The organism is Kitasatospora misakiensis, assembly GCF_042656005.1.
Taxonomy (GTDB): Bacteria; Actinomycetota; Actinomycetes; order Streptomycetales; family Streptomycetaceae; genus Kitasatospora; species Kitasatospora misakiensis.
Genome location: NZ_JBHSOF010000038.1, coordinates 1 through 57,671, shown reverse-complemented (window position 1 = coordinate 57,671; position 57,671 = coordinate 1). Strand labels below are relative to the sequence as shown.

At 72.3% G+C, this 57,671-nt stretch carries 46 protein-coding genes, 1 tRNA gene, 4 pseudogenes and 1 CRISPR repeat array (1 of these 52 running past the window's edge); of the genes and pseudogenes, 28 read left to right on the top strand and 23 right to left on the bottom strand.

Annotated features, from left to right (window positions below):
* The 4 genes in view from ACFP3U_RS25490 to ACFP3U_RS25475 are tightly spaced (at most 30 nt apart) and all read right to left on the bottom strand, a layout consistent with a single transcriptional unit that may run on beyond the window.
* A protein-coding gene (locus tag ACFP3U_RS25490) for an amino acid adenylation domain-containing protein (protein ID WP_380227985.1) crosses the window boundary here: on the bottom strand, nucleotides 1-430 show its 5' end (the start). The gene continues 5,969 nt to the left of window position 1, outside the view; 430 of the gene's 6,399 nt are visible here — the first part of the coding sequence; it begins with the start codon at nucleotides 428-430; its stop codon lies off the left edge, out of view.
* A 3-nt stretch (nucleotides 431-433) separates the two neighbouring features.
* On the bottom strand, nucleotides 434-802 hold the full coding sequence (locus ACFP3U_RS25485) for a phosphopantetheine-binding protein (RefSeq protein ID WP_380227984.1): 369 nt from the start codon (nucleotides 800-802) through the stop codon (nucleotides 434-436).
* 8 nt (nucleotides 803-810) lie between these two features.
* Nucleotides 811-1,017: an MbtH family protein gene (locus tag ACFP3U_RS25480; protein WP_380227983.1), complete on the bottom strand. Its 207-nt coding sequence runs from the start codon at nucleotides 1,015-1,017 to the stop codon at nucleotides 811-813.
* Nucleotides 1,018-1,047: 30 nt separating this feature from the next.
* The gene (locus ACFP3U_RS25475) at nucleotides 1,048-1,710 is read right to left on the bottom strand and encodes a response regulator transcription factor (protein WP_380227982.1); all 663 of its coding nucleotides are present in this window, start codon (nucleotides 1,708-1,710) and stop codon (nucleotides 1,048-1,050) included.
* A 155-nt stretch (nucleotides 1,711-1,865) separates the two neighbouring features.
* Here ACFP3U_RS25475 and ACFP3U_RS25470 point away from each other — a divergent pair, with 155 nt between their 5' ends.
* The 3 genes from ACFP3U_RS25470 to ACFP3U_RS25460 are packed head-to-tail and all read left to right on the top strand — an operon-like array spanning nucleotide 1,866 to nucleotide 5,543.
* Nucleotides 1,866-3,674 carry a non-ribosomal peptide synthetase gene (locus ACFP3U_RS25470; RefSeq protein WP_380227981.1) on the top strand — a complete coding sequence of 603 codons (1,809 nt, stop codon included), beginning with the start codon at nucleotides 1,866-1,868 and terminating at the stop codon, nucleotides 3,672-3,674.
* The gene (locus ACFP3U_RS25465) at nucleotides 3,671-3,988 is read left to right on the top strand and encodes a hypothetical protein (protein WP_380227980.1); all 318 of its coding nucleotides are present in this window, start codon (nucleotides 3,671-3,673) and stop codon (nucleotides 3,986-3,988) included. The genes ACFP3U_RS25470 and ACFP3U_RS25465 overlap by 4 nt, the downstream gene beginning before the upstream one ends.
* Nucleotides 3,989-4,007: 19 nt before the next feature.
* Complete coding sequence (locus tag ACFP3U_RS25460; RefSeq protein ID WP_380227979.1) at nucleotides 4,008-5,543, top strand: amino acid adenylation domain-containing protein; 1,536 nt, start codon at nucleotides 4,008-4,010, stop codon at nucleotides 5,541-5,543.
* Between the two features lie 9 nt (nucleotides 5,544-5,552).
* Here ACFP3U_RS25460 and ACFP3U_RS25455 read toward each other — a convergent pair whose 3' ends face one another.
* The 5 genes and pseudogenes from ACFP3U_RS25455 to ACFP3U_RS25435 all read right to left on the bottom strand — a co-directional run.
* A complete protein-coding gene (locus tag ACFP3U_RS25455) occupies nucleotides 5,553-6,833 on the bottom strand; it encodes an ATP-grasp domain-containing protein (RefSeq protein ID WP_380227978.1) in 1,281 nt (426 codons plus the stop codon).
* Nucleotides 6,834-6,873: 40 nt separating this feature from the next.
* Nucleotides 6,874-8,379 (bottom strand): argininosuccinate lyase, encoded by a 1,506-nt coding sequence (locus tag ACFP3U_RS25450; protein ID WP_380227977.1) that lies wholly within the window; start codon nucleotides 8,377-8,379, stop codon nucleotides 6,874-6,876.
* Complete coding sequence (locus ACFP3U_RS25445) at nucleotides 8,376-9,260, bottom strand: thioesterase domain-containing protein (protein WP_380228010.1); 885 nt, start codon at nucleotides 9,258-9,260, stop codon at nucleotides 8,376-8,378. Before ACFP3U_RS25445 ends, ACFP3U_RS25450 begins: the two co-directional genes overlap by 4 nt.
* A gap of 105 nt (nucleotides 9,261-9,365) precedes the next feature.
* Nucleotides 9,366-9,461, bottom strand: a pseudogene (locus ACFP3U_RS25440) (hypothetical protein); the annotation flags it as partial.
* 182 nt (nucleotides 9,462-9,643) lie between these two features.
* A pseudogene (locus ACFP3U_RS25435) lies at nucleotides 9,644-14,200 on the bottom strand (condensation domain-containing protein); the annotation flags it as partial.
* 226 nt (nucleotides 14,201-14,426) lie between these two features.
* On the opposite strand from ACFP3U_RS25435, the gene ACFP3U_RS25430 reads away from it, so the two are divergent.
* The 20 genes and pseudogenes from ACFP3U_RS25430 (at nucleotide 14,427) to ACFP3U_RS25335 (ending at nucleotide 34,316) form a co-directional block, all read left to right on the top strand.
* Nucleotides 14,427-15,380 (top strand): GHMP family kinase ATP-binding protein, encoded by a 954-nt coding sequence (locus ACFP3U_RS25430; protein ID WP_380227976.1) that lies wholly within the window; start codon nucleotides 14,427-14,429, stop codon nucleotides 15,378-15,380.
* Entirely contained in the window at nucleotides 15,367-16,392 is a 1,026-nt protein-coding gene (locus ACFP3U_RS25425; RefSeq protein WP_380227975.1) for a cysteine synthase family protein, read from the top strand. Before ACFP3U_RS25430 ends, ACFP3U_RS25425 begins: the two co-directional genes overlap by 14 nt.
* A gap of 3 nt (nucleotides 16,393-16,395) precedes the next feature.
* Complete coding sequence (locus tag ACFP3U_RS25420; protein ID WP_380227974.1) at nucleotides 16,396-17,181, top strand: thioesterase II family protein; 786 nt, start codon at nucleotides 16,396-16,398, stop codon at nucleotides 17,179-17,181.
* Nucleotides 17,178-18,161, top strand: coding sequence for a beta-ketoacyl-ACP synthase III (locus tag ACFP3U_RS25415; protein WP_380227973.1), 984 nt, complete (start codon nucleotides 17,178-17,180; stop codon nucleotides 18,159-18,161). The genes ACFP3U_RS25420 and ACFP3U_RS25415 overlap by 4 nt, the downstream gene beginning before the upstream one ends.
* Before the next feature lie 101 nt (nucleotides 18,162-18,262).
* Entirely contained in the window at nucleotides 18,263-18,517 is a 255-nt protein-coding gene (locus ACFP3U_RS25410; RefSeq protein WP_380227972.1) for an acyl carrier protein, read from the top strand.
* Between the two features lie 92 nt (nucleotides 18,518-18,609).
* Entirely contained in the window at nucleotides 18,610-19,089 is a 480-nt protein-coding gene (locus tag ACFP3U_RS25405; protein ID WP_380227971.1) for a ferritin-like domain-containing protein, read from the top strand.
* Complete coding sequence (locus ACFP3U_RS25400) at nucleotides 19,086-20,732, top strand: AMP-binding protein (RefSeq protein WP_380227970.1); 1,647 nt, start codon at nucleotides 19,086-19,088, stop codon at nucleotides 20,730-20,732. The genes ACFP3U_RS25405 and ACFP3U_RS25400 overlap by 4 nt, the downstream gene beginning before the upstream one ends.
* Nucleotides 20,733-20,762: 30 nt before the next feature.
* Entirely contained in the window at nucleotides 20,763-21,659 is an 897-nt protein-coding gene (locus ACFP3U_RS25395) for a branched-chain amino acid transaminase (protein WP_380227969.1), read from the top strand.
* Entirely contained in the window at nucleotides 21,656-22,915 is a 1,260-nt protein-coding gene (locus tag ACFP3U_RS25390) for an acyl-CoA dehydrogenase family protein (protein WP_380227968.1), read from the top strand. The genes ACFP3U_RS25395 and ACFP3U_RS25390 overlap by 4 nt, the downstream gene beginning before the upstream one ends.
* 51 nt (nucleotides 22,916-22,966) lie before the next feature.
* Nucleotides 22,967-23,961, top strand: a pseudogene (locus ACFP3U_RS25385) (transposase); the annotation flags it as partial.
* Between the two features lie 311 nt (nucleotides 23,962-24,272).
* Entirely contained in the window at nucleotides 24,273-24,731 is a 459-nt protein-coding gene (locus ACFP3U_RS25380; RefSeq protein ID WP_380227966.1) for a hypothetical protein, read from the top strand.
* A 235-nt stretch (nucleotides 24,732-24,966) separates the two neighbouring features.
* A complete protein-coding gene (locus tag ACFP3U_RS25375; RefSeq protein ID WP_380228009.1) occupies nucleotides 24,967-25,629 on the top strand; it encodes a transposase family protein in 663 nt (220 codons plus the stop codon).
* Between the two features lie 83 nt (nucleotides 25,630-25,712).
* Entirely contained in the window at nucleotides 25,713-26,555 is an 843-nt protein-coding gene (locus tag ACFP3U_RS25370; RefSeq protein ID WP_380227965.1) for a tyrosine-type recombinase/integrase, read from the top strand.
* A 249-nt stretch (nucleotides 26,556-26,804) separates the two neighbouring features.
* On the top strand, nucleotides 26,805-27,665 hold the full coding sequence (locus ACFP3U_RS25365) for a CRISPR-associated endonuclease Cas3'' (RefSeq protein WP_380227964.1): 861 nt from the start codon (nucleotides 26,805-26,807) through the stop codon (nucleotides 27,663-27,665).
* Entirely contained in the window at nucleotides 27,662-29,560 is a 1,899-nt protein-coding gene (cas3, locus tag ACFP3U_RS25360) for a CRISPR-associated helicase Cas3' (protein ID WP_380227963.1), read from the top strand. The genes ACFP3U_RS25365 and cas3 overlap by 4 nt, the downstream gene beginning before the upstream one ends.
* 3 nt (nucleotides 29,561-29,563) lie before the next feature.
* Nucleotides 29,564-31,132: a type I-E CRISPR-associated protein Cse1/CasA gene (casA, locus tag ACFP3U_RS25355; RefSeq protein ID WP_380227962.1), complete on the top strand. Its 1,569-nt coding sequence runs from the start codon at nucleotides 29,564-29,566 to the stop codon at nucleotides 31,130-31,132.
* Complete coding sequence (gene casB, locus ACFP3U_RS25350; protein ID WP_380227961.1) at nucleotides 31,129-31,674, top strand: type I-E CRISPR-associated protein Cse2/CasB; 546 nt, start codon at nucleotides 31,129-31,131, stop codon at nucleotides 31,672-31,674. The genes casA and casB overlap by 4 nt, the downstream gene beginning before the upstream one ends.
* Nucleotides 31,667-32,893, top strand: a complete 1,227-nt coding sequence (cas7e, locus tag ACFP3U_RS25345) for a type I-E CRISPR-associated protein Cas7/Cse4/CasC (protein ID WP_380227960.1) — start codon at nucleotides 31,667-31,669, stop codon at nucleotides 32,891-32,893. The genes casB and cas7e overlap by 8 nt, the downstream gene beginning before the upstream one ends.
* Complete coding sequence (cas5e, locus tag ACFP3U_RS25340) at nucleotides 32,890-33,654, top strand: type I-E CRISPR-associated protein Cas5/CasD (RefSeq protein ID WP_380227959.1); 765 nt, start codon at nucleotides 32,890-32,892, stop codon at nucleotides 33,652-33,654. The genes cas7e and cas5e overlap by 4 nt, the downstream gene beginning before the upstream one ends.
* Complete coding sequence (locus ACFP3U_RS25335; RefSeq protein WP_380227958.1) at nucleotides 33,651-34,316, top strand: type I-E CRISPR-associated protein Cas6/Cse3/CasE; 666 nt, start codon at nucleotides 33,651-33,653, stop codon at nucleotides 34,314-34,316. The genes cas5e and ACFP3U_RS25335 overlap by 4 nt, the downstream gene beginning before the upstream one ends.
* Nucleotides 34,317-34,389: 73 nt before the next feature.
* Nucleotides 34,390-35,028: direct repeats of the CRISPR family, unit length 29 nt; unit sequence GTCCGCCCCGCGCGGCCGGGGGTGTGCCC.
* Nucleotides 35,029-36,196: 1,168 nt separating this feature from the next.
* Here ACFP3U_RS25335 and ACFP3U_RS25330 read toward each other — a convergent pair.
* The 6 genes from ACFP3U_RS25330 to ACFP3U_RS25305 form a co-directional block, all read right to left on the bottom strand.
* Nucleotides 36,197-36,270, bottom strand: a tRNA-Pro gene (locus tag ACFP3U_RS25330).
* A gap of 146 nt (nucleotides 36,271-36,416) precedes the next feature.
* Entirely contained in the window at nucleotides 36,417-37,781 is a 1,365-nt protein-coding gene (locus tag ACFP3U_RS25325; protein ID WP_380227957.1) for an MFS transporter, read from the bottom strand.
* 73 nt (nucleotides 37,782-37,854) lie between these two features.
* Nucleotides 37,855-38,649 (bottom strand): DUF1684 domain-containing protein, encoded by a 795-nt coding sequence (locus ACFP3U_RS25320; RefSeq protein ID WP_380227956.1) that lies wholly within the window; start codon nucleotides 38,647-38,649, stop codon nucleotides 37,855-37,857.
* A 219-nt stretch (nucleotides 38,650-38,868) separates the two neighbouring features.
* Nucleotides 38,869-39,732, bottom strand: coding sequence for an acyl-CoA thioesterase (locus ACFP3U_RS25315; RefSeq protein WP_380227955.1), 864 nt, complete (start codon nucleotides 39,730-39,732; stop codon nucleotides 38,869-38,871).
* Between the two features lie 202 nt (nucleotides 39,733-39,934).
* Nucleotides 39,935-40,621: an alpha-ketoglutarate-dependent dioxygenase AlkB family protein gene (locus ACFP3U_RS25310; RefSeq protein WP_380227954.1), complete on the bottom strand. Its 687-nt coding sequence runs from the start codon at nucleotides 40,619-40,621 to the stop codon at nucleotides 39,935-39,937.
* A 216-nt stretch (nucleotides 40,622-40,837) separates the two neighbouring features.
* Complete coding sequence (locus tag ACFP3U_RS25305; protein ID WP_380227953.1) at nucleotides 40,838-41,638, bottom strand: transglycosylase family protein; 801 nt, start codon at nucleotides 41,636-41,638, stop codon at nucleotides 40,838-40,840.
* Nucleotides 41,639-42,306: 668 nt separating this feature from the next.
* Here ACFP3U_RS25305 and ACFP3U_RS25300 point away from each other — a divergent pair.
* On the top strand, nucleotides 42,307-43,176 hold the full coding sequence (locus ACFP3U_RS25300) for a hypothetical protein (RefSeq protein ID WP_380227952.1): 870 nt from the start codon (nucleotides 42,307-42,309) through the stop codon (nucleotides 43,174-43,176).
* Between the two features lie 306 nt (nucleotides 43,177-43,482).
* The gene (locus tag ACFP3U_RS25295) at nucleotides 43,483-44,208 is read left to right on the top strand and encodes a hypothetical protein (RefSeq protein ID WP_380227951.1); all 726 of its coding nucleotides are present in this window, start codon (nucleotides 43,483-43,485) and stop codon (nucleotides 44,206-44,208) included.
* Between the two features lie 142 nt (nucleotides 44,209-44,350).
* On the opposite strand, the gene der is transcribed toward ACFP3U_RS25295, so the two are convergent.
* From der to ACFP3U_RS25280, 3 genes are all read right to left on the bottom strand, one after another.
* Nucleotides 44,351-45,799, bottom strand: coding sequence for a ribosome biogenesis GTPase Der (gene der / locus ACFP3U_RS25290; protein ID WP_380227950.1), 1,449 nt, complete (start codon nucleotides 45,797-45,799; stop codon nucleotides 44,351-44,353).
* 202 nt (nucleotides 45,800-46,001) lie between these two features.
* Complete coding sequence (cmk, locus tag ACFP3U_RS25285; RefSeq protein ID WP_380227949.1) at nucleotides 46,002-46,721, bottom strand: (d)CMP kinase; 720 nt, start codon at nucleotides 46,719-46,721, stop codon at nucleotides 46,002-46,004.
* A gap of 167 nt (nucleotides 46,722-46,888) precedes the next feature.
* Entirely contained in the window at nucleotides 46,889-47,974 is a 1,086-nt protein-coding gene (locus ACFP3U_RS25280; protein ID WP_380227948.1) for a prephenate dehydrogenase, read from the bottom strand.
* 380 nt (nucleotides 47,975-48,354) lie between these two features.
* Here ACFP3U_RS25280 and ACFP3U_RS25275 point away from each other — a divergent pair, with 380 nt between their 5' ends.
* Genes ACFP3U_RS25275 through ACFP3U_RS25265 form a run of 3 tightly spaced genes read left to right on the top strand, consistent with a single transcriptional unit; the run spans nucleotide 48,355 to nucleotide 52,660 of the window.
* Nucleotides 48,355-50,646, top strand: coding sequence for a DUF4139 domain-containing protein (locus ACFP3U_RS25275; RefSeq protein ID WP_380227947.1), 2,292 nt, complete (start codon nucleotides 48,355-48,357; stop codon nucleotides 50,644-50,646).
* Between the two features lie 3 nt (nucleotides 50,647-50,649).
* Nucleotides 50,650-52,245, top strand: a complete 1,596-nt coding sequence (locus ACFP3U_RS25270) for a DUF4139 domain-containing protein (protein ID WP_380227946.1) — start codon at nucleotides 50,650-50,652, stop codon at nucleotides 52,243-52,245.
* A 52-nt stretch (nucleotides 52,246-52,297) separates the two neighbouring features.
* Nucleotides 52,298-52,660, top strand: coding sequence for a DUF952 domain-containing protein (locus tag ACFP3U_RS25265; RefSeq protein WP_380227945.1), 363 nt, complete (start codon nucleotides 52,298-52,300; stop codon nucleotides 52,658-52,660).
* Nucleotides 52,661-52,700: 40 nt separating this feature from the next.
* Here ACFP3U_RS25265 and ACFP3U_RS25260 read toward each other — a convergent pair whose 3' ends face one another.
* The 5 genes and pseudogenes from ACFP3U_RS25260 to ACFP3U_RS25240 form a co-directional block, all read right to left on the bottom strand.
* Nucleotides 52,701-53,684: a transcriptional regulator gene (locus ACFP3U_RS25260; protein WP_380227944.1), complete on the bottom strand. Its 984-nt coding sequence runs from the start codon at nucleotides 53,682-53,684 to the stop codon at nucleotides 52,701-52,703.
* Between the two features lie 215 nt (nucleotides 53,685-53,899).
* Complete coding sequence (locus tag ACFP3U_RS25255) at nucleotides 53,900-55,186, bottom strand: pseudouridine synthase (protein WP_380227943.1); 1,287 nt, start codon at nucleotides 55,184-55,186, stop codon at nucleotides 53,900-53,902.
* A gap of 63 nt (nucleotides 55,187-55,249) precedes the next feature.
* Complete coding sequence (gene scpB / locus ACFP3U_RS25250) at nucleotides 55,250-55,843, bottom strand: SMC-Scp complex subunit ScpB (protein ID WP_380228008.1); 594 nt, start codon at nucleotides 55,841-55,843, stop codon at nucleotides 55,250-55,252.
* Between the two features lie 410 nt (nucleotides 55,844-56,253).
* Nucleotides 56,254-57,207 carry a segregation and condensation protein A gene (locus tag ACFP3U_RS25245; protein WP_380227941.1) on the bottom strand — a complete coding sequence of 318 codons (954 nt, stop codon included), beginning with the start codon at nucleotides 57,205-57,207 and terminating at the stop codon, nucleotides 56,254-56,256.
* 163 nt (nucleotides 57,208-57,370) lie between these two features.
* A pseudogene (locus ACFP3U_RS25240) lies at nucleotides 57,371-57,671 on the bottom strand (hypothetical protein); the annotation flags it as partial.

The window sequence follows — 57,671 nt, the reverse complement described above, 5'->3', positions numbered from 1 at the left end:
TCCACAGCAGTTCGTGCCGGTCATCGGCCAGCGCGACCAGGGTGAGCGCGAAGGGCGCCTCGGCGTCCTCGGCCGGGTCCGCCGAGCGTTGCGCTTCCACCAACTCGGCCACGCGCAGCTGCTGCGCCTCCTTGCCGAGGCCGCGCAGGTCGAGGTCCTCCCAGGGCACGGCCACCCGGCCGCGGACCACCTGCAGCGGCTCGTTCAGGTCCTTCCACACCAGTGCGGTGCGGAGGGCGTCGTGCCGGTCCGTGACGCGTTGCCACGCCGCGCGGAATGCAGCGGTGTCCAGCGGTCCGGTCAGCCGGTAGCGGTCCTGGTTGAGGTACACGGTGTCGTTGCCGTCGAGCAGCCGGTGGAAGAGCATCCCGGCCTGCGCGGGTGACAGCGGGTGCACGCTGGTGATGTCGGTGCGGGAGAGAGAGGACACGCGTCACCTGATCCCGTTGAGTAGCCGGCTGATCGTCTCGTCGTCCCGGGTGCGGAGCGACGGGTCCGTTGCGGCGGGGGCCGCAGCGGGGGTCGCTTGTGCCGGCGGCGCGACCTGGGCCAGTTCGGCGAGCTCGGCCAGCGTCTCGCTGCTCAGCACCTGGTGCGCGGTCACGGCGAGCCCTCGTCTGCGGGCGAAGGCGCTCACGCTCATGGCCCGCAGCGAGTCACCTCCCAGCTCGACGAAGTTGTCTCGGCTCCCCACCGATTCGACGCCGAGGACCTCGGCGAAGGCTGCTGCCAGGACCCCTTCGGCCGTGGGCTGCGGGGGTTCGAGCGCGCCGTCGTCGTCGGGCCCGAACGCGGACGTCACGGCGCGGCTCACCGGGCACCGTTGGCGGCCATCGCCGCGCGGAGAGAGGCCGGCCGCATGTCGGTCCACACCTCTTCGATGTAGGACAGGCACTCCGCCTTCGTGCCCTTGGGGCCGATCGGGCGCCAGCCCGAGGGCAGCTCCAGGTGGACGGGCCAGACGGAGTACTGCTCCTCGTCGTTGATGACGGTGGTGTGGGTCTGTGCCTCGTTCATGGCTGTGTTCCTTTACGCGGTGGGAGGGGGTCAACCGGAGACCCTGATCAGGCCCATCTGGGTCGCCTTCGCGACCGCCTGGACGCGGTCGTCGGCGCCGATGCGCGAGTACAGCCGGCGCAGGTGGCGCTCGACCGTGCGCGGCGCCTGGAAGCGGTGGCGGGCCATGCGCCGGACGGTGGCCCCGGCGGCGAGGTCCTGGAGCAGCTCACGGTCGGCGTCGTCGAGGTCGATCCCGGGGTGGGGAACCGTCCCGGGGGGCCGGCTTCCGAGGAGATCGGGCAGCAGCGGAGCCGGCATCAGGGCATGCCCCGACCGGGCCAGCTGTGCCGCCAGCACCACCACGCGCGGATCGGTTCGCCTGTCCAGGACGACGGTCGCTCCCTGGCGCAGCACCGCCAGAGCGGTGTCGGCCTGCGCGGGCTCGGTCAGGGCGACGACGGTCACCCGGCTGTTCACCTCCCGGATCCGCCGTACGGCATCGGACTCGTCTGCCCGGAGGACGGCCAGCAGCAGAACCCCTTCGTGCCGTGCAGCCCACGGAACCGGATCCGGTGGACAGGCGACGGTGAACCCGGCCGTTGCGCCGGCGGTGGCGAGAAGACGGCGGTGGGCGGGTTCGGGATCGACGACGGCCAGCTCGGGCCGGTCACCGTCGCAGGCGGCGCGGTTCCGCAGCGGTGCAATGGTCACCGTTCCTCCTCGGATGGGTCGATGCGGTGGGCGAACGGCACTCCTGGCGCCCTGACCGGCACACCGCAACGTGTCTACTCCAACTTCGGGTCCGGGTTCCACAGCCTGCCGGTGCGGCTGGAGCCCCGAGCCGAGCGCCTGAAGGGAAGCAGCCGATGAACGACCACGCGGACCCGGTACGGGCCACGCTGGTGCACGATCGCTTCGACGCGTTCGCCGACCTCGCCCCGGACAGCATCGCGCTGGAGGACTCCCAGCGGGCGCTCACCTACGGCCAGGCGCGGGCCTGGGCCGACCGGATCGCCGACCGGCTGCGGGCCCGGGGCGTCGGTCCCGAACACGTCGTCGGCATCCACCTGCAGCGGTCCGTCCAGGCGGTGGTCACCATCATCGCCGTTCTGCGGACGGGCGCCGCCTATCTGGCGCTCCCGCCCGACTACCCCGTCGATCGGCTGCGCTTCATGGCCGAGGACGCCGACGCGCGGCTCGTCGTCACGGACGACAACGGGCTTCCGCCCGGTCTCGACGAGGTCGCCACCGCCCTGCCGATCAGCGAGGCCCCGGAGGCCGGTGACCGGTCCGCGCCGGCGTCGGCCACCCCTGTGCACCCGGCTCACCTCGCCTACGTCATCTACACGTCGGGCACCACGGGCCTGCCCAAGGGCGTCGGCGTCACGCACGGGAACATCGCGAACCTGGTGAGCAGTCGGCAGCGGCACATGCGGTTCGCCTCTGACGAGACGTTTCTTCAGCTCTCCCCGCTCGCCTTCGACCCGTCCGCCGTGGAGATCTGGGGCGCCCTCGCGCACGGCGGCCGCCTCGTCATCGCCTCTCCCTCGTACGACGCCATCGACGAACTTCCGTCCGTACTGGCCGAGAAGCACGTCACCACGATGGGGCTCACCCCGGCGCTGTTCCACTCCTTGGTCGAGAAACGGCCCGAGGCACTGGACGGGGTCCGTCAGCTGCTCGTCGGCGGCGACATCCTCTCCGCGGCCACGGCACGGGTCTTCGTGGACCGCGCCGCCCGTCGAGGTTCCGGCAGTGTGCTCCTGAACGTCTACGGTCCCACCGAGACGGCCACATTCGTCAGCGCGCAGCCGATGGACGCGGTGCCCGCGGATGCGACCCGCGTCCCGGTGGGGCCGCCCGTCGGCGGCGCATGCCTCCACCTGCTCGACGAGAACTTGCGCCACGTCGCCGCCGGCGAACATGGCGAGGTGTACATCGGCGGCGTCCCCGTCACCCGCGGCTACCTGGGGCGGCCCGTGCTGACCGCCGACCGCTTCGTCCCCGATCCGCACAGCGAAACTTCGGGGGCCCGCATGTACGCCACCGGCGACGAGGGCGTGCTCGACGAGCACGGGGTCATCGCGGTCCTCGGGCGCCTCGACAGCCAGGTGAAGGTCCGCGGGCACCGCGTCGAACTGGGTGAGCTGGAGCACGTCCTGCGGCGCCACCCGGACGTGCGGGATGCCTGCGTGGTCCTGGTCGACCCCCGCGGCCGCCGTGAACAGCTCGTCGCCCACATCGCCACGGAGCGGGACGCCGGAGGCCTCCCCGAACTCCTGGCCGAGCACGCCGCAGAGGTCCTGCCCGGCCACATGTGTCCCGGCGCCTACGTCTTCCACGACCGGCTGCCGCTCACCCTCAGCGGCAAGATCGACCGCGAGGTGCTCGTGCTGAGCGGTACGACTGCCGTCGAGCCCATGCACACCGGTGCCCCGGCCGGGCCCAACGGGACCACACCGACCGAGGCCGTACTCGCCGAGATCTGGCGGAAGAACTTCGAGTCCCAGGACATCGGCCTGGACGACGACTTCTCCGCCATCGGAGGCACCTCGATCCTGGCGATCAGCATCGTTGCCGACGCCCAGGACAGGGGGCTGCCGCTCACCCTGACCCTGCACTTCCAGAACCCGACCGTACGCCGTTCCGCCGCGGCCATGGTGCCGGGAGCATGAGCGGGACGCGGGCCGGGGCCGCGCGGCGGCAGGAGGAGAACGGCGACGGCGAACCGCACGTCCGGGTGCTGGCGCGCGTCCTGACGGCGGTCCGTGCCGACAGCGATCCGGCCGACCCCTTGAGCGAAGCACGGATCGCCGCTCTGGAATCTGCCCTCTGCCTGCTCGGCGTCGACCAGGGGCCGGACGGCGCCGGAGGGGAGGCCGGGGCCGAGCTCCTACGCGAGGCCCTGGGCTCCGCCCGCGCCTCCGTGATGACCATCGGCATCGCGGTCACGCGCTGGTCCGACTCCCGGCGATGCGGACGGGTGTGAGAAACGAATGGAGCTGTCCATGAACGAGTCGGTCCCCGATCTGGTCGCACGGGTGGCGGCCGCCCATCCCGACCGCCCCGCGGTACGGGACGGACAGGGGCTTGTCAGCTACCGCGAGCTCGTTGAGGGCGCCGACCGGTGGGAGGCCGCGCTGCGCGGCCGGGGCGTGGCGCCCGGCGACACGGTCGCCGTGTGCCTCCCCCGGGCCGCGGTGACGCTCCAGGCCGTCCTCGGGATCTGGCGGACGGGCGCCGTCCTCGTCCCGCTCGACCCCGGCCACCCCGTCGCCCGGTGGCAGTTCGTCCTCGCGGACTGCCGGGCGCGCGCCGTCGTCTGCACCAAGGAGCTCGCCCCTCGCTTGCGCGAGGCCTGCGGGAGCACGCCGGCCAGGGGCCGGACGGACGTCGTGACGGTCGAGGGTATCGACGCGGACCACCCGCCCCGCGCCTTGTCCGCGACACCCTCGACGCCTTCGACGACGCCCGTCGATCCGTACTCCCCCGCCTACGTCCTCTACACGTCGGGCTCGACCGGTGTGCCCAAGGGCGTTCGCGTCCGGCACGGAGCGCTCGCACACTACGTGGGCTGTGCCGGGCAGCTGTACGAAGGCGCCTCCGGCCCCGCGCCCTGGCACTCGCCGCTGGCCTTTGACGCCACCGTGACCTCCCTGTGGGTACCCCTCACCCACGGCGGAGAGGTCTGGCCCGTCCCCGGCTCCGACCCGCTGAGCGGCCTGGAGGGGCTGGCCAAGCTGCTGACCGCCCCCGTGGACATCGGCATCCTGAAGATCACCCCGACCCACCTGGAAGCACTCGGCAACTGGTTGGGCCCCGAGGGGACCCCGGCGGCCATCACCTCACTCGTCATCGGCGGCGAGGCCCTGCGCGCCGACCAGGTTCGTCCGTGGCTGGCCAAGTGCACCCAGATCGTCAACGAATACGGGCCCACCGAGTCTACCGTCGGCGTGGTCGTGGCCTCCGTGAAACCCGAACACGTCGCACACGGTGCCATCCCGATCGGCTGGCCGCTTCCCGGCACCGAGATCCTGCTACGTGAGAGCAGCGGCGCGGTCCCCGGCCCCGGAGAACCCGGGGAACTGTGTGTGGCCGGCCCCCAGCTCGCCGACGGCTACCTCAACCGGCCCGAACTGACCGAGGAACGGTTCCCGCCGCACCCTCTGCGGCCCGGCGAGCGCATGTACCGCACGGGCGACCTTGCCATGGCCGGGCGGGACGGTGAGCTGTACTACGCGGGTCGGATCGACGAACAGATCAAGTTCCGCGGCCAACGGATCGAGCCAGGCGAGATAGAGACCGTGATGTGCGGCCATTCCGAGATCGGCCAGGCAGCCGTGGTGGTCCGCGAGGACCGGCTGGTGGCGTACGTCGTCCCACGCGAGGGCGGCGCAGCCCCTGGGCTGCTAGCGCTGACGGGCTACTTGGCGGACCTGCTGCCGCCCGCTCTGGTGCCGCAACAGGTCCTGACGGTGCGAGAACTTCCTGTCACGCCCAACGGCAAGCTGGACCGCAACGCTCTGCGCGACAGGAAGCTCTGAGCCCGCTCGCTACCGCCTGGTGCCTTCTTCTCCATCCCGCCGAGCCAGCCCGGAAGAAGGCACCAGGTCCTCCAACTCGAGGCCGAGTATCCCGAGCGCCTTGTCGAGCACCGCGTCGACCTCCGCTGTACCGCAGCCCTGGGCGATCACCGAACCCAGCCGGTCGTAGGCGTTACGAGCTGGCCGCACCTCCTTTCCCGGTCGACCGGTGACCGTTACGCGTGCTACCCGTTCCAGCCGGGTGGCATCCTCGGCGCCGGTGACCCGGCGCAACACCCCGCTGCGCTGCGGGAGCAGAAAGGCGACGCCCGCACTGTCGGCCCGCGTCGGTTGCAGGTCCACGTCATGGCCCAGGGCGGCGTGCAGTTGTTGCCCCAGCAGATCCACCCCATGGGCCAGCCGGACCAGTTCGGGGATCATTCCACCCGCGAGCCGAGGGTTGAGCTCGATCAGAGCAGGCCCCTGGGACGTGAGTCTGATCTCCACATGGGTGGGACCGAGGCGTACGCCGAGGATGTCGAGTGCGTCCGACGCGGCCTTGCGCAGGGCCGCTTCCGCCGCTTCCCCCAACGGCGCCGGATATACGTGCCGGGTCTCCACGAAGTACGGGATTCCCGTCACGGTCTTGCGGGTGATGCCCACACAGTGGTGGACGCCGTCGACGCTGAACAGCTCGACGCTGTATTCGGGCGCGTCCAGGAACTCTTCCAGCAGGACTGACCCGGCGGCGGGCTGCCCGCGTACATTGGTGCGCACCGCCATGACCAGCGCGGCGTGCTCCCTCGCCTCGTCCCGCGTGCCGCACCACCGGACCAGCTGGGAACCGGAATCGTCGACGGGCTTGGCGACGCAGGGCAGTCCCACCCGCGTGAGCGCCTCGTCCAGGTCCTCCTCGGTGCGGACCACGGCGAACCGCGGCTGCGGCATTCCGGCTGCCTGCAGAGCGACACGGACCTGACCCTTGTCCCGGCAACGCCGCACCACGTCGGGAGGGTTGCCCGGCAGGCCCAGCTCCGCAGCTGCCTCCGCGACGGCCGGCACATAGAACTCGCTGGTCGTGGTGACTCCGGCGAGGCTGCCGGCCGGCAGCGCCCCCAATGCCGCGGTCACAGCGGCGGGCCGGTTGGTGTCGCAGTCGACGACCTCGGCACCGGTCTCCTCCAGACCCAGGTAGCGGGCGCTGTCGGAGGTGAGGAACACGGGGACGAGACCGAGGTCTCGAGCGGTATGCAGGGCAATCATGCCGGTGCCCGTGGTGTTGGCTTCGACGAAGGCGAGATGGCGTGTCATGGTCCTCGATTCGACGTGAGGGGAAGGGGAAGGGCGGAAGTCAGGAGGGAGCGCCGAGTCCGAGGAGCTGATCGACATGGCGAGCGGCGGCCTCCGGGACCTCCCGGCGCCGGGTCCAGTCCGCCGTCAGCTCACCGATCCGCTCCTTCTGCCGCTGCAGCACAGCCATGGTGGAATGCGGCGCCGTGGAGCCGGCCGTGGCCTTGCGCTCCAACTCGGCCTCCGGCCGCAGCAGACCCTCCAGCGCGGCAGCGGAGTGCCCGGCCTCGTGACCGTGAGCAGCCGCAATGCTCAGCAGCGATTCGGGGTCGGGACACGTGGCTGGCCGATCGGTCCGCTGCGCGGCCAGGACATAGGCGCCGGTGATGACCTGTGCCTCGCGCCAAGGGATGCCGTCGGCGAGAGTCAGCTCGTTGGCCAGGGCGAATGCCCCGAGGTAGTCCTCTCCGCAGGCTTCGCGCAGCCGCGCGGTGTCGAAAGAGAGATGGCCGAAGACCGCGGTCGCCAGACGCAGCATCGAGCGGAGGCCACTCAGCTGCTGCACCATCTGAGCCCCACTCTCCTTGGAGACCTCCACGGTGTTGCTGAAGGGAGTGGCTCGTTGGGTTGTCGCGCTGTCCACGTACCAGGACAGGGCGTGGCTGCTCTTGCCCCGCAGACGCTCGAGGATGGGGTAGTTCTTCTTCTGGGGCATCGCCGACGAGATCGCCGCCATCTCGTCGGGCAGCGACACAAAGGCGTGCTGTCCTCCGGCCCAGGTCATGAGGTCCGTCACGAACCGACTCATGCCGATCCCGAACGTGGCGCATTCCGCAGCGAGTTCGAGCAGCCATCCTCGCGAGGCGACCGCTGTCAGCGCATGCGGAGCGGGTTTGGCGAAGCCCAGGAGTTCCGCCAGCCGGTGGCGGTCCCAAGGGAGTTGCTGGCCGGCCATGGCGCCGGCGCCGAGGGGCGCGGCGTCCCATCCCTCGTAGCAGACCAGCAGCCGTTCTGCGGAGTGCAGCAGGTGCTCGCAGACGGCGCTGAGGAAGAATGCCGGTGTGATCACTTGGGCCGGCTGGAGATGGGTGTAGCCGGGCATCGGGTCGTACGCGTGGAGGATGGCCAGCTCGTGCACCGCAGCCGCGCAGGCCAGAAGTTCCTCCGCGGTCTTGACGGTCTGTGCGCGGCCGAGCTGCAGCTGTCCGCAGGCCTGGAAGTCGTTCCTGCTGCGGTCCACCCGCCAGGCGGGGACGGGCTCGGGGAGCCGGCGTCCGACGGCTACCTCGATCGCGAAGGACAGGTCCGACAGGTTGCTCTGCCGGTCGGCAGTCAGCGAGGCGGCGGAGACCTCGTGGAGCGCGGTGGCGATGGCCCGGGCGTCGCCCGTGCTCAGCACGCCGAGCCGGACGTACTCGAGAAGCAGCGCCTTCTCCATGTGCAGGTAGAACGGCAGCAGGTGGGTCACGTCATAGTCGAACTGTGGCGCGAGCACCTCCTCGTGGAGCAACTCCGTGGGGGCCTGTGAGATCCGGCCCGTAAGCGAATGCGTGCCCGTTCGGTTCAATGCTGCCTCCTGGAAGTGATAACCCCGGCGCCCGTTTCCCGGGTCTCCCCGTCCTGACGCTGTGGGTCGTTTTGGGCACAGAGCCGCTCGCAGAGCGCGGCGAGGTCAGCCGCGTTGCTCGGCGCCACCATGGACATGTGGTCTCCACCGCTCTCGTGGACCCGCAGGTCGCCGGCGACCAGGTGCCGCCAGCCGTCGAGGTAGCGCCGGGCCGAGTCGTGCAGGACCGTGGCGGGCCGTTCCGAACTCGCCGCAAGCCCTGCCCGGGACAGCACCAGCTGGATGTCGCCGCCGAACACGCCGGGATCGAAGTCCTGGTAGGCCTGATGGAGGAGTCCGCACGCGCGCAGCGGGAGAGCCGTGGCCAGTGCGGACCGACCGGGGCCCCATTCGAGGGAGTCGAAGAAGTCTGCGGCGGCGGCTTCCAGGCGTGCCCGCTCGGAGCTGTTCTCGGGAGCGGCCGCGGCCTTCTCCACGAGGTCCGCCGCCGTCCCGTAGAGCTCGGCCGCGGTCCGATGGCCCTCCGCCGACACGGGATCGCGAGGCAGGGTCGGTTCGATCAGGATGAGCGGGTCCACGCGGTGCCCCGCGGCGGTCAGCCTGCGGGCCATCTCGAAGGCGATGAGCCCCCCGTACGACCAGGACATGAGCGCGTACGGGCCGGCGGGCTGCGCACGCAGCAGGTGGGTGAGGTACTCCTCGGCGAGGGCCTCGATCGTGTCGCAGGGCTCCCCCGTGCTGTGGGCGCCCGGCAGTTCGAAGGCCATCACGGGCCGGTGGGAGGGCAGGGCGCGGGCCAGGGCCGTGTACCAGGAGGCGCTGCCACCACTGGGGTGGACGCAGAACAGGGGGCGGGCGTCGCCACCCGCGGACAGCCGCACGACGGGGCTCCTCCGGGGCTCCCGGTCCGGGTCCGCGCCGCGGTCGACCCGTGCGGCGAGTTCGGCCACCGTCTGGTGCTCGTAGTGGTCGCTGACCTCCAGTTCCACATCCTGCTCGCGCACGAGCGAGGTGGCGTGGACCAGGCGGAGCGAGTCGCCGCCCCGCTCGAAGAAGTTGTCGTGGACGCCGAGCCCCCGCACACCGAGCACCTGCTGCCAGATGTCGACGAGCAGGCTCTCGGTCGGTGTCCGGGGCGGCTGGTGCTGCCTGGCTGATGCGATGCGGGTCCGCGGGATCGTGAGCAGCGCGCGGCGGTCGGTCTTGCCACTGGCCGTGACCGGGATGCGGTCCACCCGGTAGAAGGCGCCGGGTACCAGGTCACCAGGGCTCCAGTCAGGGGTTCACCGGCGAAGAAGACCTGGCGCAGCGTGGCGACAGAGCGGTCGGCGTAGGTCGCCGACAGCCAAGCCCGGGCCACAGAGGGCACGGTGTGGAGCGCGGTGATGCGCTCCGCCCGCAACCACGCGAAGAGGCGGTCCGGGTCGCCGGTGTCCACGTCCGGAACGCACAGCGTCGCCCCACTGACCAGGGGCGTCAGCACGTCCCGGTACAGCACGTCGAAGGACTGCGCGGTCAGTTGCGCGGCGCGGTCGCCGGGGCCGATCCCGAAGGTCTCACGCTGCCAGTCGACGAACTGGGCGAGTCCCCGTTCCGAGCCGGCCACGCACTTGGGAGTCCCGGTGGAACCGGAGGTGAAACTGAGATAGGCGATCCGGTCGCCGGGACGGTGCGGCTGCGCCACCGGCTCACGGCCTCCGGGTTCCACGGGGCCGGGCACCAGGTCGAGACCGCCCGAGTCGGTCGGCCCGCCGCTCCCGCCGATGACCAGTCGGGCTCCGGCCTCGCGCAGCAGCAACTCCCTGCGCCGGCGCGGCAGCGCAGGGTCGACGACCAGCAGGGGGCGTCGGGCGGCCAGGATGCCCAGCATGCCGGCGGCGAGCCCGAAGGAGGCGGGTACGGACAGCGCCACCACGGCGTCCCGGGGCGTCAGGCGTGCCACCTCGTCCGCCACGTGCCGGACGTCGGCGCGCAGTTCACCGTATGACCGGGACGTCTTCCCCTGACTGAGGGCCGGGCTCGTGCCGTACAGTTCGGCCGCCCGCTCGAACTGGTCGACGACCGACGGCTCCGCGGGAGAGGGCAGCGGCTCGTCCGGTCGGGGCAGGACCTCCCGGAGCTCGGGCGCCCGCAGCGAACAGCTGGCGGCGGGCGCATCGGGACGCCCGGTCAGCTGTTCGATCAGATGGGAGAACTGGGCGGACATGCCGGCGATTTGACGGCTGCTGAAGACGTCCGTCCGGAACACCCATTCCAGCCGGATCCGGTCGTCGTGCAGGCTGCCGTACAGCGTCAGCCAGAACTTGGGGTCACCGCCCTCCACGTCCCCCTCGACGACGTCGAGACCGCCCGGCTGCCGTGTCGGCGCGTTCGTCTGGTTGGCGAAGTTGAACAGGACGTCGACCAGGGGGTTCCGGTCGATGTCGCGGGGTGGGTTGATCGCCTCCACCAGTCGCTCGAACGGCAGGTCCGAGCTGCCGATCGCCTCCGTCAGCGACTCGCTCACCCGGCCCAGGAACGCGCGGAAGGTCGGGTCGCCTCCCAGGTCCGAGCGGACGACCAGCGTGTTGAGGAACAGTCCGACCAATTCGTCGAACTCGGGCCGCCCCCGTCCGGCGAATGGCACTCCCAGCAGGATGTCCTCCTGTGCGGACAGCCTGCCGAGCAGCAGGTTGAACGCGCTGAAGAGGACGGAGAAGACGGTGGTGTTCTCCGTGTCGGCCAGGGCGCGCACCGCTCGGGTCAGTTCCCGGGACAGCACCAGACTGTGGCGCCCGCCCCGCGCCTCGTCTCCGTGGCCGTAGCGGGGAAGTTCGAGGCGCGGTGCGCCGGCCAGCCGCTCCGCCCGTTCCCGCAGCCGTTCACGCACCTCGGGCGACGCGAGCAGGCGCTCCTGTTCCACGAGATGGTCCGGATAGCCGAAGGCGGGCGGCGGAAGCACGCCGGCTCCGCCCGCGACGACGTCCCGGTAGGCGGTGTCCAGATCGGCGAGCAGGACGCCCGTCGACCAGCCGTCGAAGACGATGTGGTGGGCCGTCAGCAGGAGGGTGTGCTCCTCGGCCGCCGTACGGACCAGGGCGGCCCGGACGAGCGGCGGACGGCCGAGGTCGAACGGCCGCGCCGCCTCTTCGGCGGCCAGGTCGCGCAGGGCGGTCCGCGCCTCCTGCGGGGGGAGTCCGCTCAGGTCGCGGGCGCGCCACGGCACGGCGCGCACGTCGGCGATGTGCTGGACGGGGCGCCCGTCGACCTCGCCGAAACCAGCCCGCAGCGCCGTGTGGCGGGCCAGGACACCGTCCAGGGCTCGGCGCAGCGCTTCGCCGTCCAAGGGGCCCTTCAGGTGCCACCTGAAGGGCATCAGATAGTCCGTACGGCCCGGTCGGAGCTTCTCCAGGAACCAGATGCTCCGCTGGCCGGGAGAGAGCGGGAGCCGGTCGTCCGTCGCCGTCACCGGTGCGGGCTGCGCGGGCGGGGCGACGTCCTCGCCGAGTTCGGCGGCGACATCGGCGACGGTTCGGCTCTTGACCAGTGCGCGCAGCTCGATGCGCCGGCCCAGCCGCTCACGCAGTCGGGCGACTGCACGGACGGACACCAGCGAGTCGGCGCCCGCGGCGCGCAGGTCCTGCTCCGGATCGATGCGGTCGACGCCCAGCAACTCGGCGAAGATCCCGGCCACGAGGAGCTGCAGAGGCGTTGCCGCTCCGGTGTGCTCACCGTCCGGATGAGGGGTGACGGCCATCGCCTTGAGGTCGACTCGGCCGTCCGCGGTCGCCGGAAGGTCGCCCTTCCACATCCGGAGTTCGTACGGGGGGCACAGGGGAAGGAGCCCGCCGAGGTGCTCTCGGATCCGGTCGGACGTCGCCCGCGACGGTTCGTCGACCCCGGCGTGGACCACCAGCACGGTGCCGCCGCCCGGCCCCGCAGCGGCCGTTGCGACGGCCTGGCGCACCGTCGAGTGGGTCCTCAGCGCGGACGCGAGCTCCTCGAGGTCGAAGAGGCGTCCACGGTGCCACACCCGGCCGTCGGGGCGCCCCCGGTGCTGGAGGGTGCCGTCGCCCCGCACCCGCACGCGGTCTCCGGTCGCGTGGACGCGGGCCGACAGGCCTGCTCCGTCGGGCGCGGGCAGCGGTTCCGACGTGGCCCAGTCGGGGCGGACCCCCGGCGCGGCGACGAGGTACAGCTCGCCGATCGCGCCCCTGGGAACGGGCCGCAGCCGCTCGTCCAGCACGTACGCGCTCGCGGCGACCGGGACCGGCCCGCCCGGGTCGCCGACCGGGGCGGCGCCGGCGCCGGGAAGCAGGCCGACGGCCCACTCCCTGCAGTCGTCCGTGAGGACGAAGGGCTCCGCGGCGGCCGCCGCGTACTCGTGTAGCGGACGGCCGGTCCCCGTCAGGGCGATGTCGGTGAGCAGAGCCAGGTAGCTGTCGGCGAAGGCGGCGGCGGTGGCCTCGTCGAACAGCTCCGATGCGTAGTCGAGGACGCAGCGGAGCCCGTCCCGGCCGGTGATCACCGACATCGCGAGGTCACACAGCACGGTGGTGTTGGGGACGGGGCACTCGGTCGCCGTCAGGCCGGACAGATCGAGGTCGTCGCCCGGGTCGGTGTCCAGGGCGAAGACGGACGAGAAGAGCGGCGCGGTGGGCCCCTGGGCCCGGTCGGCCGTGTTGACCGCCTCCACCACCGCGTCGTAGGAGGCCCCGCTGTGGTCGTAGCCCTCCAGGGCGGTGCTCCTCACCCGGTCCAGCAGGTCCCCGAAGGTGCCCTCGGCCAGGACGCCGGACAGATCGGAGCGCAGCACGATCACATTGACGAAGAAGCCGATGAGGTCTTCATGGGTGGTCGTGTCCCGGTTGCCGACCGGCGTTCCCGTGGCCACGTCCGGGCTGCCGGTGAAGCGGGAGAGCAGCAGGTGGTAGGCGGCCAGCAGGGTCATGAAGAGGGTGGCGTCGTGCTCCGAGGCGAGTACTCCGAGACGTTCGACGACCTGGGGAGGGATGCTGACGGTGTGCTCGGCGCAGGCGCCGGTGGGCCGTTCCGGACGTTCCCGGTCGAAGGGGACCTCGGCTCTGCTGAGCCCGGACAGCCTGTCGCACCAGTGGTCGACGAGGGCCCTGCTTCGCGCACTGTCGGCCTCCCAGCGCTGCTGCACGGCGAAGTCCGCGTACTGGAAGGCGAGTTCGGGCAACGGGTCGGGCCGGCGAGCGGCGAAAGCGCGGTAGAGGGCGCCGAGTTCCCGCTGCAGGACGGACAGCGACCAGCCGTCGAAGGCGATGTGGTGAACGGCGACGGTCAGGAGCCACCGGTCGGCGGCGGTCCGGTACAGCCGGACGCGCAGGACGGGCCCTGCGGCCAGATCGAACGGCTCGTTGATCGCCGCCACGGAGAGGGCGAGGGCACGCTCGTCGGCCCCGCCCGGCTCCGGGCCGCCGCAGGTGGAGCTGTCGGCGGGGTCCTCGCACTCCGTGAGATCGGTGAGCGCCAGGTCGAGGGGCTGGGAGGCGGTGACGACCTGCCGGGCCGACTCCTCGCCCTCGTACACGGTCCTCAGGACGTCATGCCGGGCGACGAGAGCTTCGAATGCCCGCTGGAGGGCGACGACATCGAGCCGGCCGTCGAGCCACCAGCGCAACGGCACGTTGTACCGGGTCGCGGTCGGGTCCAACAGGTGGTCCAGCCAGAGCCGTTGCTGAGCGGCGGAGAGCGGCGCCTCGGTCCGCCGGGGCCCGGGGGTGGAGCGCGGCGCCGTGGATGGCGCCCGGCGGACGAGTCGACGTCGGAGTAGTTCCTGACGGTCGGACGACGTGACATTCCCGGACTCGGTCATAAGTTCCTTCCGTCGGAGAGTTCCTGGCGCTCGCTGGAACCGCGGCAGTCCCCCATGGTGCGTGCCGGGCGGTCTCCGGCGGGGCCGCGCCGCACACGGTGGCGGGACTCCGCCATCGTGCCGGGGCGCCATTGACTTCGATGCCAATAGTTCGGGGATAGGGCGTCGATAGAAGTGGTCAGGAAGGTGGCGCCAACCGGATTTCAAGGCCATTCGTGGAGGGTGCATGACCAGCGCTGTATCCGTCCAACGGCCCGTTGCAAACGGCAGCTCCTTCGGCACCTTCGGCGAACTGCTGCAGGGGAGGCTGCAGCCGGGAAATCGAGATTTCCTCGTCACACTCCCCATAGCTCGCTGGTCCACCGCACGTTTCCAGTGGCAACCCGACCAGGAACTCCGGGTCGAACCGCCGGGCAAACGTAAGTCCCTGGAGCTGGCCGACCGGATGCTGAGGCAATACGGATGCCCCGGCGGTGGGACTCTCACACTGAGCGGCGACCTTCCGGAGGGAAAGGGGCTCGCGAGTTCCTCCGCCGATCTGGTGGCCACTGCCCGTGCCGTGGCCGGGGTGCTCGGAGTCGGAATGCCTGCGGCCACGATCGAGCGGCTCATCCGGCCGATCGAGCCGACCGACGGGGTGATGTACAACGGCACGACTGCCTTTTACCATCGGGAAGTACGCCTCTGCGCTCGGCTGGGACCCATCCCGCCGATGACGATCGTGGGGGTCGACGAGGGCGGCGAAATCGACACGGTCGCCTTCAACCGCAAGGAGAAGTCGTTCACGCGCAAGGAGACATCCGAATACCGCCGGCTACTGCACAGCCTGAGCGAAGCGGTACGCCACGGTGACGTCCGGACGATTGGCCGGGTGGCGACCCGGAGTTCGGAAATGAATCAAAGGCTGCAGCACAAGCGCCTGCTGCCGGATCTCCTCGATACCTGCCGAAAGGCCGGCGCCCTCGGAGTGGTCGTCGCACACAGTGGCACCAAACTCGGCATCCTGATTTCAGCCGCTGATCCGGATCACGACGAACGACTCGCCCGTGTCGTCGACGAGTGCCACGACATCGCCGGAGAGATCACCGTCGATCACACGCTAAATTTCGCTCCGCGCGGCGAACGGAGCACACAGTCGGCACCAACTCCTCCTGTCGGGAGCTCCCATGCCATACGTTGATGTGGTTGATGCAATCGGACACACTCCCCTGGTCGGTCTCCGCCTCGGCGAATTCACCGGCGTGGAGGTGTTCGCCAAACTGGAGATGCAGAATCTCTACGGCATGAAGGACCGGGTCGCACGCCAGGTGGTGCTTCACGCCCGTAAGACCGGCGAACTCGTCGAGGGTGCACCCATCGTCGAGAGCTCGTCGGGCACGATGGCCCTCGGCCTCGCTCTGGTCGGCCCACCGCTCGGACACGAGGTGCACATCGTCACCGACCCACGCATCGATCCCATCACTCTGGTGAAGCTGAAGAAGCTCGGCGCCTCGGTGCACATCGTCGACCGCATGGGGGAGGGGGGCTGGCAGCGCGCCCGGCTGGACCGGCTGGAACAGTTGATGGCTGATCTCCCGGGCGCCTTCTGGCCGCGCCAGTACAGCAACCCGCAGAACCCGCAGGCCTATCAGACCCTCGCTGCCGAACTCCTTCAGGACTGCGGGCCGTTCGACATCCTGGTCGGATCCGTCGGCAGCGGTGGGTCGCTCTGCGGCACCGCCCGCGCGCTGCGCCGGACGCTGCCCGATCTGCGGGTGGTGGCCGTCGACTGCGCAGGCAGTGTGCTGTTCGGCCAGCCCGACGATCCCACCCGGTTGCAGAGCGGTCTCGGCAACAGCCTGATGCCGTCGAACCTGGACCACTCCCAGATCGACGAGATCCACTGGTTCAACGACCGGGAGGCGTTCGAGGCGACCCGTCGGCTGGTCCGCGAGCAACTGCTCTTCGGAGGCAACACCTCGGGCTCCGTGTACCAGGTGCTGCGTCATCTCAGCTCGAGGGAGAAGGCCGGCACGCGCGTCGTCGGCATACTGCCCGACCGCGGTGACCGCTACTACGACAGTGTCTTCGGCGACGACTACTGGGCGGCCCGCGGACTGGACGAACTCCCGGTGAACGAGGAGCCCGTGACGGTCGCCGCGGGCGACACGGTCGTCGCGTGGTCCCGCCGTGAGCTCACCGACCGGACGTGAACCGTGTCCGACGAGTCATGGACCACGACGCTGCGGCACCCGGCCCGGGGTGCGCCCCTGGGCCGGGTGGTCGTCCTGGCGCACAGCGGCGCGGGGCCGAACGCCCTGCTCCCGATGCTGCGACATCTGCCGGACGCGTACGAGCTCGTTGGGGTCACCCTGCCGGGTCGCGAGCGCCGGTTCGGGGATGACGTGCCCGACGCACCTCCCGAGCCGGCAGCTGTGGTCGACGCCGCCCTGCGGGAACTACATCGACTTCCGAGGCTGCCCACGGTGCACTTCGGGCACAGCTTGGGGGCAGCACTCGCCGCGGCCCTGACGCTGGCGGCTCCCGACCTGTGCGAGGGGCTGGTGCTCAGTGCCCATCCGGCCGGTCCACCGGCCGAGCGGGCGACTGACTGGCCGGAGCAGGAACTTCTCGACATCATCCGGCTCGGCGGAGGTACGCCCGCCGAAGTCCTCCGGGAGCCGTTCCTGCGGGAGCACGTCCTCGCGGTGCTGCGCCACGACCTGACACTGGGGCAACGACTGGCCGAGGAGATCACCGGCCGGGAGATACCCGTCCCGGTCTGCGTCCTGGCCGGCGAGGACGACGAGCTGGTCGACGTGGAGCAGCTGGCCCGGTGGCAGCACCAGGCCGTCGCCGGTTACAGCCAACGGGTCTTTCCCGGCGGCCATTTCTTCCTTCTGGACGACGATAACGCGCCCGCGGTCGCCGCCGAGACAGCCGCCGTCCTACAACAACGGCCCCACCCCGGTGGGGCTTCCGACGGAGGTGACGTCGTATGAGGCTGGAACGGACCAGGCCGAGCGCCACGCTCGCCGGGCTCGGCACCTGCCTGCCGTCCCGGGTGGTGACCAACGCCGAGCTGACGCGCTCGTTCGACACGAGCGACGACTGGATCGTGACCCGTACGGGCATCCGCGAGCGGCGCGTCACCTCACCGGGCACGACCGTCGTCGACCTGGCCGAGGCCGCGGCGCGCAATGCACTGGCCTCCGCGGGAGCCGACGTCCAGGCCCTGGTGCTGGCCACCACGACCCCTTACCGGCCGTGCCCGGCCATGGCCCCCGAGGTCGCCGCCCGGCTGGGGCTCACGGGGGCAGCAGCGTACGACATCTCCGCGGTGTGCAGCGGCGCCGTGTACGGGATCGCCAATGCCGTGGGGCTGATCACCGCGGGGGTGGCCGACGCCGTGCTGGTGGTCTGCGCCGAGACGTACTCAAGCATCCTCGACCCGGAGGACCGCTCCACGGGCGTCATCTTCGGAGACGGGGCCGGCGCCTTCGTCCTCCGCCAGGGCGAGGCGGACGAGCCCGGCGCGATCCTCGCGATCGACCTCGGCAGTGACGGCCGGCACGCGGATCTGATCGCCCGGGCCGCACCGGACGGGCGGTTCCGGATGGCCGGGACGGCCGTGTACCGCATGGCCTCCCGCACCTTCGCCGACACTGCGCGGCAGGTGATGAAGGGGACCGGCTGGGCGGTGGAGGACGTCGACGCGTTCGTTCCCCACCAGGCGAACCGGCGCATCACCGACGCGGTGGTGCGCGAACTGGGCCTCGCCCCGGCGGCAGCCGTCGGCAACATCGACCGGGTCGGCAACACCTCCGCCGCCTCCATCCCGCTCGCGCTCGCCGACGGAGTTCGCGAAGGCCGCCCGGCGCCCGGCCACCGCACGCTGCTGGCCGCCATGGGGGGCGGGCTCACCTGGGGCGCCGCCGCCCTCGTCTGGCCCGAAGTGGAGGTCGTCTCAAGCGAGTTGTGAAGCCCCTTTCGATACCGCACCGATAGACCGGGAATGGAGCGGAAAGCAATGATCCCTTCAAGCCCAGGCTGCGGCCAAGACCCATCAGCAAAGGAACAGCAGTGACTGAAGAGAAGGCAGTAGAGGTCATCTCGGCCCTCATTTGCCGAGGTCGTCCGATTCACCCGGCCAGCATCTCTCCCGACACGAACCTCGTCGACGACCTGGGTTTCGACTCCCTCGATGCGGCCGAACTACTGGCCTCCGTGCACAAGGAGACGGGACAGCAGCTCGATGTGAGTTCCGTCAAAGACTTCCACACCGTGGGAGGCCTCGCGAAGAAGCTTTCCGACTCACTCACGGGAGGCCGGAAGTGATCGCCCCGCAGAAGCCTGTGTACGAGGAAGACAACCCCCTGGCCCTTCTCAACCAGTACCGTGCGGCCGAGGTCCACGGGACCGGCGTGATCATGCGGCTTGGCAGGCTCGCGGACGACGTCGAGCTGCGCAACAACCTCAGTCGCCACCTGCGCGACGAGGCCGTGCACGCCTGGCTCTGGACGAAAGCCATACGCGAGATGGACGGCCATATCGTCGAGGTCGACGAGCCCTACCAGACCCTTTTGGGCCAGCACTTCGGCATCCCCCGGAGCCTCGACGAGCTGCTCGCGCTGACCTGGGTCTCCGAGCGCCGGGGCTGCGAGCAGTACGAGGAGCACCTGGACGTCCAGGACATCCCCACCGTCATCCGCAGGACGCTGCGCGGCATCCTCAAGGACGAGATCTGGCACGTCTCCTACATCAACGAGGAGTTGCAGCGCCGGGCCCTGCGCGACCCGCGGATCCAGGACGTCATCGACCGGGCACTGGCCGCGGACGAGCGCACCATGGCCGAGCTTGCCGACATCGCGGCCGTCGGGCAGGGAACGCCTTCCGGAGCACAGGCATGACGACTGCACCGAGTCGTCGGGGCGACGCGCGAACGGAGGGTGTCGACACCGTCCTCCGGGGGCCGAGCAGCCCGAGCACGTATCCGAGCCTGGAGGAGATCGTCCGGCCGTACGACGCCGAGGAGTACGGCCTCACGGTCTCGGACGGACCGACCACCGTCCGGCTGAGCTACCCGGCACTCATGGCCCGCGCCGAGGCCACGGCGACCCGCCTCCGCGCGGCCGGCGTGACCCCGGGCACGTACGTGGCCTGCACCGTCAGCAACGACCTCGGCTCCGTACTGACGGCCCTCGGCACCTGGATGGCCGGCGGCTGCCTGGTCTCCGTGCCCCCGATGCCCCGTGACGCGCACGGGCTCTACACCGAACGGTTCACGCCGGTACTCGCGCGCATGGGCTGCGAGCTCTACGTCAGCGACGTGGATGCAGGACTGTTGCCGATCCCACCCGGCGCGCGCCTGCTGTCACAGTCGGCGCTCGCCGCCCCGGCGGAAGGCCGGAGCATCGTTCCCCAGCTCGCCGTACCGGACGCCGCGCTGGTCCAGTTCACGTCCGGCAGCATGGGCACGCCCAAGGGCGTGGTCATCAGCCGGGAACAACTCGCCAGCCAGATACAGGCGGGCCTCGCGGGGATGGAACTGGAGTACGGGCGGGACCGCATCGTCTCCTGGCTGCCGCTCTACCACGACATGGGACTGATCGCGATGTTCCTGTACGGGTTGGCGGCCCGTATCGATGTCGTGCTGATGCCCCCCGCGTCGTTCGCGACCCGGCCAGCGAGCTGGCTGACTACCCTCTCCCGCGAACGGGCCACCATCAGCGCTGCACCCAACTTCGCCTTCCGGCTCGCCGCAGCCGTGCCGTACGAGGACGGGCTCGACCTGTCCGGAATGCGGGCGTGCCTGAGCGGCGGCGAGCGCATCCATTGGCAGGCGCTGCTGGACTTCCACCGGACCGCCGGCCCGCTCGGCTTCCCTTGGGAGGCCATCCAGCCGAGCTATGGGCTCGCCGAAGGCGTGGTCGGAACCACCTCCAACCCGCTGGGACGCGGCCCCGTCCTCGGGCCGGACGGCCATGTCTCCCTCGGGGTTCCCCTGTCCGGCAACCAACTGCGCCTGCGCACGGGGCTCGAACCGACTGCGATCCACCTCGCCGGCGAGTCACGGTTCAGCGGCTACCAGACCGCCGACGGCTTCGTCCCGTCCGCAGGCGACTGGCACGACACCGGCGACGCGGGCTTCACCCACGACGGAGAGCTGTTCGTGCTCGGACGCCGCAACGAAGTGATCAGCTTGTCCGGGCACAACGTCTTCGCCGAGGACGCGGAGGCGGTCGCCCATCACGTCGGCGGCCGTCAGGTCAGGGCCTGCGCGGCTTTCCGGGATCCCTCCGACGAGAGCCGCTTCGCCCTGTTCGTCGAGGTGGGCCGCACCCTCGCCGGGGCGCCGGACTCGGCGGCCGCTCTGGCACGGGACATCCGCTCCTCAGTCAGCCGCACGATCGGAACACGGATCACCTCTGTCACGGTGGTCCGCCCCGGAAGCATCCCGAGAACGACCTCCGGAAAGGTGCAGCGCGCCGAGTGCCGTGGCCTGACCGGGAACAAGGGATTCGAACGCCGCATCATCACCGAGCTTCGCTAGTTCCACCTACGAGAACGGAAGGACTCTCCGATGTTCGCGAAGTTCATCTGGCTGGACGGCGAGTTGGTCGAGTGGAGCGAGGCAACTGTCCATGTGAGCATCCATGGCCTGCACTACGGCATCGGCTTCTTCGAGGGCATTCGCTGCCACGCCACGGACCGCGGGACCGTGGCCTTCCGGCTGTCCGACCACCTGAACCGGCTCGCACGCTCGGCAGCCGTCTACAACCTGCAGCTGCCTTATTCGACCGAGCAGCTCGCCCGGGCGTGCGCCGACGTCGTACGAGCGAACGGGCTAGGGGACTGCTACCTGCGTCCGATCGTCTTTCTCGGCGAGGGCCCGAACCCGCTCCGCGCCCCGCTCCGGACGGCCGTCATACCGAGCGAGCACGGCCCTCTGAACGGTCATCCGGCGAATCGTGGCGTGACGGCTCACATATCGAGCTTCCAGCGCATCACCGCGAACAGCCTGCCGCCGGCGGCCAAGGCGACCGGCCAGTACCTCAATGCCTTTCTCGCCCAGTCGGAAGCCATCCGGTCAGGCTGCGACGAAGCGATCATGCTCAATCCCGACGGATACGTCGCGGACGGCTGGGTGCACAACGTGTTCATCGTCAGGGGCGGCGTCCTGGCCACCCCGCCGCCGACGAGCGGGGCGCTCAGCGGCATCACCCGGGACTCCGTGATGGCCCTGGCCGCCGCGCGCGGAGTCCGGGTGGTGGAGGAGAACCTGGTCCGTAGCGACCTCTACCTGGCACAGGAGTGCTTCCTGACGGGCACCGCGGCGGGGATCGTGCCCGTGGTCTCCGTCGACGGACGCCGCATCGGCACGGGCGAGCCCGGCGAACTCACCGGGTCGCTGACCGCGGATCTCCACCGCGCGATCCACGACGCGGTCCGCCCGGACTGGCTGGAGGACGTCACATGACGTGGACAGCGGCGCCGACGCTCCACGAGACCGATCAGGCCGAGTACCGGGCCGACGTCGGCAAGGTACTGTCCTCCTTCGGCAAGGACGCGTTCGCACGCTGGGAACGGGAGGGCCACACCCCCCGGGAGGCCCCTGCGGCGCTCGGCGCAGCCGGTCTGTTCCGGCGCCGGTGGGAGGACGGGGCCGAAGGAGGGCTTCCCCTGCTGGTGGCCATGTGCCAGGAGATCTGCCGGGTCAGTGGCGGACTGGCCCTCGCTGCCATGGGGCACAGCGAGATCTTCATCGGCGCTCTCCGCTGGCTCGGCGAGACTCCCTCTCAACTCTCCCTGCTGGAAAGCGCACTCGACGGCCGGATCATCGGCTGCTTCGGGGCAACCGAACCGCATGGCGGATCGAACCTCCGCGGCGTGCGGACCACCGCGATCGCCGAGGGCAGCGGATGGCGTCTGAAGGGAACCAAGCGCTACATCTCCAACGTGGGCCGGGCCGACTACGTCCTGGTGCTGGCCAAGCCGGAGAAGCCGGAGCACGTGAGCGACCTGAGCCTCTTCCTGCTGCCGCTGGACCACCCGGGCGTCAGCATCGACGGCTTCTTCGACACGGTCGGCATGCAAGGCTGCGATGTGGGACAGATCACCTTCGACGTGACACTGCCATACGATGCGCTGCTGGGCCGACCCGGCATCGGGTTGCTGTACGCGACGCATCTGCTGCAGTTCGAGCGGCTGGCGATCTGCGCGCAGTTGACGGCTACGGCGGACACAGCCCTGCGGCTTGCCGTCGCCTACGGGCGGCGCAGGACGGTCGGCGACCAACGGATCCTGGATAAACAGGCGATCCGGCACAAGCTCGCCAACTGCCAGGCGGAACTTTGGAACCTGGAGAGCCGACTCTCGGAACTTGTCTCCGTCGCTCAGCGGAACGGCAAGATGCCCGCCCACGAGATCTCAGCCCTCAAGCTCGCAGCTGGCGAGAGCACCGGCCGAATCATCGACACTTGCATGCAGATCTTCGGCGCGCGCGGCTATTCGAAGAATTTCCCTCTCGAACGCCTCTGGCGGGATGCCCGTCTGGCACGCCTCGGGGGCGGCACGGACGAGGTCCTGTCCGATCTGATCGCATCCGGCCTTGACCGGCACGACCCGGACGCCGACGCTCTAATTGCACGCCTGGAGGCCCTCGACGCACCTCGCAATAGTCCTCAAACGCATTCTAGTGCCGCATCAAGCAACGTTCGCCCTGTTGTGGCATGACGCGTCGCCCGAGCGTGACTCGGGCGACGCGTCACCTGCCAGCATGTCCGGGTGGCAGACCGTTTACGGGTCCATGAGATCGATGATGACGAGGGCAGACGGCTGCTGCGGATCACCCGCAGAGGCACCGGGCCGGTGGTGACCTGGCGGCGAGCACAGATGGTGCTGCCGCCCGCCTAGGTCATGTCCGCGACAAAGACTGTCGAGGTGACGCCCACCGGCCCGGACCAGATCCGGAACGTGATCTACGACTTCAACGCCGACAGCTTCGACTCGCTCTACCCGAAGTACAAGGGCGGACGGCACGCTGCCCGAGCGCCGGGAGATCAAGAAGGTCGGCAAGTCCAAACCGGCCGAGTACGGCCTGCCCTTCTCGACCTGGAGTGTCGCCAAGCTGGCCGACTTCTTGGTCGCAGAGGGGTTGGTCGACGACATCAGCCACGAGGACCTTCCGGTCCTGTTCCGCGAAGAGGGCGTCTCCTTTCAACGCGTGAAGACCTGGAAGACCTCCCGCGACCCCGACTACGCCATCAAGAAGGCCCGCGTCGAACACCTTTACGCGATCACCGACGGCGAGGTCATACCCGAGGCAGGCGAACCCGAAGTCGTCTTCTGCCTCGACGAGTTCGGCCCTCTCAACCTCCAGCCCCACCCCGGCCGGCAATGGGCCGAACGCCGCGGCAAGGGCAAGGACCCCAGCCGCGACCCGCGGCCGCGACGTGCCACCTACACTCGGCCCACGACGCCCGGCACCTGTTCGCCGCCTACGATCTCGCCAAGGACAAGCTCTACGGCCACATCAAAAGGCCATGAGTCGCCCCAAGTCCCTGGAGTTCTGCCGCTACCTGCGTAGCCTCTACCCGACGACCGTGCCCGTCGCGATCGCGGCGGACAACTGATCGCCGCACCTGACCACCAAGCGCTGCCAGCGAGCCGGAGCAAACAACGTCGAGATCGCCTGCATCCCGACCGACTCCTCCTGACTGAACCGCATCGAGGCCCAGTTCAGCGCCCTGCGCTACTTCGCCCTCGACGGCACCGACCACCAAATCGTCTGACCTCCGCCGCACCACCCGTCCACGGAATCCCCGAATTCCCGTCCGGACTCGGATCCGCCGGCGCCTGCGGCGCACCCACGGCCGATACGCCTGGCCTGGCATCGCCTCCGACTCCAGAACGTCGGACAGTTACTGAGGCTTCGCCATCTTCGAACGGGCTGGTCACAGGGTCTGGCGTGACGGGCCGCTGGCGTACTCGTGCTGGTGGTGGGCGGCAGTCTGGCGTGTAGATCGTCTGGCAGGGAGGTCTTTGCGGATTCCGCTCTGTCCCTGTCCGCGTGGCTCCTACGCTCCGGTTCATGGTGGATCCCGATGTGTTGAGGAAGATCGTCGTGCGCCGCGCCGAGCTGGACGTGCTGGAGGAACAGCTGGTCAAACAGCTTGATCAGGTGCGGACCGAGCAGGAGGAACTCGCAGTCGCCGAGCGGGTGCTCGCGCGGATGGCCGAGCAGTTCGCCGCTGCGGAGGCGGCTTCGGCCGCGCCGGCTGAAGTGCAGGTCGCGGGCAGAGCCGTGCTGCTGATCCCTCATCGCGGGCCCGGCATGGCCCAGGACGTGCTGCCGCCGGACTACCAGCGGATCCTGGCCGTCGTGCGGGACGCGGGCGGCCCGGTGTCGACCAGGCGGGTCGGCGAGGAGCTGGGGCTGGAGGTGGCGGTGCGCGGCAAACTGGAACCACTGCGCGGGAAGCTGTCCAAGCTCGCCGGGCGGGGCTGGCTGCGCAAACTGCCCGACGGCAGGTTCACCACGCGTCTGTGACCTGCAGTGCTGCGGGCCCCAGACCGTAACCCGAGCGCCCCCGGCGGCCGTTGAGATTGTGTGACGAAAAACAACGGGCCCGCCGAGGGCGTCTCCACTTGTCTACCAGTGCCGGCTGAACCTGTCCACGAGCACCATCACCTACCTCGCCGACCTGCTGCGATCTCACCTGAAGGCGATCCGCTCCCCGTTCAGGACGCTGCCGCCGGGCCGGATCGCGGTGCTCGTGCTGGCGATGCTGCGGCACGACCAGCGCCTGCTCGACATGGCCGGCGGCAACGGCGTGCCCGAGTCCACCCTGCGGCGCTGGCGCGACGAGATGCTCGACCTCCTCTCGGCCAGGGCCCCACGCCTGGACCGGGCACTTCGCCAGATAGCCGCGCGGGGCGGGGAGGGCGTGCTCATCGACGGCACCCTGATCCCCACCCAGCGCCGCACCGGGAAGGCAGACCGCCCCAACTACTCGGGCAAGCACCACCGCCACGGCCTGCACTTCCTCGCCCTGACCGACGAGAAGGGCCGCCTGATCTGGATCTCCGCGGCCCGGCCCGGCCGCACCCACGACGCCACCGCCGCCCGCCGCGACAAGATCGTCGAGCACTTGAAGGCCGCCGGCCTCGGCGCACTCGCGGATCTCGGCTTCATCGGCGTGGACAAGCCCGAGGACCCTGACGACCTGGTCATCGTCACCGGCTACAAGGCCACCCGCGCCCGCAAGCTCACCCCGGGCCAGAAGCAGGCCAACCGGATCCTGGCCGCCGGACGCGCCCCGGTCGAACACGCCTTCGCGAACCTGAAGGCCTGGCGGATCCTCACCAAGCTCCGCACCGACCCAGGCCGCGCCACCGCTCTCCCGCGTGCTCTGCTCGTCCTGACCAACCTCGAAGTCAACCGCTGACGATGCCCTGACGAACGATCAAGAGCCAAGACTGCCGCCCACCACCAGCACGAGTACGCCAGCGGCCCGTCACGCCAGACCCTGTGACCAGCCCGTTCGAAGATGGCGAAGCCTCCCTGAAGAACACCATCGCGGTGTGGGTGCGGGTCATGGAGCAGGCGATCCGCGACGGCATCATCGAGATCAACCCCGCGCGCCTCCACGGCTGGCAGAGGCTGATCAAGAAGGCCGAGGACGAGGAGTTCGAACCGCGCGGCCTGGCCCTGCGCGACTGGGACGTGCTCGACCGCCTCGCCGAAGCCCTGGTCGAGGCCTCCTTCGGCAAGTACGAGGGCTGGGGCGACATCGTCCGCTTCGCCGGCGGCACCGGTGCCCGCATCGGCGAGGTCTCCGGCGTACGCGCCGGCGACATCGACACGGACAACTGGATCTGGAGGGTCTGCCGGCAGACCACACCAGGTCCCGGTGGCCTCATCGACAAGGGCACCAAGGGCAAGCGCTCCCGGCTGGCCCCCATCATCCCCGAGCTCCGCCCGAACATCGCATGGCGCATCTCGCGCGTCGGCGGCCGCCCCGATGCCCGGCTGTTCACCGGCCCCCGTGGCGGCCGGGTCACCACCGCGATCCTGCGTGACGCCACCCACTGGGACGATGTCGTCGTCGCGCTCGGCTACGAGTACCTCCGCCGACACGACCTTCGCCACACCGCACTGACATGGTTCGCCGACGCCGGCGTCCCGCCCCACGTCCTCATGCGCATCGCCGGCCACGGCCAGCTCACCACCACCCAGCGCTACCTCCACCCGGACCTTCGCTCCATCGAACGTGCCGGATCCCAGCTCACCACCTACATCAACGCCACCCGCGGCCTGCCCGGCCCGAAGGTCGAGGTCGAGCAGATCCGCCGGCTCGCCCTGGCCTCCTGACCCCGCAGCGGCAACCTCTCCAATTCACCAGTGCAGGCCCCAGGGATCTCGTCGGGGTGGTGCGGAGCACCGATGGCCAACGGCACCGCTCCACCTCGCGAGGCTCCGGAGCTCCCACGAACACCGTGCAGTTCCGCGCTCCCGATGCAACCCGCAAGCGGCCTCCGGGATTTGCAGCTCGAGCCGGCACCCGCGTGCACATCTTCAGAAGGCTGGCCGGACAGCAGCCTGCGCTCGTACGATCGAAGTATGCACATACGTACGGGACTCACTTCAAAGTGGGCTATTGACGGCGTATTGTGGTCAAAAGAGGACGGACTTCCGGACGGCCTGACCTATCCGGTCTTCGCCCATCTGATGGACACTGCGGCCGTCTGCCTAGCCCTGTGGGACCTGCACACGTCCGAGGGCCAGCAGCGGACGTTCACCGCCGGGCTGGGCCTTGATCCCGACTCCGGTACCGGCCGGGAGCGCGCCAGATCGCTGCTCGCCTGCTGGGCCGGATGGCACGACCTCGGGAAGATCGGAGCCTCCTTCCAGGTCAAAGTTCCTGAGGCGTTCGCCCAGTTGAGAGGCTACTCGCCGCTCGCTTCCGATACGCAAAGCCTGTCCCACGGTGCGGCCACCCAGCTCTACCTGGCTGTGCAGCTCCCCTCGCTCGGCTACGACGGCACCGGCAACGGCCTGCCTACGGCCTCGCCCGCACGCCGACTCGCCCAACTGCTGGGCGGCCACCACGGCCGGTTCTTCCCGCAGCCGAACCGCAACCGCCTTCGCCATCCGTCCCTCATCACCAGACTGTTGGGAGAAGGAAGGTGGGAAGAGCAGCGCCTTGCTCACCTGGCGGCGGTGGCACAGGCCGTGGGCGCTCCGGATCCACCGGCGGCGCTGTCAGTAGAGGCCGCAGTGCTGGCCGGGGAGATGGTGGTGCTCGCGGACTGGCTGGCTTCCCAGCTCCACTTCGTCGTCGACCAGTTGGAGCACCTGTCCGAGCCGGGCGACCCGGCCCTGGTGGTCCGTCACTGGGAGCGGGCGGTTACGGCCGGGCCCGGACTGGTGGAGAACGCAGGCCTTGGTCTGCCGGTGTGGAAGGAGACTCCGGTGTCATGAGGTTCGTCGACTGGTTCCGGTTCGAGCCGAACTCCTTGCAGAAGTCGCTGCTGACGTCGCTGCGCGGGTGCGCGGCGCCGGGCGCGGCGGGGTTGTTGGTGCTGATGTGGCCGACAGGGAGCGGGAAGACCGAGGGCGGCCTGTGGTCGGCGCGCTGGATGGGCGGGCCCCGTATGGGCGTTCACCTGGCCCTGCCGTCGGTGGCCACCACCGACTCCGTGTACTGGCGGGTCTGGCGGTGGGCACGGCGTGCGCTGGCCGTGTCGTCTCCGGTGACGCTGGCGCACAGCCGGGCCGGCCGGGGTGCGCAGGGCGCGGTTCTCAGTCACGACGACGGCGAGGGGCTGGTGCTGGAGGCCGCGCCGGAGTTCCTCCAGGGGCGCGGGCGGCTGGTGGTGGCGGGGGTGACGGTTTCCACGATCGACCAGGTGCTGCTGGCGGGCTTGAGGATCCGGCACAACGTGTTGCGGATCGGCGGCCTGACCCGCAAGGTGCTGGTGGTGGACGAGTGCCACGCCTACGACCCCTATATGCAGTGCCTGTTGCGGACCGTGCTGGCCTGGTGGGGCGCACTCGGTGTGCCGGTCGTGCTGATGTCCGCCACACTGCCGCGCTCGGTGGCCCGCTCGCTGGCCGCGGCCTACCTGTCGGGGTCCGCGCCGGGTGTGCCGCTGCCGGAGTTCAGTCCCGCGTACCCGGGGTGGTTCCACGTGGACGGCGCCACAGGCCATCCGACGGTGCAGGCGGTGGACGCCGAGCGAACGAGGATCCTGAGCGTGCGGTTGACCGGCTTGCCCGGATCGCACCGGGCGACACGCCGTGACGTGCTCCCGGCCTGCGACAGGGCCCGCGCCCGGGTCGTGGCGAAGCTGTTCGAGCACGGCTGGCAGCGGTTGTGTGTGCTGGTGGTCTGCAACACGGTGGCCTCCGCGCAGAACACCGCGCTGGCACTGCCGGCCGTTCTGCCGACGGACATCGAGGTGCTCCTGGTCCACGCGCACTACCGTGAGATGGACCGTACGGGCGTCACCACGAACGTGGAGGCGGCTTTCGGCAAGGACCGCGCCCACCGTCCCCGGCGCGCGGTGCTCGTGACGACCCAGGTGTGCGAGCAGTCGCTGGACCTGGATCTGGACCACGTGGTCACCGATCTGGCGCCGCTGGCGACGATCATCCAACGGGTCGGCCGAGGACGTCGCCACGCCGAGCACTCCCGTGTCCGAGTGCCGGTCACCGTGTTGGTGCCGCAGACCGCGGAGGGCCTGCCCGACGACGGCCGATGGGAGGCGATCTACAGCACCGCCGCGGTGCGGATCAGCCGCGAACTGCTGGAAAGCCACGGGGTGATCACGGAACCCGATGACGTTCAGGCCCTGCTGGAGGCTCTCGAAGCGCGTCTGGGCGGCGGCAGTGCGGACGAGGACGTGCTGTCGCACCTGGAGGGCGAGCAGGCGATGGCGGAGGCGGCCCGCCCGGTGGTCATCCCCCATCCTCGGGAGCTGGTCGACCTGTTCGACCTCACGGACCTGTCCGGTTCGGACGAGGAGGCCGCCACGCGGTACCGGCTCGACAGCGTCCAGATCCTCCCGCTGTGGCGCCGACCCGACGGGAACCTCTCCCTGGAGCCGGACACCGATCTTCCGCTCCCCGTCCTCCTGCCGCACGACCTTGAGCCGATCCGCGAGCGCCTGCTCTCCACCCGGCACGCCACCTGGCAGAAGCACCTCGGCGCCGACGCCCAGCCCCCCGCCGGCTGGGCGGGCGACAAGCGCCTGGGACCGCTCGTTCTGCTCGTACACCCGGCCCCGGGAAAGGCGGTGCACGCCGCCGGGTGGACCGTGTTCTACGACCGCTACCTGGGCCTGGTGACCCGGCCACCGCCACCGAAGGAGTGAGCGATGAACGCCCCGGCCGACGACTTCGACCTGGCACACGGGGCCTGGATCGACTGCCGGTACCGCGACGGCACCACCCGCCGCACCGGCCTGTACGAGGCGGTCTCCGACGCGTCCTCGATCGCGGACCTCACCCTGCCCTACCCGATCGCCTACGGCGCCCTCTACCGGATCGCCGCAGCCATCGCCTACCGCGTCACCGGCCTGGACCGCCTGCGCCCCGGCGAAACCGCCACCGACTGGTACCGGCGGCGCAACGCCCACTTCGCGACTGGCTTCGACCAGCGCGCCGTGGACCGGTACTTCCGCAAGCACGCCGCCCACCTGCGCCTCTACCACCGGCACCGCCCCTTCCTCCAGGACCCGCGGCTGGCCGAGGAGTGCCCCCGTACCTCGGGCATCGGCAAGCTGGTGATCGGCCGCCCCGTCGGCAACGCCCGGCCCTGGTTCTCCGACACCGCGAGCCAGCACCACGCGGTCCCGGTGCCCTCCGGTGAAGCGGCGCTGCAGGCCCTGATGTGGGCCTACTACGGAAGCGGCGGAGCGTTGAGCACCCGGTCCCACCAGGGAGTGAGCGCGCATGCCGGCTGCATGGCCGCCGTGCTGCGCGGTACCGTCGGCTACCACCCGATCGGCCCCGACCTGCACACCACGCTACTGGCCCACCTGACTCCGCCCGGCGTCGACGGCCACCAGGACGACTTCGCGTCCTGGGAGAATCCGGCGCACGCCGACCCGACCCGGCCTCCCCCTTCCCCCACGGGCCCGGTCTCCCTGCTCGCCGCCCGCACCAGGCACGCGATCCTCCTCGTCCCGAGTGCCGACGGCCGCTTCGCCACCGACTGGTACGTGACCTGGGGAGCGCGCAACGCGCCCCACAAGCCCGGCAGGGACGCGGGCGGGCACGTAGAACCGTTCCCCGACCCCTTCCTGTCCTACCAGCGCTCCCGCGAGAGCGGCGCCCCCTCCTCCGCAGTGAAGGCAGACGGCGGAAGGCAGTTGTTCCGCGACCTCGATGTGCTGCTCAACGACCCGGCCACCGAGCCGCAACGGGCACGACGCGCACCGACCCGGCCCCAGGTCCTCGCCTCCTGCGACCAGATCCCCGACGAGGTGGCGGACACCCTGCGGCTTCGCGTGGTCGGCGCCGAGCAGGACCGCGAGAAGAGCAACGACCACCAGTGGTGGACCACCACCACGCCACCGCTGCTCACCCACAGCGCCGCGCGCGACCCGGAAGGCGCCCAGCACATCAGCGAGGCCGTCAACGAAGCCGACCTTGCCGAACGGCACCTCGACAATGCCCTGGCCGCGGCCTTCGAGGACCGTTCCGCCGACACGCGGGCCCGCAAGGCACGCATCGCCCTGCGGTTCTGGCCCGTCGCCGACGCCATCTTCTGGAACCTCTACGGCACCGGTCGGCTCGACGACGCCACGCGCCGCATGCGCGTGGCCGCACTGGACGCCTTCGACCAGCTGACCGCCGACCTCGTCCGCAATCCTTCCGCCGGCGAGCGCATTGCCCGAGCCCGCGCCCGTCTGCCCCTTCCCCCGAGGAAGGCCGCATCGTGACCACCACCACGCCCTCACCGCGCCGCACCCGTGCCGCGAAGTTCGTCGACCACATCGCCCATGCCATCGCCACCGACCGAGCCGCCCACCGGGCACTGGCCAGCGGACTCGGCCCTTGGCGCGACCAGCAGCCCCCCAGCCCGATGCACGAGTACGTCGCCCCTTGGCTGCCCCCGAACCTGCACCCGAACCGCCAGCGCGCCTACTACACCGTCGCCGCCCTGATGAGCAGCGCGACCCGCTCCGGCACCGGCTCGCGGACCAGCCTCGGCACGGCCCTGGGACACGCCTCGACGCATATGTCCCCCGCCACCACGAAGCACCAGCTGAACCGGCTCGTGCGGCCGAACCCCGACGGCCCCTACGAGGACCTGCGCGGCGCAGTACGCCTCACCGACAACGCCGGCGTCGCCCTCGACTGGGCCCGCCTGCTCACCGAGCTCGACAGCTGGTACTTCGACGGTCCCCGCACGTGCACCACCTGGCAACAGGACTACTTCCGCGCCACCGCGCGCCACGAGAGAAGCAACGATCATGACTGACACCCCGGTTCCCGCAGCCTTCCTGGACATCCACGTCCTGCAGACGATCCCGCTGTCCGGGCTGAACCTGGACGGCGACGGCTGTCCGAAGTCCGTCGTCCTCGGTGGAGCGACCCGCGCGCGCATCAGCGGCCAGGCCAAGAAGCGCCCCGTGCGACTGCACATCGAGGAAGCCCTCCCCGACCAGGCGTCCGCACGCACCCGCCGCCTCGTCCACGAGGTCCGCGACCTACTCGTCCGCGACGAGGGCTGGGGCGAGGAACTCGCGACGTTCACGGCACTCGACGTCTTCGCCGCCGCCACCGGCGGACGCATGTCCCTGGGCAGCTCCGCCGACGACATCCAGGCGAAGGACCGGCTGGCCACCGCTGCCCTCATCTACACCCCCGCCACCACCGCCCACCGCATGGCTGCCACCGCCGCCGGGCGCAGGCACGACTACGAGATCGCCTTCAAGGAAGCCGAATCCGGCACGGCTAAGCCCCGAAGCGGGCGCGGGGCCAAGAAGGACAAGGAGCAGGAGACGGCCATTACGGTCACCGACCCGGCCGACGTCCACGGCCTGCTCGCCGACGCCAACGCCGCGATCGCCCTGCTCGGCCGGACCCTCATGGAGATCGACGGCGCCGAACGTGACGCCTGCGTCCAGGTCGCCTCCGCCTTCACCACCCACGAGGCACAGATCGAGATCGACTTCTTCGTCGCGGTCGACGACTACGCCGCCAAAACCCAGGGCGTGCCCAGCGTCGGCCTGATCGGCGACCAGCGCCTCGTCGCCGGCACGTTCTACATGTTCTCCACCATCGCCCTACGGAACTTCACCGACGCCGTCGACAACGACCTGCTCCTCGCACGCGCGGTCTGCCGCGCCTACATCGACGGGTTCATCCACACCGTGCCGAAGACCGGCCAAACCGCCTCGGCCGCCTGGACCCTGCCCGACCTCGTCCACCTCGCCGTACGCACCGACCGGCCCGTCAACCTCTCCACCGCCTTCGACAAGCCCGTCACCGGCCGCCAGGGCCACGCCGACCCCTCCATCACGCGACTGTCCGACTACGCGAAGACCATCCAGCGCCTGACCGCTGGCCGCGGCCTCCTCCACTCCGTCCACGCCTACACCGGCACCACCAAACTCCCCGGCCTCGGCACCCGCGTCGACACCTTCGACCAGACCGTCGAGTCCGCCCTCGACGCCGCCTTCGGGACCACGCCATGAGCACCCGTCAGGCCCTCGTCCTGCGCCTCACCGCGCCCATGCAGTCCTGGGGGGCCCGCGGGGGCTTCACCGACTACCGCGACACCGCCCCTCACCCCACCCGCTCCGGCGTCATCGGCTTCCTAGGCGCCGCCCTGGGCCAGCCCCGCGACGAAGCCCCAGGCCCGCTCACCGCCCTCGACATCGCCGTCCGCGTCGACCGGCCCGGCAGCCCCATGGAGGACTACCACACCATCGGCGGCCAGAGCCCCACCGAGGTCGTCCCCTGCGCGGACGGCGGACGTCGCGCCGGCGCCGTCATCACCCACCGCGCCTACCTCGCCGACGCCGCCTTCACCGTCGTCCTCACCGGCCCGGCCGCCCTCCTACGCAGGGCCTGCGACGCCCTCGACCACCCCGTCCACCCGCCCTACCTCGGACGCCGCGCCTGCCCCCCGGCCGCCCCCTACAACCTCGGCATCCAGCACGGCAGCGTCACCCACATCCTCAAAACCGCACCCCTCGACCAAGAACCCCCACACGCCGACGAACCCGTGACCGTCGACGTCATCACCACCATCGCCCCCGACGACCCTCGCGCCACCCACACCCTCAACGACGACCCCCAGGGCACCCGCCACTTCGCCGAACGAACCCTCGCCCGCTCCACCCTCATCCTGCCCGCCGCACTGTGCATCGGCCGCGACGCCACCACCCGCTACACCCGGCTCCACGAATACCGCTACGGCCCCCAACCCGACCCCCAGAAGGCACGATCATGACCACCGCCCACCTCACCGAGATCCGCCTCAACACCACCTCCCGCGACGTCCAGGCCGACCTGCGCCACGGCGGACTCGGCTTCCACCGCCGCACCGAACGCCTCTTCCTCCCCGACGGCTACACCGCCCCCAGAACCAACAGCACCGGCCCCCGCCCCGACCTCGGACTCCTCTGGCGCCTCGACACCACCCGCATCGGCCTCCAACTCCTCATCCAGTCCACCGACCCACCCGACCTCACCACCATCCCCGACCACTACGGCACCACCCGCACCACCGAACTCGGCCCCTACCTCGACCACCTCACCACCGGCCAACACGTCCACTACCGCCTCACCGCCAGCCCGGTCCACTGGGCCCGCGACAAGACCACCGGCAAACCACTGCGCAACCGCATCCCCTGCACCGGCCCCGACATCACCCACTGGTGGACCCGCCGAGCCCCCGACCTCGGCCTCGACCCCTACACCACCACTACCTTCCAACTCACACCTGTCACCGGCGCCGCCGACCACAACCCCCGCATGCGCCTACCCCTCACCCGCTACGACGGCCTCGCCACCATCACCGACCCCACCCACCTGCGCACCGCCATCCTCCACGGCATCGGCCGCGCCAAAGCCTTCGGCGCCGGCCTCCTCACCCTCGCCCCACCCAACTGACCCAACCCGCCCCGCTCCTTGACAACTGAACAAAACAGCGCCACCCAGCCACCAACACCGCAGCTCACGAAGGGTCCGCCCCGCGCGGCCGGGGGTGTGCCCTCGACCGTCATGGACGGCCTGCGGTCCCTGGAGTCCGCCCCGCGCGGCCGGGGGTGTGCCCCACAGCTGGGCGTCGGTCACGAGCAGGGAGTGGTCCGCCCCGCGCGGCCGGGGGTGTGCCCCCGGCCGGCCTCAAGGAGTGGCCGAGTTCGGTGTCCGCCCCGCGCGGCCGGGGGTGTGCCCCAGCAGCCGGCCCGCACCCGGACGACGAGCTGGTCCGCCCCGCGCGGCCGGGGGTGTGCCCAGAGCCAGGACGGCGTTGCGCTCCGCGGCGCTGTCCGCCCCGCGCGGCCGGGGGTGTGCCTCCAGTAGGCGTCAGCGCCCTTCGGATCGTTGAGTCCGCCCCGCGCGTCCGGGGGTGTGCCCACCACCCGCCGCGGCCCCCTCCGATTCCAGGAGTCCGCCCCGCACGGCCGGGGGTGTGCCCCCTGCGGAAGCGGGACCGAGCCGTCCATGCCGGTCCGCCCCGCGCGGCCGGGGATGTGCCGGTCGACACCTACGCCAAGATCGGCGACGCACTGTCCGCCCCGCGCGGCCGGGGGTGTGCCTATCGAGAAGACCACTTCCGCAGGTTCTCGGTGGTCTGCCCCGCGCGGCCGGGGGTGTGCCCTGGTACAGGGTGACGGTGGTGGGGATGCCGGTGTCCACCCCGCGCGGCGGGGGTGTGCCGGTGTCGACCCTGGCCGCTCTGGACAACCAGTTGTCCGCCCCGCGCGGCGGGGGTGTGCCCTCCAGCGGCACGCTGCCGTCGGCCCGCAGCCGGTCCGCCCCGCGCGGCCGGGGGTGTGCCAGGTCGGCTGCTGTCCCATTCGTTGCGCGGGTCGTCCGCCCCGCGTGGCCGGGGGTGTGCCCCAGTGCCCGAACGCGGGGGCGAAGTCCTCGAAGCCCGCCCCGCGCAGCCGGGGGTGTGCCCTACCCGGCGGGGCAGGCGTGGGGCTGAACCGCGTCCGCCCCGCGCGGCCGGGGGTGCGCCGCCCACCGCGTCGCCGAGCGGGACGACCTGGCAGTCCGCCCCGCGCGGCCGGGAGTGTGCCCTGAGTTCCGTACCCATTCATGGTGTTCAGAAGGTCCACCCCACACGGCCGGGGGTGTACCTGCCTAATTCGGTGGCACCATGGAGCGCGCGCAGTTCGCCCCGCGCCGCCGGGGGTGTGCCCTGGTCCACCATGTCGCCCAGGTAGTTCGCGAAGTCCGGCCCCGCGCAACCGGGGGTGTACCCGAGCGCCCTCTGATGTGGATCGGCAGCGGGCTGTCTACCCCGCTCAGCCGGGGGTGTGCCCTTGATGGCGTACCAGGGGGCGGTGACGCACTGGTCCGCCCCGTTCGGCCGGGGGTGTGCCGCGTGACCACTCGCGCCGTCGCGGCGATGGTCACTGTGCGTAGATGATCACGGGTCGCAGGCAGGTCCCCGAACCGGCCTGAGGAAGCACCCGGGAGGCGGCGGGCGACGCCTCCGGCGGAGGTCACGAAGTCGACTGACGTCTTGACAGATTCGGAGACGGTCGCTCAACTGCCCGAAAACATGGCCGGATTGCGCCAGGGGGTGTCGAAGAATCGATGATTACGATTTGGTCTCGGTCACCATGGGTAGTCAATTTCGAGGCGGGAAATGCCCGCTGGGAGACCCCTTGGCCCCCGGATGCGACCACTTCGAGGCCACTTGGTCCCCAACTGGTCCCCAACCGCATGCGACCAACTGTTTGTTGAACCTGACGCCATGTCATGCAAAAGGCCGCTGACCTGGGCATTAACCCGGCCAACGGCCTTTCCGACTCACGTCGGGACGACAGGATTTGAACCTGCGACCCCTTGACCCCCAGTCAAGTGCGCTACCAAGCTGCGCCACGTCCCGTGGTCTCGTGGCCCGGGCGGAGCCTGGGGGGGCTCTGCTTCGGGTTTCTCGACCTTGTCGGCCGGTTGTCCCGGCGACGAGGAAAACAATACAGCACGTCGGGGGGTGCTCGCTGCAGGGTTGTCGGGGGTGGGAGGGGGTGGGGGTCAGGGGGTGGGGTGGCGGGCGTCGTAGCGGAGGAAGGCGGGGCGGCGGGCGGCGAGGAGGAGGATGGCGGCGACGCAGGCGAGGCCGCCGGTGACGACGGAGACGGCCGGGCTGGTGAGGGAGGCGACGGCGCCGGATTCGAAGTCGCCGAGGCGGGGGCCGCCGGCGACGACCACGATGAAGACACCCTGGAGGCGGCCGCGCATCTCGTCGGGGGCGGCGACCTGCATCATCGTGTTGCGGAAGATCATGCTGATGGTGTCGGCGCAGCCGGCGGCGGCGAGCAGGAGGAGGCCGAGCCAGAGGTCGCGGACCAGGCCGAAGGCGGCGATGGCGAGGCCCCAGGCGGTGACGGCGGCCAGGACGGCGGCGCCCTGGCGGTGGACGCGGGCGACCCAGCCGGAGAAGAGGGCGCCAGCCAGGGCGCCGACGGCGGGGGCGGCGGTGAGCAGGCCGACGGTGCGGGCGTCGCCGCCGTAGAAGGTGACCGCGATGGCCGGGAAGAGGGCGCGCGGCATGCCGAAGATCATGGCGGCCAGGTCGGCGAGGAAGCTGGTGCGGAGGTTGGGCTGCTCGCGCAGGAAGCGGAGGCCGTCGAGGACGGAGGCGCGACCCTTGCGTTCGCCGAGCGGGAGCATGGCGGGCAGGCGCCACATGGCGTAGAGGGTGGCGGCGAAGGCGACGGTGTCGACGAGGTAGGCGGCCTGGACGCCGTAGGCGCCGATGAGGACGCCGCCGAGCATGGGGCCGACGGTGAGGCCGAGGTTCATGCTGACGGTGTTCAGGGCGTTGGCGGCGGGCAGTTGGTGGGAGGGGACGAGGCGCGGGATCATCGCCGAGCGGGCGGGCGAGGCGAGGGCGAAGAAGCCGGCCTGGAGGGCGACGGCGGCGTAGAGGATCGCGACGAGGCCGAGCCCGGCGATCGCCTGGGCGGCCAGGACGGCGGAGACGACGGCGAGGCCGGCCGAACCGACGAGGCCGAGGCGGCGGCGGTCCACGGTGTCGGCGATCGCGCCGCCGTAGAGGCCGAGGGCGACCAGCGGTACGAGGGAGAAGAGGCCGACCAGGCCGGCGGCGAAGGTGGAGCCGGTGAGGTCGTAGACCTCGACGGCGACGGCGACGGCCGTCATCTGCTGGCCGATCGAGGAGACGGACTGACCGAACCAGACCCGCCGGTAGTCGGCGTGGTCGCGCAGCGGGCTCAGGTCAGCGAAGGCCCCGCGGGCGAACCGCCGGTACCAGGCCTGCGACTCCGAGGCGGCGAGGGCGGAGACGGCAGACGGAGAGGGAGCGGGGGTGGCGTCGGAGGGCGCCGACGGCGAGCCCCCGTCGGCCGGGGAATTGGCAGGATGATTGGTCGACACAGTCCCCCATCGTCGTCCCGGCCCCCCGGGTCACGGACACCGGGGGGCGTTTGCGACGGCTGGGCCCGGACCGCTACCGGGTGAGGACCTGCTTCTCCCCCGCCTCCACGGCGAAGTCCAGCCGGTTGCCGGGCGGCGGGAACGGGCAGATGAAGTGGTCCGCGAACGCGCACGGCGGCAGGTAGGCGCGGTTCAGGTCCAGCACCGTGTGGCCGTCCGCGTCCGGCGTGGGCAGGGTGACGAACCGGAAGCGGTAGGTGTCCCGGCCGCTGGTGGCGTCGGCGATCACCCCGAACAGGCGGCCGTCGCCGGTGCGGCTGACCGTCAGGGTGCGGTGCTCGCCGGCGACGGTGAACGCGATCCGGCCGGTCACCGCCAGCGGGCGCTCCTTGCCGTCGGCGTTCGGGACGAGCACCGCCTGCCCGGTGCCCTCCTCGAACGGCGTGAAGACCGCCGGGACGGCCCACTCCGGCGAGTAGGGGTAGGCCGAGATCCCGGCGAACGACGCCCGGCGGGGCGACGCCGGGTCGAAGACCCGCAGCGCCAGCTCGCCCTCGCGCTCGATGGGCACCAGCAGCACCTCGCCCAGCGCGGCGGTGTCCGCCGCGGGGTCGGTGTCGGGGCGCAGCAGCACCTCGCCGTCCACGGGGGCGTCCGCGCCCGCGACGGTGAGGCCGTCGGCCGCCGCCGCCCGGAGCCGGACGCCCTCGGCGTCCGCCCACCAGGCGCCGGGCAGGCCGGCGATCTGCGCCGGCTCCGGCTCCAGCCAGTGCGTGCCGGTGAGCGCCAGCTGACCGTGCGGGGTGCTGACGGTCGCCGCCCGCCCGTCGCTCCAGTGCTTCCATTCCTCCGCGGCCGTCGCCGTCATCGGCTCGCCCTCCCACTCCCGTCCAGGGCCCGCGGGGCGGGCCGTCCGTTCTCCGTCACCTCTTCGAACACCGGGTACCCGGGCGAGGCATTCCCCGCACCGGTTCCCGTCGCACAGCCATCACACACCGTCACACGGCGTCGCAGTGGTCAATACTCCGGTCACACCGGACGCCGGACGCCGAGCCCGGCCCGCGCTCACTGGTCGCTCACTGATCGCTCACTGGTCCTTGATCCGCCGGAACAGGCCCTCCTGCACCACCGTGACCACCAGTTGCCCGCTGCGGTCGAAGATCTGGCCGCGGGCGAGGCCGCGGGCCCCGTGGGCGATCGGGGACTCCTGCTGGTACAGCAGCCAGTCGTCGGTCCGGAACGGCCGGTGGAACCACATCGCGTGGTCGAGCGAGGCCATGTCGAAGTGGCGGGTGCCCCAGAGCGGCTCGACGGGGGCGCGGACGGCGTCCAGCAGGGTCATGTCGCTCGCGTAGGTGAGCGCGCAGACGTGGATCAGCGGGTCGTCGGGGAGTTCCCCGTTGGTCCGCAGCCAGACGCCGCTGCGCGCCTCGACGCCGGCGAGCTCCTCGGTGCGCCAGCGCAGCCGGTCGACGTAGCGGATGTCGAAGGGCTGGCGCCGGCTGATGAACGGCGGCAGCTCGCCGAGCCGGGAGCCGACCTCGTCCAGGGCGCTCGGCAGCTTCTCCGGGTCCGCCACGGCGGGCATCGGGAACTGGTGCTCGATGCTGTCGGGCTCCGGGGTGTGGAAGTCGGCGGTCAGCGCGAAGATCGACCGCCCGCCCTGGATCGCCAGCACCCGGCGGGTGGTGAACGAGCGGCCGTCCCGGAGGCGGTCCACCTGGTAGACGATCGGCACGCCCGGCACCCCGGGGCGCAGGAAGTACGCGTGCAGCGAGTGGACCGGCCGGTCGCCGTCCACGGTGCGCCCCGCCGCGACCAGCGCCTGCCCGGCCACCTGCCCGCCGAACGTGCGCTGGAGCGCCTCCTCGGGGCTGCGCCCGCGGAAGATGTTCAGCTCGATCTGCTCGAGGTCCAGCAGTGCGACGAGATCGTCGACCGGGGTAGCCATGGGACACGTCCTCTCCGGGCCGCCACCCGGACCGGAGGTCTTCCGCCCGGCTGTCGGCAACCCGTTCTCTCGAATTCTCCAGCTCAATCGAATTCCTCAGCGAGCCGGGGCATTCCCCGTGCGGAGGGCCACAGCCGTCGATTCACTCGAACGAGGTCGAACAGTAGCCCCCCCACCCGGGCCCCGTCGGCGTCCCCCTCGGTCACAGGCCCGACTGCCGGACGGTGATGTTCAGCCGGCCGGTCAGCCCCAGCGCCGGGTCCGCCGTGCCGGGCAGCGTCCGCACCACGCCGTGGTACGCGAACCGGGCGGGCCCGCCGAACACCAGTAGGTCTCCGCTGCGCAGCTCCAGGTCCGTCCACGGCCTGGTCCTGGTCTCGGTGTTGCCGAGGCGGAAGACGCACGAGTCGCCGAGCGACAGCGAGACCACCGGGGCGTCGACCCGCTCGTCACGGTCCTGGTGCAGGCCCATCCGGGCACCGTGCGGGTAGTGGTTGACGATCGCGATGTCCGGCTCGTAGCCGACGGCGCCGGTGATGCCCTCGACGGCGGACCCGTACGCCTCGGCCACCGCCCGCCGGGCGAGCTCGCCGAGCTCCGGCGGGAACGGTTTGACGGGCGTGCCGTCCTCGGTGGTGCTGGAGTAGCCGTACGGATACCAGTGCCGGCCGAGGCTGACCATCCGGACGGACATCGTCCCGCCGGTGGGCATCCGGACGGTGTGCATCCCGGCGGGCGGGCGCGCCCAGTCGCGGCAGGCGGCGACCAGCCGGAGCTGCGCGGCCGCGTCGAGCCAGCCGGGGAGCAGCACCGCGCCCGGCGCCGGCTCGGACCGCCCACGCTCGGGGGAGGCGTCGAAGAGTCCGCCGAACAACTCGCCCTGGCTCACGCCTCCATCCTCGCGCACCCCTCCGACAACGGCCGGGCACTCCGAAGGCCGACGGCGCCGGGTACGCCGACGGCCGCCTCCCCGTCGTACGGGGAGGCGGCCGTGGGGTGTCCGTGTCCGGTCGACGGACCGGCAGGCGGACCGGCAGGCGGACCGGCAGGGCCGGGACCGACCGGAGTGAACCGGAGCGACCGAACGCGAGGGACTCGCGCCGGATCAGACGGTCAGGGTCTGGCCCGGGAAGATCAGGTCCGGGTTGGCACCGATGACCTTGGTGTTGTTGTCGTACAGGGCGTGCCAGTCGATGCCCTTGGCGGCGGCGATCTTGCTCAGGGTGTCGCCGGCCTTGACGGTGTAGGTGCCGTTGACCTGCTCGGCGTCGTTCGAGGTCCAGGACTTGCCGGACTTCGCGGCCTTGGGGGCCTCGACAGCCTTGGGCGCGGCGTCGGCCTTCGGCGCGGCCTTGGGAGCCTCAACAGCCTTGGGGGCCTCAGCAGCCTTCGGCGCGGCCGGCTTCGGGGCCTCGGCGGCCTTCGGGGTCGCGGCGGCGGCCGGGGCGGCCGGCTTCGCGGCCGGGGCGGTGGTCGCCGGGGCGGCGGTGTCGACCGCGGCCGGGGTGCCGCCCTTGGTCAGACCGGCCTTGACGGAGCAGACGGGCCAGGCGCCCGGGCCCTGCGAGGCGAGGACCTTCTCGGCGACGGCGATCTGCTGCGCCTTGGTGGCCAGGTTGGCCTGCGCGGCGTAGGCGGTGCCACCGAAGGCGGCCCAGGTGCTGGAGGTGAACTGCAGACCGCCGTAGAAACCGTTGCCGGTGTTGATGGCCCAGTTGCCGCCGCTCTCGCACTGGGCGACAGCGTCCCAGGTGGAGACCGAGGCGGCGGAGGCCGAGGTGGCCGTGACGAGGCCGGCCACCGGCAGGGCCGCGACAGCGGCGCCCGCCACGACAGCCATCCGAACGCGGTTGCGCTTGGTGACGGCGGTGGGGGTGGCAGCGGCGGTCTCGTTACGGAAAGTCATGGGGTTCCTCTCGACAGCCCCGGGCGGGCATGCGGAACCAAGCCCTGGAAGGGGACTGGAATCGCTCGCCGCGTCCGTCGGGCGGCCGGAAACGTGTCGGACGTTCCGCGCCGCCCCGGCCACCCGCCACACACCGGCGACCTGTTCGAGCGGTCGCGTCGGCGGGCACTGCCGGCGCCGGCGTGAGCCGGCGGGCTGTACGTCGGGGGTGAACCCGGGTGGTGCTCGTTGCACCGCCAATGAAGCTACGAGGCGGGCCGCCGGGGACCAAACACTTAGGAGTCTCCCCAGCTCAGCGGGGTGTTACCGGCGGTAATGACCATGCAAACCTGTCCAATATGTCCGTTTTAGCCGTCATTTCCTAGATCAAACATCATCGGGCCGTGACTCACCTCACCGTTCAATTCCGGCAGTCCCGCCCTCGACATCGACAGATTGCGACGCCTGAAGCACCCTCCGCGATCGAATCCGAGGCAATTCCCGTCACCCCTACCCCCCACCCGTGACCCCTGCCACAGGGGCCCGTTGGTAAGGGCGGCCGGGCAGCCGCCGCCTCCCGGCTCGAACAGACCCGACCCCGAGCCCCACCGCGTTCGACCCCCGCACCACCCGCCCGACCCCGTCCCACCCCGCACACCCGATCCACCACACCGCACCGAGGAGACCCAGTGCCGCGCATGCTCGACGTCAGCGACGAGGTCCGATCCGAGATCGGCGACGACGAGGCCGACCGCCTGCTCGGCGGCGCCCACGCACCCGACAGCTACGAATGCACCTCCTGCCGCACCCCCGGCGACGCCCTCCAGGAGCCGACCAGCACCGTGCTGTTCGTCGGCGACGAGACGGCGGTCCTCGCCTTCGCACACGCGCGCTGCATCCCGTCCCAGGTGGTCCCGGTCGCCGAGGAGCAGCTGGCCGGGGCCGTCCGCTCCATCAGCCAGGCCCAGGGCGACCCGTCCGCCGACACCGCCGCCCGGCCGCAGCCGCCGGCCCCGGCAGCCGTCCCGGCCCCCGCCCCGGCGCCGGACGCGGCGGCCGACCCGGCCGGACGGACGAGCGCGCCCGGCCAGGCCGCGATCCTCGGCATCACCTGCGGGCTGGTCCTGCACGGCGACGCCGGCCACGCCTCGCTGGTCGTCGAGCCGACCGGGCCGGTCGGCCGACCGGGCAACACCACCGGCGAGGACGAGTTCCTCGACCTGCTCCAGGACGCGGGCTTCCAGTCGGTCACCGAGCTCGACAAGACGCCGGACCAGCTGCCCGGCTGGTCGGTACTGGTCGCGATGGGCAAGCTGCACGCGATCCTCCAGCCGGCGGCGGCCGGGGGCAGCACCGGCTGGTGGCAGGCCCACCAGCCGCTCCAGGTGACCGACGCCTGGCGGTTCGCCGCCAACCAGCTCGGCGAGGTGACCATGTACGCCGTCCCGGCGGGGATGGTCGGCCGGCAGCCGCGCGAGGACCTGCTGCGCCAGGCACTGGAGCGGGCGGTGTCGCTGGGTCAGGTGGTCGCCGCCTCCCTCCCGCTCGCCGGCACCTGAGCCGCCCCGGGCCCCGTGAGCAGCCGCCCCGGGCCCGGTGAGCGGCCGCCGCGGACCGGCGGCCGCCCTTCCGGTGGAGGCCGCCCGTCCCCGCGGAGCGGCCTCCACCGGAAGGGCGGCGCCCGGCCGTGGCGCGCCCTTGGCCTGCCGACCCGCGCGGGTCACCGACCGGCACAGGCCACCTTCCGGCCGGGCCCGCACACCCCGCATCCCCCGGCGCCCTGGCTCGTTGGGCCCTGCGTGTACAGCTACGACGTCCCCGCGTCCCCCCGTCGGTCCACCACCGCCTCCCGCGCGATCCCGGGCATGCGCCCGTCGTACGACGCCGAGCACCCGCACTCGACGACGCCGATCTACGACGAGCTGTACTCCGAGTACCGGCGCCTCTTCCGCGCGCTGCCCGGCGACCGCTCCGGCGAGGAGGACCTGAAGTTCGCCGGCTTCGCCGTCCGGGACGGCTTTCCGGGGCGCGCCGCCGACCACCGCTCGTACCCGCCGCAGCAGCAGGCGTTCCAGACGTACGGGGGCCAGGCGATCGGCATCCCGCAGTTCATGCCGAACCAGCCGGGCGGCCCCGACCACACCGGTCCCGCCGAGCACCCCGGCCATACGGGACACCTCCACCACACCGGGCACACCGGTCACGGCGCGAACACCGGGCACACCGGGCACTCGACGAGCCCGTACGCCACCGGCTTCCACGCCCAGACCCCGCCCCACGCCTCCCAGCCGCACGGCCAGACGCACCACAGCCAGGCCCATGGCCAGGCCCAGGCGCAGGCCCAGCCCCACTCCCAGGCCCAGTACGGCACCGGCCAGGGCTGGGTGGCGGCCGGCTACCTCGGCTCCGTCCCCCACCCGATGGCGGCCCACGTGCCCGCACCGGCCCCGGTGACGGTTCCGGTGCCGGCGTCCGCCCCGGTCATGGGCACCGCCTACAGCCACGGCCCGGGCGGCCCGGGCGGGACCAGCGGAGGCCGCCACCGCAGCCTGCTCTCGCTCCCCCCGGGCCGCAGCGGCGAACACCACTGACCCCGCGCCCCCACAGCGCGGCCCCCACACCCCCGCCCGGGGCCCACGACCCCGTGGCCCCCACGCCCGGGGCGGGTACGGCGAAGGGTCCCGCCGCCCGGTCCTGAGACCGGCCGACGGGACCCTTCCTCCTTACCACCTACTACTTGCGCTTGCGCTTCTCCCGCACCCGCACCGAGATCGAGATCGGCGTCCCGACGAAGCCGAACTCCTCCCGCAGGCGGCGCTCGATGAAGCGGCGGTAGCCCGCCTCCAGGAAGCCCGAGGCGAACAGCACGAACCGCGGCGGACGGGTGCCCGCCTGGGTGCCGAACAGGATGCGCGGCTGCTTGCCACCGCGGATCGGGTGCGGGTGGGCCGCCACCAGCTCGCCGAGGAAGGCGTTCAGGCGGGCCGTCGAGATGCGGGTCTCCCAGCCGGCCAGCGCGGTCTCGATCGCCGGGACGAGCTTCTCCATGTGCCGACCGGTCTTCGCCGAGACGTTGACCCGGGGCGCCCACTGCACCTGGACGAGGTCGCGCTCGATCTCGCGCTCCAGGTAGTAGCGGCGCTCCTCGTCGAGCTGGTCCCACTTGTTGTACGCGATGACGACGGCGCGCCCGGCCTCGACGGCCATCGAGATGATCCGGGTGTCCTGCTCGGCGAGGGTCTCGCTGCAGTCGATCAGGACGACGGCGACCTCGGCCTTCTCCAGCGCGGAGGAGGTGCGCAGCGAGGCGTAGAAGTCGGCGCCGGCGGTCAGGTGGACCCGGCGGCGGATACCGGCGGTGTCGACGAACTTCCAGGTCTTGCCGCCGAGCTCGATCAGCTCGTCGACCGGGTCGCGGGTGGTGCCGGCCAGCTCGTTGACGACCACCCGGTCCTCGCCGGCGACCTTGTTGAGCAGGCTGGACTTGCCGACGTTGGGGCGGCCGATCAGCGCGACGCGGCGCGGGCCGCCCGGGGCGACGTTGCCGAAGGTCTGCGGCGGGGCCTCGGGCAGGGCGGCCATCACGGCGTCGAGCAGGTCGCCGGAGCCGCGGCCGTGCAGGGCGGAGACGGGGTAGGGCTCGCCCAGGCCGAGCGACCAGAGGTAGGCGGCCTCGGCCTCGGTGGACTGGCCGTCGACCTTGTTGGCGCAGAGCACGGTCGGCTTGCCGGCCCGGCGGATGAGCTTGATCAGCGCCTCGTCGGTGTCGGTGGCGCCGACGGTGGCGTCGACCACGAACAGCACCGCGTCGGCCTGCTCGATGCCCAGCTCGGCCTGGGCGGCGACCATGGCGTCGATGCCGAGGACGTCGATCTCCCAGCCGCCGGTGTCGACGACCTTGAAGCGGCGGCCGTTCCAGGTGGCCTCGTAGGTGACGCGGTCGCGGGTGACGCCGGGCTTGTCCTCGACGACGGCCTCGCGACGGCCGATGATGCGGTTGACCAGGGTCGACTTGCCGACGTTCGGGCGGCCGACGACGGCCAGGACCGGCAGCGGGACGTGGCTGCCCTCGCCGTCGAACTCGTCGAGGTCGAAGCCCTCCTCGGCGGCGAGTGCCATGAACTCGGCGTACTCGTCGGCGTCCAGCTCGCCGTGGCCGGCGGTGTCGTGCTCTGCGGTCATTTTCGTACTGTCCGTTTCCCGGCACGACCCTTCCCAGGGGCGCGCCGTGCGTACCTGCCCCTCCGGGGCAGCGCGAATGGTTCAGGGTGCCACCGTGGCACCCCGTCGTTCACCGGATGATCCGGCCCGTCGGACCGGATCAGAAAACCGGATCAAAAAAGTCGTACCGGCCGGTGTCCTACCGACCGGTGTCCTACCGTTCTCAGACCGTCGACAGCGCGGACCCGGCCCGCTCCGCGACCAGAGCGGCGATCCGGTCGATCACCTGCTCCAGAGTGAGCTCACTGGTGTCCACCAGAACGGCGTCCGCGGCCTGGGCGAGCGGAGCGGTCTCCCGTGAGGAGTCCGCCGCGTCCCGGCGGGCCAGGTCGGCGGCCATCGCGGTGATGATCGCCTCGTCCAGGCCCTTGGCCCGCAGCTCGGCCGCCCGGCGCTCCGCCCGGGCCGCCTCCGACGCGGTCAGGAAGACCTTGAGGGTGGCGTCCGGGAAGACCACGCTCCCCATGTCCCGGCCCTCGGCGACGATGCCGCGCTCGGCGACCTCGGCGCAGCCGCGCTGCAGCTCGACCAGACGGGTGCGCACCGCCGGCACCGCGGAGACGGCGCTGACCTGCGCGGTCACCTCCGGGCCGCGGATCGGGCCGGCGACGTCGCGGCCGTCGACCGTGATGGTCGGACCGTCCGCGTCCGTACCGGACACGATCACCGGCTTGCCGCACGCGACGGCCACCGCCTCCGCGTCCGTCACGTCGATGTCGTTGGCCAGCATCCACCAGGTCATCGCCCGGTACATGGCACCGGTGTCCAGGAAGCTCAGGCCGAGCCGGACGGCGACCGCCCGGGAGACGGTCGACTTGCCGGAGCCGGAGGGTCCGTCGATGGCGACGACGACCGGGGCGTGCGCTCGGTCGGCAGTGTCCACGGCACGAACCTCTCTCTGGTTTCTGAACATGGCGACCCGGATCTACGGGGCCGGCCGGGGATTGTCTCCCTCAAGGTTAATGGACCGGCGCCCGACCCGGCCCCGCCCGGTGGGCACCCGCCGACGCCGACTCCGCTCACCGCCTCCCGCCCCCGGACGCCCCACCCTCAGTCCCGCACGCTCCACCCGCGCGACCGCAGCGCCGCCACCAGCGAGCGGACCGCGCCCGGCGCCACCGCCAGCTGGACGAAGCCCACCTGCTGGCCGGTCGAGTGCTCGATCACGACGTCCTCGATGTTGACGCCGGCCGCGCCGACCTCGCCGAAGAGCCGGCCCAGCTCGCCGGGCTGGTCGCCCAGCACCACGGCGACGGTCTCGTAGCGGGTGGGCGGCGCGCCGTGCTTGCCCGGGATCCGGGCCTGGCCGGTGTTGCCGCGCCGCATGACCGCCTCGATGCCCGCGGCGCCCCCCCGCCGCTCGCCCTCCTCGGCGGCCTGCAGGGCGCGCAGCGCGGAGACGGTCTCGTCGAGGTCGGTGGCGAGCTCGGCGAGCACGTCGGCCACCGCGCCGGCGTTGGCGGAGAGGATGTCGACCCACATCGCGGGGTTGGAGGCGGCGATCCGGGTGACGTCCCGGACGCCCTGGCCGGAGAGCCTTATGGCGGTCTCGTCGGCGTGCTCCAGCCGGGCGGCGACCAGCGAGGAGAGCAGCTGGGGGGCGTGCGAGACCAGGGCGACCGCGCGGTCGTGCGCCGCGGCGTCCATGACGATCGGCATGGCCCCGCAGAGCGCGACCAGTTCGAGGACGGCGTTCAGCGTCTCGGTGTCGGTGTCGGAGGTGGGGGTGAGCACCCACGGCCGGCCCTCGAACAGGTCGGCGCGGGCGGCCAGCGGTCCGGACCGCTCCCGCCCGGCCATCGGGTGGCTGCCGATGTAGTGGACGGTGTCGCAGCCGAGCGCGGTGATCTCGGCGCGCGGGCCGGCCTTCACGCTGGCGACGTCGGTGTAGCAGCGGGCCAGGCCGCGGCGCTGGCAGTCGGCGAGCACCTTGCCGACCAGCGCGGGCGGGACGGCGATGATCGCGAGGTCGACCGGACCGTCGGCCGGATCCGTGGTGCCGGCGCCCAGCGAGGCGGCGGTGCGGGCGGCGTCCGGGTCGGCGTCCTCCAGATGGACGGTCAGACCCCGTCCGGTGAGGGCGAGCGCGGCGGAGGTGCCGATGAGTCCGGTGCCGACGACGACGGCTGTGCGCATGGCGGGGTGGCTCTCCTCACGGAACGGAACTGCGGGACGGAACTGCGGAACGGAACCGCAGAGCGGAACCGCAGGACGGAACTGCGGGACGGAACCGCTGGACCGGTCCGCCCCATCCTCCCCCATCGCCGCCCACCCGCGTGGCAGCGCCCGCAACCGCGCGGGGCCCCGGGCCGTCCCCCCTCACGCGGACCCGCGTCACCGGCCCCGGGGCGGCACCCGACGGCACCGGCCCCACCGAATCGGCCGGACGCCACCGGGCGCGCGCCGCGCACGGCGGAAAACCGGGGACGCGGGCAGCGGTACACGGCAGGATGGGGCCGCCCAGGGGCGGCTCGGCGCGCTCGGCGCCGACGGTACGCGACGAAGGGGTTGGCCGGGTGAACGATCAGCACAGCAGCGACCAGCATCAACCGCAGGACACCAGTACCACCGAGTCGGCCGGGGAGAAGGCCGACGGAACCACCCCCGCCCCGCCCACCCCCTCCGTCCCGTCCGTGCTGGACTCCGTCGTCGTCCACGCCGCCGGCGCGGTCTGCCGCCGCCGGGCCCGGGTGGCCCTGCCTCCGGACGGGCGGCTCCGGCTGACCGGCCTGCCCCGCCGGATCGACGAACGCTCCCTGCGCGCCCGGGTGCTCTCCGGCCCGACCGGCACCGCCGTCACCGAGGCCCGGCTGGAGGCGGTCGCCGAACTCCGCGACCCCTCCGACCTGCCGGAGCTGCGCCGCCGACTGGACGCGGCCCGCGAGCACGAGAGCGCCCTCCGGGAGCGGTACCGGGTGGTGCTCGCCGCCGTCTCCGAGACCGCCGCGCTGCGCGCCGTCCCGCCGCCGCGCCAGCAGGACGAGCCGCTGCGCCGGACGCCCGCCGACGCCTGGCTGGAGCTGGCCGACTTCGTCGACGAGCGCCTCGGCCGCCTCCACCGGCGCGCCGAGCTGCTCACCCGGGACATCGAACTCGCCGAGCACGAGACCGAGTTGCTCGCCGACCAGGTCGCCCGCTCGACCACCGCCGACCGGCCCGAGGCGATCACGACCGCGATCACCGCCCTCCTCACCCTCACCACCCCCGCCCCGGACACCGAGAACCCCGATCCCGCCGCGCCGCCCGCACCCGAGCTCGACCTCGAACTCGAACTTGAACTCGAGTACACCGTCCAGGCCGCCCGCTGGGTGCCCTCCTACCGGCTCGCCTACCGCCAGGGCGCCGACACCGGCCACCTGGTCCTGCGCGCCTCCGTCGCCCAGCAGACCGGCGAGGACTGGACCGGCGTCCGCCTCGCCCTCTCCACCGCCGACCTGAACCGCCACACCGGCCTGCCCAAGCTGCGCTCGCTGCGGATCGGCCGCAGCCAGCCGGCCCCGCCGCCCTCCGGCTGGCGCGAGCCCCCGCCCGGCCTGGCCGACCTGTTCACGGCGTACGACGCGACCGGCCCGCGCCCCGTCCCCGACCGCCCCCTGCGGCCCGCCGCGGCGGTCCACGCCGTCTCCGCCCCGATCAGCCCGTCCGTCGCCGCCCCGCCACCGCCCCCGGCTCCGGCGTCGTTCCCCGCCCCGGCCCCCCAGGCCCCGGGCGGTTTCCGGCCGACCGCCGGAGGCGCGCGCGGCGGCACCGCCGGTCTGCGCTCGGCGGACGAGCCGCCCGGCTTCGCCGGCTACGGCGGGCCTCCGCCCCCGCCCGCGCCCCGCGCGGCCCGGGCCCGCCGCAAGAGCGCCCCCGAGGACGCGGCCGGCGAGGCGTTCGGCGAGGCGTTCGGCGGCCCGGCCCTCGCCGCCGACGGCACGGACACCGCCGACTACCTCCTCGGCGCCCCCGCCCCGTTCGCGCCCCCGCCCGGCCCGCCGGTCCCGGACGAGCTGCTGCTCGACTACCCCGCGCTGGAGCTGCACGGCCCGGACACCGACGCCGAGCGCCGCGGCACCCTGCACCGCCCGTACCGCCCGGGCAGCGTCAGCCGCACGGCCGCCGGCCCGTACGGCGCCCGGCTGCAGCGGCTCCCGCTGCCGCAGCACGCGGTGCACCCGCGCCTCTCCGCCGGCTCCTTCGACCACCGCTTCGACGCCGCCGCGCCCGCCGACATCCCGTCCGACGCCACCTGGCACACCGTCACGATCGACGACATCGCGGTGAGCGTCCGGCCCGAGTACGTCACCGTGCCCGCGGTCGAGGAGCGGGTCTACGCGACCCTGGTGATCACCAACGGCACCTCCCGCGCCGTGCTCGCCGGCCCGGTCGAGGTGACCGTCGACGACGAGTTCCTGCTCACCGCCGCGCTGCCCACCCTCGCCCCCGGCGGTGTGCGCCGACTGGGCATCGGTGTCGCCGAGTCGGTCGAGGTGACGCGCCGTACCGAGCTGCGCGAGTCCACCGCGGGCATGCTGAACAACAGCACGGTGCTCGACCACCGGGTCCACGTCGAGCTGGCCAACCGGCTCGGCCGCCCGGTCACCGTCGAGGTCCGCGAACGGGTGCCGGTCAGCTCCGACGCCGACATCCGGATCGAGGAACGGCCCGGCTGGCAGGCCCCGGAGGAACCCTCCCCCGAGTGCCCGCCCAGCACCCGGCTCCGGCGGGTCGAGCTGCCGCCGGGCGGCCGGGCCGAGCTGGACGGCGGCTACCAGATCAGAATCCCGGCCGGAAAGACCATCGTCGGCGGAAACCGGAGGAACTGAACGATGACCGTCACCCCCCTCCCGAGCGCCCCCGGCCCCGGCGCGCACACCACACCCGGTCCCGTGACGGCGCTCCCCGTCACCGCCGTCACCTGTCTGGAGGACCGCGCCCAGGTCGAGCGCACCGCCACCGTGGAGCTGGCCGCCGGTGTCCGGCGGCTGCGGCTGGGCCCGCTCACCGCGCTCGCCGTCGACCGCACCCTGCGCGCCGAGTCGGACACCCCGGGCGTGCGCGTCCTGGACGCCCGGATCACCCGGGCCTGGACGCCCCGCGCGCCCCTGCCTCCCGGCCCGGACGACTCCGGGCTGCGCCACCGCCTGCACGCGCTGGAAGGGCGGATCCGCGAGGAGGAGCGGCTGACCGACCGGCTGGAGGCCCGGCTGGCCCTGCTCGCCCAGCTCACCGCCGACCTGCTGCGCGAGGTCGGCGAGGGCGCCGGCGCCGGCGAGGTCGAACGCACCCGCTGGCACCGCGAGCTGGACCGGGTCGACGCCGGCCGCGAGCAGCACGGCGAGGAGCTGCGCGCCGCCCGCGCCCGGCTGCGCCGGCTTGAGGTGGACCGCGCCGCCGCGCTCGGCGCCCTGGAGGAGGCCGAGGAGCGGCCCGCCGAACTGGTCGCCCACCTCGACCTCACCGTCGAGGCCGCCCAGGCCGGTCCCGCCCTGCTGACCGTCCACCACCTGGTGCCGTGCGCGCTGTGGCGGCCGTCCTACCGGGCCACCCTGGCCGACGGCGAGCTGCGGCTGGAGTCGGAGGCGGTGGTCTGGCAGCGCACCGGCGAGGCCTGGACCGGGGCCCGGCTCACCTTCTCCACCGCCCGGTCCGCGCTGGCCACCGAACCGCCGGCGCTCGCCGAGGACGTGCTGACGCTGCGCGAGCGCACCGCCGAGGAGAAGCGCACCGTCGAGGTCGAGCTGCGCGAGGAGGCGATCTCCGAGCTGGGCCCGGACGGCGTGGTGCCGGGCGTGGACGACGGCGGCGAGGTGCGGGTGCTGAACGCCCCGGCGCCGGCCACCGTGCCGTCCGACGGCCGGGCGCACCGGGTGCCGCTGGCCTCCTTCGGCGGTCCGGCGCACAGCGAGTTCGCCTGCGCGCCGGAGCTGTCGCCGCTGGTGACCCAGGCGGTCCGGTTCCGCAACACGGCCGGGCACCCGCTGCTCGCCGGGCCGGTCGAGCTGGTCCGCGGCAGCGGCTTCACCGGGCGCGGGCGGCTGCCGTTCACGGCGGCGGGCGCCGACGCCGAGCTGTCCTTCGGCAGTTCGGACGGCTACCGCGTGGTGCGCGAGACCGAGGAGCGGCAGTCCACCGCGGGCCTGAGCCAGCGTTCGGTGACGACCCGCACGGTGCGGCTGCACCTGTCCCGGTTCTCCGGCCCGGAGGAGCGGGACGAGCAGCTGGTCGCGGTGCGCGAACGGGTGCCGGTCTCCGAGGTGGCGGCGGTGGAGGTGCGGCTGCGCAAGGAGGACTGCTCGCCCGTGCCGGACGCCTTCGACACCGAGGGCAGCGTGCGCTGGGACGTCCCGCTCGGCCCGGGCGCCCGCCGCACGCTCACCCTGGTGTACGAGATCTCCGCCTCGGCGAAGGTGGCGGGCCTGTGAGCGGCGGCCGGGGTACCCGCCCGGGCCCGGCCGGAGCGGGTACAACAGGAGCATGATCCTGCACCTCGCTCCCCTGGACGACTGGCTGGCCGATCCCGGTCGGCCGTACGCGACCGCCTCGCTGCTCACCGACGGGTTCATCCACTGCGCGGCGGACGAGCAGACGGCGCTCGCCGTGGCCAACGCCTTCTTCGCCGACGCCCGCGAACCGCTGATGGTGCTGCTGATCGAGGAGTCGCTGGTGGAACCGATGGTCAAGTGGGAGGCCCCGCACGGCGCACCGCCGCCCGGGGCCACCCCCGATGTGCTGTACCCGCACATCTACGGGCGGCTCAACCGCACGGCGGTGATCGGGCTGGAGAAGGTCGAACGCGGCCCGGACGGCCGCTGGGCGGCCCTCTCCCCCTGGAGCTGACACCCGCTTGTTACCACCAGCCCCGTTACCACCAGCCCCGCTACAGCCAGCCCCGCTCCCGGGCCGCCATCCCGGCCTGGAAGCGGGTGGTGGCGCCCAGCTCCCGCATCAGCGACTGGAGCCGGCGCTGGGTGGTCCGGGCGCTCCAGCCCAGCGAGCGGGCGATCGACTCGTCGGTCAGGCCGGCCGCCAGCAGCCCGAGCAGCTTACGGTGGTCGGTCTCCGGCTCCAGCGTCCCGTCGCCGGCGCCGAGCGCGGACTGCAGCTGGACGGCGCGCTCCCACTCCGCCTCGAAGAGCGTGTCCAGCGCCTGGAGCAGCGCCGAGGGGTGGATCACGTAGGCCGTGTCGAGGACGCTGTCGCCGACGCTGATCGGGATGATCGCCATCCGGTCGTCCGACATGATCATCTTCATCGGGAGCACCGGCCGGACCCGGGCCTCCTCGCCGTCCGCGACGCCGACCAGGATGTTCCGCTCCAGCCGGCCCGGCCAGGCCACCGCCTCCCGGTCGTAGATGGTCCGGAACCGCACGCCCTCCCCCAGCCGCTGCCGCTGCAGCGGCATGTTGGCCACCGGGTCCTGGATGTACGGCGGGCAGTCGAAGCCGCGGATCTGGTACTGGCTGGTCTCGGTGATGTGCTCCAGGCGCTGGGCTATCGCCTCGCCGCCGGTCAGCACCTCGACCGAGTGCGCCGGGTCGGTGTACCGCGAGGCCTCCCGGAAGGCGTCCATCAGCCGGTGCATCTCGGCCCGGGCGTGCCGCAGTTCGGACTCGCGGTGGCCGATCAGGGTGCCGATCGCGACGTCCGGGGCGACCGGCAGGAAGCGCTGCCGGTCCACCGGGGCGCGGGTGGCCATGCCCTGCTGGGCGAGCCGGTCCAGGGCCCGCACGCTCTGCTGGAGGGTCAGGTCGCAGAGCCCGGCGAGGTCTTCGGCGGTCGACTGCGGGTTGGCCACCAGCGCCGCGTAGACCCGCCCGTCCGGCGTGGCCAGTCCCAGCGCGCTGAGTGGTGCATCGGACACGGCGTCGCTCCCCGTTCGCCTCTCGTCCCGCGCCGGATGGCGCAGTCCCGCCACTCGGCGGGTCGTGGTCAGGTGGCAATACTCGGCCACGGATCACTGGGCTGACAAGGCGATCACCCCGCGATGCGGTCCGCTTCACAGCAGGACCCGCCGAACGACGGAGGGCCTCCCCGCCGAGTGGCGGGGAGGCCCTTCCGGGGCGGTGCGGGGAGCCGTTACAGCCCGACCTCGCGCATCAGCTGACCGACCTCGGGGTTGGTGAGCCGGCGGAGCCAGCCGGACTTCTGGTCGCCGAGCGCGATCGGCCCGAAGTGGGTGCGCACCAGCTTCTCGACCGGGAAGCCCGCCTCGGACAGCATCCGGCGGACGATGTGCTTGCGGCCCTCGTGCAGGGTCACCTCGACCAGGTAGTTCTTGCCGACGTTCGAGACGACCTTGAAGCTGTCGGCGCGGGCGTAGCCGTCCTCCAGCTCGATGCCCTTGGCGAGCTGCTTGCCCAGGTCGCGCGGGATCGGGCCCTGGATGGCGGCCAGGTAGGTCTTGGTCACGCCGTACCGGGGGTGGGTGAGGCGGTGGGCCAGCTCGCCGTGGTTGGTGAGCAGGATGATGCCCTCGGTCTCGGTGTCCAGGCGGCCGACGTGGAACAGCCGGGTCTCCCGGTTGGTCACGTAGTCGCCGAGGCACTGGCGGCCGTCCGGGTCCTCCATGGTGGAGACCACGCCGGCCGGCTTGTTGAGGGCGAAGAACAGGTACGACTGGGTGGCGACGGTCAGGCCGTCCACCTTGATCTCGTCGTTCTGCGGGTCGACCCGCTTGCCCTGCTCGGTGACCCGCTTGCCGTTGACCTCGACGCGGCCCTGGTCGATCAGCTCCTCGCAGGCGCGACGGCTGCCGATGCCGGCCCGGGCCAGCACCTTCTGCAGGCGCTCGCCCTCGGGCTCGCCGAAGGTCTTCGGCAGCTTCACGGCCGGCTTGTCGTGCCGGGCCAGCACCGCGTCCTCGATCCGGGCCTGGAGCTCGCGCGAGCGCTGCGGCTGGCGCCGCGGGTCACCCGGGGCGCCCTGGCCCTCCCGGCGCGGGCGCGGGGCCGGGCCGGGCCGACGCCCGGTGAAGCCGCCGCGGGCCGGGGTGGCGTTCGGGCCGCCGCCGTACTCGGGGCGGTCGTACCGGCGCTCCTCGGGCCGCAGCGGGCGGTCCGGGTAGCGCCGGTCGTCCCGCCGGTCGTCCCGCCGGTCGTCGCGGCGGTCGTCCCGCCGGTCGTCGCGGCGGTCGTCCCGCCGGTCGTACGAGCCGGAGCCGCCGCGGGCGGAACCGCCCCGGCCCGCGCCGGAGCCACCGCCGTACGAACCCCCGCGCGCGCCGGAGCCACCGGAGCCGCCGGAGCCGCCACGGCCCGCGCCGCCCCCGTAGGAGCCGCCGCCCCGGCCCCCGCCCTGTCCGCCGCGACCGCCGCCGCTGCCGCCGCCGCTGCTGTTCCTGCCGTTGCCACCACTGCTACGCATCAAAGTGTCCGTACGTCGTTACCGTCTGGGCTGTGCGGTCGTTTCGGCCGACCTCACCGCCCCCTACCGATCAGGCGCAGCCCGACCGGCCTCGCCACTGCCGTCCGCGGCCTGCGCGGCAGCGGCGGCGACCGCCTCCGCGATCATCGTGCCCTCCAGGGACTCCGCTTCCACGTCGTCGACCTCGGGCAGGAAGGGAGCAAGCTCCGGCAGCTCGTCCAGGCCGCGGAGCCCCATCCGTTCCAGGAAGTAGTTCGTCGTCCGATACAGGATCGCACCTGTTTCGGGCTCGGATCCGGCCTCTTCCGCCAGTCCTCGCTGTACCAGGGTACGCATCACGCCGTCACAGTTCACACCACGGACGGCGGAGACCCGCGATCTGGACACCGGTTGCCGGTAGGCGACCACCGCCAGGGTCTCCAGTGCCGCCTGGGTCAGCCGGGCCTGCTGGCCGTCCAGGACGAAGCGGTCGACGGCCGGCGCGCAGGCCGCGCGGCTGTAGAAACGCCAGCCCCCGGCCACCTGCCGCAGGTCGAAACCCCGGCCCTGGGCGGTGTACTCGGCGGACAGCTCGCGCAGCGCCGCCGCGACCTCCGCGCGCGGCCGCTCCAGCACGGCGGCCAGGTGGGCCTCGGCGGCCGGCTCGTCGACGATCATCAGGATCGCCTCCAGCTCCGCCCGCAGCCCGGGCCCGCCGTCCACCGCGGGGGGCTCGTCCGGTCCGGGGTCGGCGGGAGAGGTCGGCGGGGCCGACTTCTGGTGCACGACGGGCACGACGGGCACGACGGGCACGACCGGCACGGGCGTCGGCACCGAGGCCGGGACGGGCGCCGGCACGGGCTCCGAGAACGCCTCCAGCGCCTCCGCGGCGGCGCCCGCGGCCGTGACCGCCGCCATGACCGCCGGGACGGCCCCGGGAGGTGCCACCGGCCCGTCCTGGGCCTCCGCCAGCACGCTCGGCGCCGGCTCCTGCCACTCCTCGGCCCGCGGCCGCCCCGGCAGCCCGAGCGCCCGCCTGGCGGGCCGCCCGCCGCCCGCGTCCCCGTTCCCGTTCCCGTTCCCGGCCGTCATCGCCCGTCCTCCTCACCCTTCGCCGGCCCGGCCGCCTCGCCCGCCGGCCGGTCGAACTCGTCCGTGACGTCGACCGCGCCCCGGTCCGCCTCCGCCACCCAGCGCACCACCAGCTCGCCGAGCGCGTCCGACTGCTCGAAGGCGAGCACCCGCTCCCGGTACAGCTCCAGCAGCGCCAGGAAGCGCGCGACCACCACCATGGTGTCCGCCGCGTCCGCGACCAGTTTCTGGAAGGTGGCCTCGCCCAGCTCGGTCAGCAGGCCGACCACCAGGCCCGCCTGCTCGCGCACGCTCACCGGCGGGGTGTGGATGTGGTCGACGTAGACGGCCGGCGCGGGCTTCGGCGCCATCGCGCGGGCGGCGAGCTGCGCGAAGCGCTCGGAGCCGATGCCGATCACGACCTCGGGCAGCAGCGCGGCGTGCCGCGGCTCCAGGCCGACGGAGCGGGGCCGCCGCAGCTGCTCGGCGGCCCAGCGTTCGCCGAACAGCGCCGCCGCCCGCTTGTACGCCCGGTACTGCAGCAGCCGGGCGAAGAGCAGGTCGCGCGCCTCCAGCAGGGCGAGGTCCTCCTCGTCCTCGACCTCGGCGGCGGGCAGCAGCCGGGCCGCCTTGAGGTCGAGGAGGGTGGCGGCGACCACCAGGAACTCGGTCGTGGCGTCCAGGTCCCAGTCCGGCCCCATGGCCCGGATGTGGGCCAGGAACTCGTCGGTGACCGTCGCCAGCGCCACCTCGGTGACGTCCATCCGGTGTTTGGCGATCAGGCTCAGCAGCAGGTCGAACGGGCCCTCGAAGTTGTCCAGCCGGACCCGGAAGCCGCCCTGCGGCCCATCGGCGCCAGGAGTACCGGGAGCACCGCCGCCTACGGCGGCCGACGCGCCGGGCTCCGCCGCTGCGACGGCGGCGGCCTGGGCGACGACGGGGCTGACGGGGCTCTCGGACGTGCTCGGCATGACGGTCCATCTTCGCCCGGAGCCGCCGCCCGCCCCGCACCGGGGCCGTCGACACGCCGGGCCCCGCCCGCTCCCCGGGCCGGGACTCCGCACCAGGACGCGCCGCACCCGATCGCCCGACCCGCCGCCGTACCCCGGACCCCCGCGGCCCCGAGGTGCGCGCTCAGCGCCCGCGCAGCCGCCGTACCAGGATGCTGGCCTCGCCGCGCTGCTCCAGATCCGCGAGCACGACCGCGATGGCCTCCCGGACGATCCGGCCGCGGTCCACCGCCAGGCCGTGCTCCCCGCGGAGCACCAGCCGGGTGTGCTCAAGGTCCATCAGTTCCTCGGCGGACACGTACACGGTGATCTTCTCGTCGTGCCGCTCGCGCCCGCTGGGGCGGCGGGGGGCACGGCCACGCGGACGGGGCCGCCCCGCGGCACCCGCCTGGTCCTCGACCGCGCCGGCGGACGGCGGGGCCGCC

Coding starts and splice junctions, on each gene's coding strand:
- ACFP3U_RS25470 (WP_380227981.1), top strand. CDS start 1,866: ATGAACGACCACGCGGACCCGGTACGGGCCACGCTGGTGCACGATCGC.
- ACFP3U_RS25400 (WP_380227970.1), top strand. CDS start 19,086: ATGACGACTGCACCGAGTCGTCGGGGCGACGCGCGAACGGAGGGTGTC.
- ACFP3U_RS25280 (WP_380227948.1), bottom strand. CDS start 47,974: ATGCGCACAGCCGTCGTCGTCGGCACCGGACTCATCGGCACCTCCGCC.
- ACFP3U_RS25425 (WP_380227975.1), top strand. CDS start 15,367: ATGCCATACGTTGATGTGGTTGATGCAATCGGACACACTCCCCTGGTC.
- ACFP3U_RS25390 (WP_380227968.1), top strand. CDS start 21,656: ATGACGTGGACAGCGGCGCCGACGCTCCACGAGACCGATCAGGCCGAG.
- der (WP_380227950.1), bottom strand. CDS start 45,799: ATGACCGCAGAGCACGACACCGCCGGCCACGGCGAGCTGGACGCCGAC.
- ACFP3U_RS25455 (WP_380227978.1), bottom strand. CDS start 6,833: ATGACACGCCATCTCGCCTTCGTCGAAGCCAACACCACGGGCACCGGC.
- cas5e (WP_380227959.1), top strand. CDS start 32,890: ATGAGCACCCGTCAGGCCCTCGTCCTGCGCCTCACCGCGCCCATGCAG.
- ACFP3U_RS25305 (WP_380227953.1), bottom strand. CDS start 41,638: ATGACTTTCCGTAACGAGACCGCCGCTGCCACCCCCACCGCCGTCACC.
- ACFP3U_RS25375 (WP_380228009.1), top strand. CDS start 24,967: ATGCTGCGGCACGACCAGCGCCTGCTCGACATGGCCGGCGGCAACGGC.
- ACFP3U_RS25465 (WP_380227980.1), top strand. CDS start 3,671: ATGAGCGGGACGCGGGCCGGGGCCGCGCGGCGGCAGGAGGAGAACGGC.
- ACFP3U_RS25265 (WP_380227945.1), top strand. CDS start 52,298: ATGATCCTGCACCTCGCTCCCCTGGACGACTGGCTGGCCGATCCCGGT.
- ACFP3U_RS25480 (WP_380227983.1), bottom strand. CDS start 1,017: ATGAACGAGGCACAGACCCACACCACCGTCATCAACGACGAGGAGCAG.
- ACFP3U_RS25315 (WP_380227955.1), bottom strand. CDS start 39,732: ATGGCTACCCCGGTCGACGATCTCGTCGCACTGCTGGACCTCGAGCAG.
- cas7e (WP_380227960.1), top strand. CDS start 31,667: ATGACTGACACCCCGGTTCCCGCAGCCTTCCTGGACATCCACGTCCTG.
- casA (WP_380227962.1), top strand. CDS start 29,564: ATGAACGCCCCGGCCGACGACTTCGACCTGGCACACGGGGCCTGGATC.
- ACFP3U_RS25380 (WP_380227966.1), top strand. CDS start 24,273: ATGGTGGATCCCGATGTGTTGAGGAAGATCGTCGTGCGCCGCGCCGAG.
- scpB (WP_380228008.1), bottom strand. CDS start 55,843: ATGATCGTCGACGAGCCGGCCGCCGAGGCCCACCTGGCCGCCGTGCTG.
- ACFP3U_RS25255 (WP_380227943.1), bottom strand. CDS start 55,186: ATGCGTAGCAGTGGTGGCAACGGCAGGAACAGCAGCGGCGGCGGCAGC.
- ACFP3U_RS25430 (WP_380227976.1), top strand. CDS start 14,427: ATGACCAGCGCTGTATCCGTCCAACGGCCCGTTGCAAACGGCAGCTCC.
- cas3 (WP_380227963.1), top strand. CDS start 27,662: ATGAGGTTCGTCGACTGGTTCCGGTTCGAGCCGAACTCCTTGCAGAAG.
- ACFP3U_RS25415 (WP_380227973.1), top strand. CDS start 17,178: ATGAGGCTGGAACGGACCAGGCCGAGCGCCACGCTCGCCGGGCTCGGC.
- ACFP3U_RS25460 (WP_380227979.1), top strand. CDS start 4,008: ATGAACGAGTCGGTCCCCGATCTGGTCGCACGGGTGGCGGCCGCCCAT.
- ACFP3U_RS25405 (WP_380227971.1), top strand. CDS start 18,610: ATGCGGCTTGGCAGGCTCGCGGACGACGTCGAGCTGCGCAACAACCTC.
- ACFP3U_RS25270 (WP_380227946.1), top strand. CDS start 50,650: ATGACCGTCACCCCCCTCCCGAGCGCCCCCGGCCCCGGCGCGCACACC.
- ACFP3U_RS25335 (WP_380227958.1), top strand. CDS start 33,651: ATGACCACCGCCCACCTCACCGAGATCCGCCTCAACACCACCTCCCGC.
- ACFP3U_RS25395 (WP_380227969.1), top strand. CDS start 20,763: ATGTTCGCGAAGTTCATCTGGCTGGACGGCGAGTTGGTCGAGTGGAGC.
- ACFP3U_RS25320 (WP_380227956.1), bottom strand. CDS start 38,649: ATGACGGCGACGGCCGCGGAGGAATGGAAGCACTGGAGCGACGGGCGG.
- ACFP3U_RS25365 (WP_380227964.1), top strand. CDS start 26,805: ATGCACATACGTACGGGACTCACTTCAAAGTGGGCTATTGACGGCGTA.
- ACFP3U_RS25245 (WP_380227941.1), bottom strand. CDS start 57,207: ATGCCGAGCACGTCCGAGAGCCCCGTCAGCCCCGTCGTCGCCCAGGCC.
- ACFP3U_RS25295 (WP_380227951.1), top strand. CDS start 43,483: ATGCGCCCGTCGTACGACGCCGAGCACCCGCACTCGACGACGCCGATC.